Source organism: Embleya sp. NPDC055664 (assembly GCF_053618075.1).
This window is the reverse complement of record NZ_JBSHGZ010000012.1, coordinates 106,356-164,026: the sequence shown is the minus strand read 5'-3', so window position 1 is coordinate 164,026 and position 57,671 is coordinate 106,356. Positions and strand designations below refer to the sequence as shown.

At 71.8% G+C, this 57,671-nt stretch carries 48 protein-coding genes (1 of these 48 only partly in view); 31 read left to right on the top strand and 17 right to left on the bottom strand.

All coding sequences use genetic code 11. The features are described 5' to 3' along the window. The 5 genes from ACWGR4_RS21740 to ACWGR4_RS21720 all read left to right on the top strand — a co-directional run. On the top strand, positions 1 to 978 hold the final stretch of the coding sequence (locus ACWGR4_RS21740) for a TRAFAC clade GTPase domain-containing protein (RefSeq protein WP_452131714.1). It extends 1,215 nt beyond the left edge of the window; the window shows 978 of its 2,193 coding nt (coding positions 1,216–2,193); its start codon lies off the left edge, out of view; its stop codon occupies positions 976 to 978. A gap of 1 nt (position 979) precedes the next feature. Further along, a complete protein-coding gene (locus ACWGR4_RS21735) occupies positions 980 to 3,097 on the top strand; it encodes a hypothetical protein (RefSeq protein WP_452131713.1) in 2,118 nt (705 codons plus the stop codon). A 2-nt stretch (positions 3,098 to 3,099) separates the two neighbouring features. Then, the gene (locus ACWGR4_RS21730) at positions 3,100 to 5,256 is read left to right on the top strand and encodes a hypothetical protein (protein WP_452131712.1); all 2,157 of its coding nucleotides are present in this window, start codon (positions 3,100 to 3,102) and stop codon (positions 5,254 to 5,256) included. Positions 5,257 to 5,391: 135 nt separating this feature from the next. Further along, positions 5,392 to 5,802 (top strand): YciI family protein, encoded by a 411-nt coding sequence (locus ACWGR4_RS21725; RefSeq protein WP_380008459.1) that lies wholly within the window; start codon positions 5,392 to 5,394, stop codon positions 5,800 to 5,802. A gap of 13 nt (positions 5,803 to 5,815) precedes the next feature. Continuing rightward, complete coding sequence (locus ACWGR4_RS21720) at positions 5,816 to 6,955, top strand: RNA polymerase sigma factor (protein WP_452131721.1); 1,140 nt, start codon at positions 5,816 to 5,818, stop codon at positions 6,953 to 6,955. A 527-nt stretch (positions 6,956 to 7,482) separates the two neighbouring features. On the opposite strand, the gene ACWGR4_RS21715 is transcribed toward ACWGR4_RS21720, so the two are convergent. After that, positions 7,483 to 8,568 carry a prephenate dehydrogenase gene (locus ACWGR4_RS21715; RefSeq protein ID WP_452131711.1) on the bottom strand — a complete coding sequence of 362 codons (1,086 nt, stop codon included), beginning with the start codon at positions 8,566 to 8,568 and terminating at the stop codon, positions 7,483 to 7,485. Positions 8,569 to 8,746: 178 nt separating this feature from the next. Here ACWGR4_RS21715 and cmk point away from each other — a divergent pair, with 178 nt between their 5' ends. From cmk to der, 3 genes are all read left to right on the top strand, one after another. Continuing rightward, positions 8,747 to 9,433, top strand: coding sequence for a (d)CMP kinase (gene cmk / locus ACWGR4_RS21710; RefSeq protein WP_380008453.1), 687 nt, complete (start codon positions 8,747 to 8,749; stop codon positions 9,431 to 9,433). After that, positions 9,430 to 10,125: a lysophospholipid acyltransferase family protein gene (locus ACWGR4_RS21705; protein WP_452131710.1), complete on the top strand. Its 696-nt coding sequence runs from the start codon at positions 9,430 to 9,432 to the stop codon at positions 10,123 to 10,125. Before cmk ends, ACWGR4_RS21705 begins: the two co-directional genes overlap by 4 nt. A 63-nt stretch (positions 10,126 to 10,188) precedes the next feature. After that, on the top strand, positions 10,189 to 11,655 hold the full coding sequence (gene der / locus ACWGR4_RS21700) for a ribosome biogenesis GTPase Der (protein ID WP_078977813.1): 1,467 nt from the start codon (positions 10,189 to 10,191) through the stop codon (positions 11,653 to 11,655). Positions 11,656 to 11,759: 104 nt separating this feature from the next. Here der and ACWGR4_RS21695 read toward each other — a convergent pair whose 3' ends face one another. From ACWGR4_RS21695 to ACWGR4_RS21685, 3 genes are all read right to left on the bottom strand, one after another. Continuing rightward, positions 11,760 to 12,122, bottom strand: coding sequence for a hypothetical protein (locus tag ACWGR4_RS21695; protein ID WP_380008447.1), 363 nt, complete (start codon positions 12,120 to 12,122; stop codon positions 11,760 to 11,762). Positions 12,123 to 12,644: 522 nt separating this feature from the next. After that, positions 12,645 to 13,946 carry an adenosylmethionine--8-amino-7-oxononanoate transaminase gene (bioA, locus tag ACWGR4_RS21690; RefSeq protein ID WP_452131365.1) on the bottom strand — a complete coding sequence of 434 codons (1,302 nt, stop codon included), beginning with the start codon at positions 13,944 to 13,946 and terminating at the stop codon, positions 12,645 to 12,647. A 93-nt stretch (positions 13,947 to 14,039) separates the two neighbouring features. Further along, complete coding sequence (locus tag ACWGR4_RS21685) at positions 14,040 to 14,819, bottom strand: hypothetical protein (protein ID WP_380008441.1); 780 nt, start codon at positions 14,817 to 14,819, stop codon at positions 14,040 to 14,042. Positions 14,820 to 15,440: 621 nt separating this feature from the next. Here ACWGR4_RS21685 and ACWGR4_RS21680 point away from each other — a divergent pair. Next, positions 15,441 to 16,868 (top strand): quaternary amine ABC transporter ATP-binding protein, encoded by a 1,428-nt coding sequence (locus tag ACWGR4_RS21680; RefSeq protein WP_452131366.1) that lies wholly within the window; start codon positions 15,441 to 15,443, stop codon positions 16,866 to 16,868. Then, complete coding sequence (locus tag ACWGR4_RS21675; protein ID WP_380008438.1) at positions 16,861 to 18,765, top strand: ABC transporter permease/substrate binding protein; 1,905 nt, start codon at positions 16,861 to 16,863, stop codon at positions 18,763 to 18,765. The genes ACWGR4_RS21680 and ACWGR4_RS21675 overlap by 8 nt, the downstream gene beginning before the upstream one ends. Positions 18,766 to 18,873: 108 nt before the next feature. On the opposite strand, the gene ACWGR4_RS21670 is transcribed toward ACWGR4_RS21675, so the two are convergent. Next, positions 18,874 to 20,007, bottom strand: coding sequence for a hypothetical protein (locus tag ACWGR4_RS21670; RefSeq protein WP_452131367.1), 1,134 nt, complete (start codon positions 20,005 to 20,007; stop codon positions 18,874 to 18,876). 22 nt (positions 20,008 to 20,029) lie between these two features. After that, positions 20,030 to 20,266: a LapA family protein gene (locus ACWGR4_RS21665; protein WP_380008432.1), complete on the bottom strand. Its 237-nt coding sequence runs from the start codon at positions 20,264 to 20,266 to the stop codon at positions 20,030 to 20,032. 171 nt (positions 20,267 to 20,437) lie between these two features. Here ACWGR4_RS21665 and ACWGR4_RS21660 point away from each other — a divergent pair, with 171 nt between their 5' ends. Then, on the top strand, positions 20,438 to 22,069 hold the full coding sequence (locus ACWGR4_RS21660) for an MDR family MFS transporter (protein WP_452131368.1): 1,632 nt from the start codon (positions 20,438 to 20,440) through the stop codon (positions 22,067 to 22,069). Between the two features lie 67 nt (positions 22,070 to 22,136). Here the strand turns inward: ACWGR4_RS21660 and ACWGR4_RS21655 are convergent, their stop codons facing one another. The 4 genes from ACWGR4_RS21655 to ACWGR4_RS21640 form a co-directional block, all read right to left on the bottom strand. Then, positions 22,137 to 22,994 (bottom strand): 3-hydroxybutyryl-CoA dehydrogenase, encoded by an 858-nt coding sequence (locus tag ACWGR4_RS21655; RefSeq protein WP_380008426.1) that lies wholly within the window; start codon positions 22,992 to 22,994, stop codon positions 22,137 to 22,139. 63 nt (positions 22,995 to 23,057) lie between these two features. Further along, positions 23,058 to 23,468, bottom strand: a complete 411-nt coding sequence (locus tag ACWGR4_RS21650; protein WP_452131369.1) for a PIN domain-containing protein — start codon at positions 23,466 to 23,468, stop codon at positions 23,058 to 23,060. Beyond that, positions 23,465 to 23,710, bottom strand: a complete 246-nt coding sequence (locus tag ACWGR4_RS21645) for a type II toxin-antitoxin system VapB family antitoxin (RefSeq protein WP_452131370.1) — start codon at positions 23,708 to 23,710, stop codon at positions 23,465 to 23,467. Before ACWGR4_RS21645 ends, ACWGR4_RS21650 begins: the two co-directional genes overlap by 4 nt. A gap of 167 nt (positions 23,711 to 23,877) precedes the next feature. Next, on the bottom strand, positions 23,878 to 24,693 hold the full coding sequence (locus ACWGR4_RS21640) for an SDR family NAD(P)-dependent oxidoreductase (RefSeq protein WP_452131371.1): 816 nt from the start codon (positions 24,691 to 24,693) through the stop codon (positions 23,878 to 23,880). Between the two features lie 143 nt (positions 24,694 to 24,836). Here ACWGR4_RS21640 and ACWGR4_RS21635 point away from each other — a divergent pair, with 143 nt between their 5' ends. From ACWGR4_RS21635 to ACWGR4_RS21615, 5 genes are all read left to right on the top strand, one after another. Continuing rightward, positions 24,837 to 25,331: a pyridoxamine 5'-phosphate oxidase family protein gene (locus ACWGR4_RS21635; protein ID WP_380008420.1), complete on the top strand. Its 495-nt coding sequence runs from the start codon at positions 24,837 to 24,839 to the stop codon at positions 25,329 to 25,331. Positions 25,332 to 25,462: 131 nt separating this feature from the next. After that, positions 25,463 to 27,688, top strand: a complete 2,226-nt coding sequence (locus ACWGR4_RS21630; RefSeq protein ID WP_452131372.1) for an acyl-CoA dehydrogenase — start codon at positions 25,463 to 25,465, stop codon at positions 27,686 to 27,688. Positions 27,689 to 27,797: 109 nt separating this feature from the next. Next, complete coding sequence (locus tag ACWGR4_RS21625; protein WP_452131373.1) at positions 27,798 to 28,988, top strand: acyl-CoA dehydrogenase family protein; 1,191 nt, start codon at positions 27,798 to 27,800, stop codon at positions 28,986 to 28,988. 33 nt (positions 28,989 to 29,021) lie between these two features. Beyond that, the gene (locus tag ACWGR4_RS21620) at positions 29,022 to 30,152 is read left to right on the top strand and encodes an acyl-CoA dehydrogenase family protein (RefSeq protein ID WP_452131374.1); all 1,131 of its coding nucleotides are present in this window, start codon (positions 29,022 to 29,024) and stop codon (positions 30,150 to 30,152) included. A gap of 84 nt (positions 30,153 to 30,236) precedes the next feature. After that, positions 30,237 to 31,037, top strand: coding sequence for a crotonase/enoyl-CoA hydratase family protein (locus ACWGR4_RS21615; protein WP_380008408.1), 801 nt, complete (start codon positions 30,237 to 30,239; stop codon positions 31,035 to 31,037). A 92-nt stretch (positions 31,038 to 31,129) separates the two neighbouring features. Here ACWGR4_RS21615 and ACWGR4_RS21610 read toward each other — a convergent pair whose 3' ends face one another. Further along, positions 31,130 to 32,836, bottom strand: coding sequence for a protein kinase domain-containing protein (locus tag ACWGR4_RS21610; RefSeq protein WP_452131375.1), 1,707 nt, complete (start codon positions 32,834 to 32,836; stop codon positions 31,130 to 31,132). Between the two features lie 279 nt (positions 32,837 to 33,115). Here ACWGR4_RS21610 and ACWGR4_RS21605 point away from each other — a divergent pair, with 279 nt between their 5' ends. Then, positions 33,116 to 34,738: an acyl-CoA synthetase gene (locus ACWGR4_RS21605; RefSeq protein WP_380008399.1), complete on the top strand. Its 1,623-nt coding sequence runs from the start codon at positions 33,116 to 33,118 to the stop codon at positions 34,736 to 34,738. Between the two features lie 29 nt (positions 34,739 to 34,767). On the opposite strand, the gene ACWGR4_RS21600 is transcribed toward ACWGR4_RS21605, so the two are convergent. After that, on the bottom strand, positions 34,768 to 36,081 hold the full coding sequence (locus tag ACWGR4_RS21600) for a DUF445 domain-containing protein (protein ID WP_380008396.1): 1,314 nt from the start codon (positions 36,079 to 36,081) through the stop codon (positions 34,768 to 34,770). Positions 36,082 to 36,312: 231 nt separating this feature from the next. Here ACWGR4_RS21600 and ACWGR4_RS21595 point away from each other — a divergent pair, with 231 nt between their 5' ends. Further along, a complete protein-coding gene (locus ACWGR4_RS21595; protein ID WP_452131376.1) occupies positions 36,313 to 36,642 on the top strand; it encodes a helix-turn-helix domain-containing protein in 330 nt (109 codons plus the stop codon). Positions 36,643 to 36,690: 48 nt separating this feature from the next. On the opposite strand, the gene ACWGR4_RS21590 is transcribed toward ACWGR4_RS21595, so the two are convergent. After that, positions 36,691 to 37,440, bottom strand: a complete 750-nt coding sequence (locus ACWGR4_RS21590) for a TetR/AcrR family transcriptional regulator (protein WP_452131377.1) — start codon at positions 37,438 to 37,440, stop codon at positions 36,691 to 36,693. Positions 37,441 to 37,576: 136 nt separating this feature from the next. On the opposite strand from ACWGR4_RS21590, the gene ACWGR4_RS21585 reads away from it, so the two are divergent. Both ACWGR4_RS21585 and ACWGR4_RS21580 read left to right on the top strand, forming a co-directional pair. Then, complete coding sequence (locus tag ACWGR4_RS21585; protein ID WP_452131378.1) at positions 37,577 to 38,434, top strand: SDR family oxidoreductase; 858 nt, start codon at positions 37,577 to 37,579, stop codon at positions 38,432 to 38,434. Between the two features lie 165 nt (positions 38,435 to 38,599). Continuing rightward, the gene (locus ACWGR4_RS21580) at positions 38,600 to 39,277 is read left to right on the top strand and encodes a hypothetical protein (protein WP_380008381.1); all 678 of its coding nucleotides are present in this window, start codon (positions 38,600 to 38,602) and stop codon (positions 39,275 to 39,277) included. Positions 39,278 to 39,303: 26 nt separating this feature from the next. Here ACWGR4_RS21580 and ACWGR4_RS21575 read toward each other — a convergent pair whose 3' ends face one another. Then, positions 39,304 to 39,678 carry an ArsR family transcriptional regulator gene (locus ACWGR4_RS21575; RefSeq protein WP_452131379.1) on the bottom strand — a complete coding sequence of 125 codons (375 nt, stop codon included), beginning with the start codon at positions 39,676 to 39,678 and terminating at the stop codon, positions 39,304 to 39,306. A 133-nt stretch (positions 39,679 to 39,811) separates the two neighbouring features. Here ACWGR4_RS21575 and ACWGR4_RS21570 point away from each other — a divergent pair, with 133 nt between their 5' ends. The 7 genes from ACWGR4_RS21570 (at position 39,812) to ACWGR4_RS21540 (ending at position 49,464) form a co-directional block, all read left to right on the top strand. Further along, complete coding sequence (locus ACWGR4_RS21570; protein WP_452131380.1) at positions 39,812 to 41,062, top strand: MFS transporter; 1,251 nt, start codon at positions 39,812 to 39,814, stop codon at positions 41,060 to 41,062. 281 nt (positions 41,063 to 41,343) lie between these two features. Then, complete coding sequence (locus tag ACWGR4_RS21565) at positions 41,344 to 42,729, top strand: hypothetical protein (protein ID WP_452131381.1); 1,386 nt, start codon at positions 41,344 to 41,346, stop codon at positions 42,727 to 42,729. Positions 42,730 to 42,749: 20 nt separating this feature from the next. Next, positions 42,750 to 43,334, top strand: a complete 585-nt coding sequence (locus tag ACWGR4_RS21560; RefSeq protein ID WP_452131382.1) for an SUKH-4 family immunity protein — start codon at positions 42,750 to 42,752, stop codon at positions 43,332 to 43,334. A 40-nt stretch (positions 43,335 to 43,374) separates the two neighbouring features. Next, positions 43,375 to 44,214 (top strand): nucleic acid/nucleotide deaminase domain-containing protein, encoded by an 840-nt coding sequence (locus ACWGR4_RS21555; protein ID WP_380008366.1) that lies wholly within the window; start codon positions 43,375 to 43,377, stop codon positions 44,212 to 44,214. A 76-nt stretch (positions 44,215 to 44,290) separates the two neighbouring features. After that, a complete protein-coding gene (locus ACWGR4_RS21550) occupies positions 44,291 to 46,558 on the top strand; it encodes a hypothetical protein (protein WP_452131383.1) in 2,268 nt (755 codons plus the stop codon). A gap of 139 nt (positions 46,559 to 46,697) precedes the next feature. Beyond that, a complete protein-coding gene (locus ACWGR4_RS21545) occupies positions 46,698 to 47,384 on the top strand; it encodes a WXG100-like domain-containing protein (protein ID WP_380008360.1) in 687 nt (228 codons plus the stop codon). Between the two features lie 187 nt (positions 47,385 to 47,571). Further along, on the top strand, positions 47,572 to 49,464 hold the full coding sequence (locus ACWGR4_RS21540) for a propionyl-CoA synthetase (RefSeq protein ID WP_452131384.1): 1,893 nt from the start codon (positions 47,572 to 47,574) through the stop codon (positions 49,462 to 49,464). A gap of 27 nt (positions 49,465 to 49,491) precedes the next feature. On the opposite strand, the gene ACWGR4_RS21535 is transcribed toward ACWGR4_RS21540, so the two are convergent. Further along, on the bottom strand, positions 49,492 to 50,493 hold the full coding sequence (locus tag ACWGR4_RS21535) for a glutamate ABC transporter substrate-binding protein (RefSeq protein WP_452131385.1): 1,002 nt from the start codon (positions 50,491 to 50,493) through the stop codon (positions 49,492 to 49,494). 132 nt (positions 50,494 to 50,625) lie between these two features. Here ACWGR4_RS21535 and ACWGR4_RS21530 point away from each other — a divergent pair, with 132 nt between their 5' ends. Together ACWGR4_RS21530 and ACWGR4_RS21525 are read left to right on the top strand one after the other, a co-directional pair. After that, complete coding sequence (locus ACWGR4_RS21530; RefSeq protein ID WP_452131386.1) at positions 50,626 to 51,108, top strand: hypothetical protein; 483 nt, start codon at positions 50,626 to 50,628, stop codon at positions 51,106 to 51,108. An 81-nt stretch (positions 51,109 to 51,189) separates the two neighbouring features. Beyond that, the gene (locus ACWGR4_RS21525) at positions 51,190 to 51,381 is read left to right on the top strand and encodes a hypothetical protein (protein ID WP_452131387.1); all 192 of its coding nucleotides are present in this window, start codon (positions 51,190 to 51,192) and stop codon (positions 51,379 to 51,381) included. 228 nt (positions 51,382 to 51,609) lie between these two features. Here the strand turns inward: ACWGR4_RS21525 and ACWGR4_RS21520 are convergent, their stop codons facing one another. After that, positions 51,610 to 53,922, bottom strand: a complete 2,313-nt coding sequence (locus ACWGR4_RS21520; protein WP_452132615.1) for a protein kinase domain-containing protein — start codon at positions 53,920 to 53,922, stop codon at positions 51,610 to 51,612. A 284-nt stretch (positions 53,923 to 54,206) separates the two neighbouring features. On the opposite strand from ACWGR4_RS21520, the gene pucL reads away from it, so the two are divergent. Further along, complete coding sequence (gene pucL / locus ACWGR4_RS21515) at positions 54,207 to 55,097, top strand: factor-independent urate hydroxylase (protein WP_452132614.1); 891 nt, start codon at positions 54,207 to 54,209, stop codon at positions 55,095 to 55,097. 45 nt (positions 55,098 to 55,142) lie between these two features. On the opposite strand, the gene ACWGR4_RS21510 is transcribed toward pucL, so the two are convergent. After that, entirely contained in the window at positions 55,143 to 55,778 is a 636-nt protein-coding gene (locus tag ACWGR4_RS21510) for a TetR/AcrR family transcriptional regulator (RefSeq protein WP_380008340.1), read from the bottom strand. A 106-nt stretch (positions 55,779 to 55,884) separates the two neighbouring features. Here ACWGR4_RS21510 and ACWGR4_RS21505 point away from each other — a divergent pair, with 106 nt between their 5' ends. Beyond that, positions 55,885 to 57,411, top strand: a complete 1,527-nt coding sequence (locus tag ACWGR4_RS21505; RefSeq protein WP_380008337.1) for an MFS transporter — start codon at positions 55,885 to 55,887, stop codon at positions 57,409 to 57,411. Positions 57,412 to 57,671 lie beyond the last annotated feature (260 nt).

Genomic DNA, 57,671 nt, shown 5'->3' with positions numbered 1-57,671 from the left:
AGCACGGTCACCGACCCGGTCAAGCGGCACGACCGCATGATCACCACCTTCATGCGCTGCCCCAACCCCACGGGCGACGAGGAGCGCGAGCACTTCCTGCCGACCAACTACATGATCCACGAACCGCCGCTGGTGGTCGGGCTGATCGGCGACGGCCTCTCCGGCAAGACCCACCTGCTGGCCGCGATGATCGCCGAGATCGACGCCGGCGGGCTGCGCCAATACGGGGTGACACACGTGCCGGTGGACGCCGGCCACCATCAGGAATACCTGCGGGACCGGGTCGACCTGTTGCAGCGCGGACAGATGCTCGCGACCACGGTCAACCACCAGGGAAACCTCGTGCAGTTCGCCGACGCGCTGCTGCTGCGCGCCGGCGGGCGGACCCGGCCGATCGCCTTCTTCGACGTCAGTGGCGAGGACCTGGCCCGAGGCGGCCGGGAGATGCAATTCCTGGCCGCCGCCGACGCGTTCGTGTTCGTGGTGGACCCGGTGGTCGCGGTCGACCTGCCGGAGCTGCGCCGGCTGACCCGCGACGGCGAGGACACCGCGGGCCTGCGCCGGGGCGACCGCACCTTCGCCGCCGTGATGGACCGGCTGCCGCGTACGGCCGCGCTGCTCGACCAACCGGTCGCCGTCGCGGTCACCAAGTCCGACCTGATCCGTTTCGAGCCGCCCGTGGACGCCTGGTTGGGCTCGCAGCCGCCCCGACCCGGGGTGGTGGACCCGGCCCGCACGGACGCGGAGAGCCGCGACGTGTACTCGTTCCTGTACGCGCACGACGCCGGCGCCTGGCTCAGCCCGTTCGAGGAATTCCGGCGCTGCACCATGCACTTCGTTTCGGCGACCGGCGCGCGTGAGCGGGACGGGCACTTCCCCGGCGGCATCCGCCCGCGCCGGGTTCTGGAACCGGTGGTGTCCATCCTCGCGATGTGCGGCATGCTCGATCAGGCCGACATCGAGCGGGTGGGGGTGTGAGATGGCATCGGACGGGGTGGGCGCCACAGAGGATCGACTGGACGAGATCGTCTATCGCTGGAGCTACGAACACCTCCTGGGCGGTCGCGGTATGGGTCCGGTCGCCACGTCGCTGGGTCTGAACGAACTCCGGGACTGGCACGGCGGCTTGGAGCAGCACGTCTCGATGGACCGCTCGCTGCCGGAGACCCCCGCCTGGAGCTTTTGCCGGGTACGCCTGGAGAACCGGCACGCCCTGGTGTTGCGCGAGGCCGCGGTCCACGCCGGCAACCGACCGGGAACCAACGCGCACGTCCTGGTGGACCCCGAACTCAGCGTCGCGGCCCACACGATGCTGGCCACCGCCTGGCTGCACGAGGAGCGCGGCGGCGGGCTCACCGGGTCCAGGACCCCGCTCGCCGAGGTGCCCGAGAACGTACCGCTGCGCGGCACCACGATCCGCCCGGAGGCGTTCGACCCGGTCATCCAGGGGCAACTGCGCGAGCGGGCCCGGGCCCGGCCGGAACTCCTCGAGGTCGTGCTCGCGGCCGTACTGCGCGACCATCGCCGCACCTTCACCCTGCACCAGAACGACGTCGGCGCGGACATGGTGCCGCTGTTGTGGGGCGTGTTCGACCTGGCGCAGCCGATCGCGCCCGGGATGTGGACCTTCTCCACCTACGAGACCAGCGACGCGGCGCTGAAGCCGCGCTTCGTCCTGGTCCCGCGCTGGCCGAACGCGCCGGAGCCGGCCAACCGGCTGCGGATCGACCCGCGTGCCGAACCGCAGCCGGGGCAGGACGTGTTCCGCGACGCCGCCGGGCTGCTGGTGCAGCTGTACTGCACGCGTCCGTGGGCCGAGGTGGATGGGCTGCTGGCCCGGATCGAGACGGCGATCGGCGCCGACGGGGCGTCGTATGGGGAGGTCGCCGATCTGGTGCTGGCGCTCGAATCGGACGCGACCAGGCTGACACCGGCGGTCGCCGCCGCGCCGCGCGAGAGCCGGGCGCCGCAGCCGCCCCGGGCCGCGCAGCCGCCGCGGGCACCGCAGGCAACGCGGGCACCGCAGGCACCGCCCGAGCCGCCCGTGCCGCCCGTGCCGCCTGGGCCTCAGGCCGACGCCGAGCGGTGGGAGAACGGCTACACGGAGACCTGGATCAACGGGAGCGAGGACGACGAGCCGGACTCCGCGGGCGAGCCCGGTGGCCCTACCGAGCAGGATCGGTACGGCAGGGGCGCCGCGTCGGGGTACGCGCGGCCGGGCCAATCGCCGCCCGGGCCCGGGCAGCCGGGTTCGGCGCCGCCGGGGTTCGGGCGATCCGGGCAGGCCGACGCGTGGCGGGTGGGCGACGGGGCGAACCGGGCCGGGCCGATGCCGGCGTACCGTCCGACGGTGGGCGGCGACGCAGCGGTGCCGCCCCGCCCGGATCGGCTCGCCCCTGCGCCGGGCGCGTCCCCCCGCCCCGAGTCCGGCTCGGGCGGCCGTCCGGTGTTGCCCTCCGACGGCCCGACGGGCCGACTCGCGCGCGGCACGTGGGACCAGGGGGAGTGGGAACGCCTGGGCGCCTCCCGCAACGGCTACACCGTGCTGGGGGTGGCCGACGGGCTGCTGGCCCGGAGCAACGGACACGAGACGAACGAGTTCCGCGACGTACTCACCCGGGTCGACTCCGCTTCGCTCGCGGTTGCGCTGCTGCTCGCCCGGCCGCCGCTGCTGGCCCCGGTGGTGTACCGGCTGGATCGGCTCCTGCATCCCGCCTACGGCGACGGCGGCCGGCCGGAGCGGCACACCAGGCAGACCTACGCGACAGTGCTCGGCCGGCTGCACGAGGACATCAACACCCTCGACACCTGCGGCGCCCCGAGGGAGACGCTGTGTCGGGTGGTGGAGATGCTGGCCCGGCTCACCGTGGCCGAGGTCAAGCGGCCCAGATTCGGCGCCGATGTGCTGTCCACGCTGGCCGTCGACGTCGCGGGCACGGTCTGGGCCCTTCGGACGTCTTTGCGGGTGTGGGCGGATTATCAGAACGTGCTCGTGGACGTGCTGTGTTCCTCCCGCCATCGCGAGCCGTTTCTGCTCGAGATGGGGCGACTGACCGTGGAGAGCTTCCAGACCATGCCGCACAGGACGGGACCGTAGCCATGACGGCACGCACGGCACGCACGGCGCAGCCGGGAGGGAACCAGCCGCCGACCGGGGCCGAGGCGGACGGGTTCCGCCAGATCGTCTACCGACGCCAGGACGACAGCCTGCTCGGCGGGCGCGGCCTGGGGCCGATCGCCTCCTCCGTGTCCCGGGACGAACTGTTGGGCTGGCACGACGAGTTGCGCGAGCATGTGGCGGTCGACGCGGAGGACCGGGGGGCGCCGGTGACCAGCGTGGCGCTGGTGCACACCGGTCGCGGCGCGGCGGTGGTCCGGCGCGAGTACGTGGTCGACGGGAACAACGCCCGCGTGTTGCTCGACCCCGGCCGCGATCTGGGCCCGCATGCCGCGCTCGTGCTCACCCAGGAGGCCGTGTGGGCGGGGGAGCCGGCCCTGGAGGACATCCCGCGCGGCTACGGACTCGCGCCGCTGGCCCCGGACTTCGTGGCCGCCGCGCTGGATGGGCACGCCGAGCGGCTGCGCGGCCGGGCACGCGAGCAGGCCTACCTGTTGGAGGTCGCGGTCGCCGCCGTGCTGCGGCATCCGGGCCGGTTCTTCTCGTTCCGGCAGGCGGACGTGGGGATCGATCCGGTGCCGATGTTGTGGGGGTTGTCCGACCTGCTCCTGTGGCTGGTGCCGGTGTCCTTCACGTTCTCCACCTTCGAGACGCTGGACCACTCGGGCAAGCCGAGGTTCGTGGTGCTGCCGCGCCGGCCGCGCGACGCGCAGCCGTGGGCGGGCCGCTACCGGTTGGTGGTGGGGGAGGAGCCCAAGGCCGGTTCGGACGTGCACGCGCACGCGGCGGCGCTGCTGGTGAGCCGGTACACCGACACCGATTGGCCGGGGATCCACCGGCTTCTGGAGGGCATGCGCGACCTGCGGCCGCTGCCGCACGAGCGGGCCGAGGAGCGGTCGCGGGAGATCTGCGCCCGGTTGGGACGGCGCGGCTCGGGCGCTGGGTCCGGGTCGGGTGCGGGGTCGGGTGCGGGGTCGAGTGCGTCGGTGGGCGCGCCGATGCCGCCCGCGCGTGCGCCGTTGTTCGAGCCCGCGCCGGTGTCGGTGCCCGCGCCGACGCGCGCCGCCGCCGCGCCCGCGCCGGTTCGGGATAGGGGGCCGGCGATCGAGAAGGCGCTGGTGCCCGCGGCGGAGCGGGTACGGCAGGGCGGCGTGGCGGCGCGGGGCGAGCGGGAGCCCCGGGTGGTGACCGTGTCCACGGCCGAGGAGGAGCCGGCGTTCCCCTACCCGGCGGAGCCGTCGGCTCCCCGGGCCGCGCCGACCGTGTCGCCGCCCCGGTCGTCGTTGCCGTACTCGGCTCCGGCCGCCGCGAGCGCGGAGCCCGCGGATGTGACCTGGTACGCGGACGACGGTGCGGTGTTCGAGGAGATCGAGGACGCTTTCACCGGGCCGTGGCCGGGCTTCGAGGAGGAGCGCGGCGAACTGCCGATACCCGCGCTGCCGCACACCGACGACGACCTCGACGCGGACCCGGACGCCGAGCCGCGCGCCGAGCCGGGCGCGGTCGGTGGACCCGAGAGCCCGCCGACCCCGGGCGCGCCGCCGACCAGCGCCGGGAACGCGCCGTGGAGCGTGTGGGCCGAATTCGGCATTCCGGACACCGAGGTGAACAAGATACGGCGCGCGGTCAAGCGCCTTCCGGACAAGCCGACGTTGCGCGAACGGGCGCTCGGCGGCGGCGCGGCCAAGACCGAGATCGCCACGATCGACAACATCGTCACCCTCGCAGTCGCGTTGCGGTTGGCCGACCTGCGGGTGTTGCCGGTGATCGCGGACCGGTTGACCACGCGCCTGGAACAGCGCCGCCGCCAGCTCGCCCCCGAGGCGTGGAATCCGGATGACATGCGGGCGATGCGGGAAACGGTGCTGGACGCAGAACAGTTCGGGGACCGTCTGGAGGCGGCCGGCGCGGGCGAGAAGCGCACCCGCAAGCTGCTCGAACAGCTTCTCGTGGTGGTGCTGGCCCCCAAGACCGACACGAAGGGGGTGCTGCGCCAGATCGCGATCTGCGTACTCTCCGACCGCCGGGACCGGTCCCCGAACCCGCTGATCGAGGAAATCCTCCTCAACAGCCAATGGGGCGAAGACTTCCGCACCGAACTCGGCCGCCGCTGGTCCGAACAGAACCCACCCCGCTGAAGCCTCCCGGCGAGGGGGCGGGGCGCCGGGTTCGGAAAAAGATTCTTCGGTCGGTGGTGTCGAGATCGTGTGGCCGGCTTCGTCCCCGGGGTGAGCGCGACCACAATGGGCGCACCGGTATCGAGGAGAACGATCATGGCCAAGTACCTGCTGCTCAAGCACTACCGCGGCGCTCCGGCCTCGGTCAACGACGTGCCGATGGACCGTTGGACGCCGGAGGAGATCTCCGCGCACGTGGGATACATGAACGACTTCGCGGACCGGCTGAAGGAGACCGGCGAGTTCGTCGACAGCCAGGCGCTGACCCCGCAGGGGGCGTGGGTCCGGTACGACGGCGAGGGGCGTCCGCCGGTCACCGACGGCCCGTTCGCCGAGACCAAGGACCTGATCGCCGGTTGGATGATCATCGACGTCGACACCTACGAGCGCGCCGTCGAGCTGGCCGGGGAACTGTCGGCCGCCCCCGGCGCGGGCGGCAAGCCGATCCACGAATGGCTGGAGGTGCGCCCGTTCATGAGCGCCTCGCAGCACACCATCGCGGAGTGACGTGACCACCGGCATGAACGAGGCACTGCTTCGCGGCCTCACGCCGAGCGTGCTCGGGATCCTCGTCCGCCGCGGAGCCGACTTCGCGGCGGCCGAGGACGCCGTACAGGACGCGCTGGTCGAGGCGATCCGGGTCTGGCCGACCGACCCGCCGCGGGACCCGAAGGGCTGGTTGGTCACCGCGGCCTGGCGCAAGTTCCTCGACGCGACCCGCGCGGACGCGGCCCGACGTCGGCGTGAGGACCTCGTCGACGATGAGCCGGAGCCGGGACCCACGCCCGCGGCGGACGACACGCTCCGGCTCTACTTCCTGTGCGCCCACCCGTCGCTGACCCCGTCCTCGGCCGTGGCGCTCACGCTGCGCGCCGTCGGCGGGCTGACCACGCGCCAGATCGCCCGGGCCTACCTGGTGCCCGAGGCGACCATGGCGCAGCGCATCAGCCGGGCCAAGCGCACGGTCTCCGGCGTGCGGTTCGACCGGCCCGGCGACGTGGCCACCGTGTTGCGGGTGTTGTACCTGGTCTTCAACGAGGGGTACTCCGGGGACGTGGACCTGGCCGCCGAGGCCATCCGGCTCACCCGGCAGCTCGCCGCCGCGATCGACCACCCGGAGGTCGCGGGCCTGCTCGCGCTGATGCTGCTCCACCACGCGCGCCGCGCCGCGCGGACCGCGCCGGACGGTGGCCTGGTGCCGCTCGCCGAGCAGGACCGGGGCCGGTGGGACACCCGGATGATCGCCGAGGGCGTGACGATTTTGCAGGCGGCGCTGGCCCGTGACCGGCTGGGCGAGTTCCAGGCGCAGGCCGCGATCGCGGCGCTGCACGCCGACGCGCCGACCGCCGAGGAGACCGACTGGGTGCAGATCGTCGAGTGGTACGACGAGCTGGTGCGCCTGACCGACAACCCCGTCGTCCGGCTCAACCGCGCGGTGGCCGTGGGCGAGGCCGACGGACCGCGTGCGGGACTGGCGATACTCGCGACGCTGGACGACTCGCTGCCGCGCTACACGGCGGTGGCGGCGTACCTCCACGAACGCGCCGGCGACCCGACGACGGCGGCCCGCCTGTACGCCGAGGCGGCCCACCAGGCCGGCAACCTCGCCGAACGCGACCACCTGACCCGCCAGGCCGCGCGTCTCCACGCGCGTCGCTGACCGCGGAGCGGGCGCGGGTCCTCATGCGCCGGACGGGCTGGGTGTCCCGCTCGCCTGCGCCCGATGCCGGGCGGGCAGCGTGCGGGCCGGCCTGCGGCCCGCCGGTCCTCAGGCGCCGGACGGGCTGGGGTGTCGGTTCGCCTGTGTGCAATGCCGGATCGGCAGCGTGCGGGCCGGCCTGCGGCCCGCTGGTCCTCAAGCGCCGGACGGGCTGGGTTTTGTGGTCCGAGCGTTCTCGGTCCGGCCGGGCCGGGTTGGTTCGGTTCGGCTTTCGGTCGGGTGTCCTCACGCGCCGGACGGGCTGGGGTGTCGGTTCGGATCGGCAGCGTGCGGGCCGGCCTGCGGCCCGCTGGTCCTCAGGCGCCGGACGGGCTGGGTTTGTGGTCCGAGCGTTTTCTGTCCGGCCGGGCCGGGTTTGGTTCGGTTCGGCCTTCGGCCGGGTGTCCTCAAGCGCCGGACGGGCTGGGTTTGTGGTTCGAGCGTTTTCGGTTGTTTTTATGCGTCGGAGGGTTGGCTTGCCGGTGGGGTCAGCGTTGTACGGTCCAGCCGCTGTTGCGTAGGGCTTGGGTGAGGGCGTCGGCGTGTTGGGGGGCTACCTGGAGTTCGGCCAGGCCGGCTGGGCGGCCTTGGGCGTGGTCGATGCGGATGTCTTCGATGTTGACCCCTGCGCGGCCGACGTCGGCGAACAGGCGGGCCAGCTCGCCCGGGCGGTCGGGGACCACCACCGGGATCGCCTCGTACACCGCGGCCGGTTCGCCGTGCTTGCCCGGGATCCGGGCGTGGCCGGCGTTGCCGCGCCGCAGCAGCGCCTCGATGCCGCGCGTGCCCACCTCGCGCTTGGCCGCGTCGTCGGCCGCCAGCGACCGCAACGCGCCCACCACGGCGTCCAGATCCCCGGCGAGGCCCGCCAGCACATCGGCCACCGCCTCGGCGTTGGCGCCCAGGATGTCGATCCACAGCCGCGGGTCGGAGCCCGCGACCCGGGTCACGTCCCGCACCCCCTGCCCCGCGAGCCGGGTGTCGGTGTCCTGCGCGTGTTCCAGCCGCGCCGCCATCAGCGCGGACACCAGGTGCGGCGCGTGCGACACCAGCGCCACCGCGTGGTCGTGGTCGCGCGGCTTCATCACCACCGGCACGGCGCGGCACAGCGACACCATCTCCAGCGCCCGGTTGAGCGTCTCGGTGTCGGTCTCCCGCGAGGGCGTGAGCACCCACGGCCGACCCTCGAACAGGTCGCCGCGCGCCGCCAGCGGCCCGGAGCGCTCCCGCCCGGCGAGCGGATGCCCGCCGATGTAGCGCCCGAGGTCGCAGCCCAGCGCGGCGATCTCGGCCAGCGGCTGCTCCTTCACACTCGCCACGTCGGTGTAGCTCAGCGCCAGCCGCGACTCCTGTACCTGCCAAAGGGTTTCCGCGATCCGCCCCGGCGGCACCGCGAGCACCGCCAGGTCCACCGGCTCGGCCGGCACCGCGTCCAGGCCCGCGCCCATCGCCGCCGCCGTCTGCACCGCGGTCCTGTCGTGATCGCGCAGATACACCGTGACCCCGCGCGAGGTCAGCGCGAGCGCGACGGATGTGCCGATCAGTCCGGTGCCGACCACGGCGGCGGTACGCACGACGGGAACTCCAAGGGGCGGGTGACGGAATAATGGGGGAACCGATCAAGGCTATCCGTGACGGTACCCTCGGGCGGTGTCCTATCGCCCCGCGGCCTCCGCAGCGCCGCCCGGTTCGGCAATACCCGTGACGGCCCCCGGGCCGGCAAGCAGCCAGACAAGTGAAAGGTCGGCGACCGTGGAAGCCCGTACGCCGCTCGCGACCGCCGTGGTCGCCATCGACGGCCCGTCCGGTTCCGGAAAGTCCAGCGTCTCGCGGGCGGTCGCCGCCCGCCTGGGCCTGCGCTACCTGGACACGGGCGCGATGTACCGGGCGATGACGTGGTGGATGCTCACCAACGGCGTCGACATCCACGACCCGGCCGCGGTGGCCGCAGCCGCCGACAAGCCGCAGATCGTCTCCGGGACCGCGCCGGACGGGCCCACCATCACCGTCGACGGCCGGGACGCGGCCGGCCCGATCCGTACCGACGAGGTGACCAAGGCGGTCAGCGCGGTCAGCGCCGTACCCGAGGTGCGCACCCGCCTGGTCGACCTGCAGCGGGCGGTGATCGGCGCGGGCGGCATCGTGGTCGAGGGCCGCGACATCGCGAGCGTGGTGGCCCCCGACGCGCCGGTCAAGGTGTACCTGACCGCCTCCGAGGCGGCCCGCGCCGCGCGCCGCAACGCCGAGCTGACCGGTACGCAGGCCACCAGCGTCGAGGACACCCGGGCCGACCTGGCCCGCCGGGACGCGCTGGACTCGGGCCGCGCGGTCGCCCCCGCCGGGATGGCCGAGGGCGCCATCCTGGTCGACACCACCGAACTGAACCGCGAACAGGTGGTCGACCACCTGCTCGCCCTGGTCGCGGAACACGTGCGGTGACCGCGACCCTCGGCACCACCGCCAAGCCCGCGCCCGCCAAGCCCGCACCCCCCAGGCCCCCGCTCGCCGGCGCCGCGCACTTCATCGGCGAGCCGCTGCTGCGCAGCTTCTGGAAGGTGCGCGCGCTGGGCACCTGGCACGTACCGACGAGCGGCCCGGTGATCCTGGCGGGCAACCACGCCAACTTCGTCGACGGGCCGATGCTCTTCGCGTTCGCCCCGCGACCCACGCAGGTGCTGGTCAAGCGCGAGATGTTCGCCGGCGCGCTCGGCCCGATACTGCGCGGGATCGGCCACATCCCGGTCCAGCGCGGCGTCGCGGACCGCCGGATGATCACCGATTCGCTCGACGTGCTGGCCGCCGGCGGCGCGCTCGGGGTCTTCCCCGAGGGCACGCGGGGACAGGCCGACTTCTCGGCAGTGCACAATGGACTTGCATATCTGGCATTGCGCTCCGGGGCACCCATCGTCCCGGTGGCCTGCCTCGGCACCGGTGCGCGGGGATCCTCGATCGGTGCATTGCCGGGTCTGCGCTCCCGGATCGACGTGGTCTACGGCAAGCCCTTCCGGGCCGTCGAGGACGCCGACCGCCGGGCCACCCGCAAGGCCGTCCAGGCCGCGTCCGACCGCATCGTCGAACGGCTCACCGCGCACCTGCGCGAGGCCGAGCGGATGACCGGTCGCGCCGGCTGACCCAGGCTCACGCGAGCCCACCCGAGTCTCACCCGAACCGCTACCCGAACGAGGAACACCCCCATGGAGCAGCACGCCGACGCCACGACCGAGGGCGCCTTCGACCCGGAGGCGTGGGAGGCGGGCTACGACCCCGACGAGTGGGTCGACGTCGAAGGGGACGCCCCCGCCCGCGGCGGGCACGACGGTGAGGCGTCCGGACCGCTGCCGGTGCTGGCCGTCGTCGGGCGACCCAACGTGGGCAAGTCCACGCTGGTCAACCGGATCATCGGGCGCCGCGAGGCGGTCGTGGAGGACACCCCCGGGGTGACCCGCGACCGGGTCTACTACGAGGCCACCTGGAACGGTCGCCGCTTCACCGTCGTGGACACCGGCGGTTGGGAGCGCGACGTGGTCGGCATCGACCTGTCGGTGGCGGTCCAGGCCGAGTATGCGATCGAGTCGGCGGACGCGGTGATGTTCGTGGTCGACGCGATCGTCGGCCCCACCGACAGCGACGAGGCCGTGGTCCGGGTGCTGCGCAAGGCCGGCAAGCCGGTCGTGCTGGCCGCCAACAAGGTCGACAACATGGCCCAGGAGGCGGACGCCGCCGCGCTGTGGTCGCTCGGTCTGGGCCAGCCCTGGCCGGTCTCGGCCGTGCACGGGCGCGGCAGCGGCGACCTGCTCGACGCGGCGCTGGCGATCCTGCCGGAGGCCCCCGCGCAGCGCTTCGGCGTCACCGAGGGCGGCCCGCGCCGGGTCGCCCTGCTCGGCCGCCCGAACGTGGGCAAGTCGAGCATGCTGAACAAGGTCGCCGGCGAGAACCGGGTGGTCGTGGACAAGATCGCGGGCACCACCCGCGACCCGGTCGACGAGCTGATCCAGCTCGGCGGCAAGACCTGGAAGTTCATCGACACCGCGGGCATCCGCCGCCGGGTGCACCTGACCCAGGGCGCCGACTTCTACGCGTCGCTGCGCACCACGGCCGCGCTGGAGAAGGCCGAGGTCGGGGTGATCCTGATCGACGCCAGCGAGCGGCTGACCGAGCAGGACACCCGGATCATCTCGCTCGCGGTCGAGGCGGGGCGCGCGATCGTGATCGCGTACAACAAGTGGGACCTCATGGACGAGGAGCGCCGCTACTACCTCGAACGCGAGATCGAGCAGGACCTGGTCCAGGTCACCTGGGCGCCCCGGGTCAACGTCTCGGCGCTGACCGGGCGGCACATGGAGAAGCTGGTCCCGGCCATCGAGACGGCGCTGGCCAGCTGGGAGAAGCGCATCCCCACCGGGCAGCTGAACGCGTTCCTGGGCACGCTGGTGGCCTCGCACCCGCACCCGATCCGTGGCGGCAAGCAGCCCCGCATCCTGTTCGGCACCCAGGCGGGCACCAAGCCGCCCCGGTTCGTACTGTTCACCAGCGGCTTCCTGGAGGCCGGCTACCGTCGCTTCATCGAGCGCCGGCTGCGTGAGGAGTTCGGCTTCCCGGGCACGCCGATCGAGATCCGGATGAAGGTCAGGGAGAAGCGCGGTCGCAAGACCGGTCGCTGACCGGAGTCGACCGTACGAACGACGACGAAGGGCCCGGACGCCGTGTGCGTCCGGGCCCTTCGTCGTCCGCGTCGTCCAGGGATCCTCGCGCGCGCACCCTCGGGCTACAGCGGCAGGTGGCCGTGCGGGCCCGTGACGCGCGACGGTTGGGCGGGGACCAGGGACGCGCCCCGGTGCCGGCCGTACGTGGTGTAGCCGCCCTGGGTGGGCAGCGAGAAGTTCGGGAACGGGGGGTCCTGCGCGTAGGAGTGGCTGATCGCGGCGGGCGCCCCGTACGAGGGCCGGCTCGCGGCGTAGTCCTCGTTCGTACGCTCGTGCGGGACCGCGCGGAACATCCGCCGCCACTCGGTCTCCAGCGCGTTGTAGATCGGCGTCAGGACGTCGTGGCCGGGGGGCGCGGCGGCCCCTACGGAGAGGGCGGGGTGGCCCAGGGCTCGGCTGCTGATGGAGTCGTCGAAAGTGAACACATCGGGTCCAACGATCGAGAGCTGTGGGGGTTGTGGGGGTGGGGGTGAAGTGTCACTGACGGCGCATGGGATGTTACTGGGTGTTTTGGGGTTTGTGGTGGGGGCGCGGCGCGGCGCGGGTGCCTGGGCGCGGGGGGCTGGGTCGCGGGGTGAGCGGGTCGGGAGGCGGGGTCGTGTCGGCGGCGGTGCTTCTTTTTGGGCGCTTCGCGCCGGCTCGCGAGGGACCACTTTCTGCTCCCCCGCTTCGCTCCTCCGCAGAAAAGCGGCCCCTCGCTCGGGGCTGTGTGCCCCTCCGCTTCGCTCCGGGTCACCCAGCCCGAGTTCTGCGGCTCCGCCGCTCTCCGCGCTTCGCGCGTCGATCACGCGGGCGGCCCGGGTCGGGGGCGCTGGCGCGCCGCGGGGTGGGGGTCGCGTGTGGGCGCGAAGGATCCGTGCTCGCGGGTGGGGGCGGGCGTGGGGGCGGGCCGCGATCCGAGGTGGGGGCATGTGGGCGTGTGGACGGACCGCGCGCGGGGGGTGGGGTCAGGTGTGGGTGCGGACTACCTCGACCATGGCTGTGGTGATTGTGGTCAGGTCGTTCGGGGGTGTGACGTAGGGGGGCATCGTGTAGACGAGGCGGCCGAACGGGCGGATCCAGACGCCGTGTTCGACGAAGGCGGGTTGGATTGTTGCCATGTTCACCGGGGTGGCGAGTTCGATGACGCCGATTGCGCCGAGGACTCGGACGTCGACCACGCCGGGCAGGGTGCGGGCCGGGGCCAGGCCCGTGCGGAGGCCGTCGCTCAGGGCGGTGATGCGGTCGCGCCAGGGCTCGGAGAGGAGCAGGTCGATACTGGCCGCGGCGATCGCGGCGGCCAGTGGGTTGCCCATGAAGGTCGGGCCGTGCATGAACGCGCCGCCCTCGCCGCGCGAGATGGTTCGGGCCACCTCGTCGGTGCAGAGCGTCGCGGCCATGGTCAGGTAGCCGCCGGTCAGGGCCTTGCCCAGGCACATGATGTCGGGCGCGATGCCCGCGTGGTCGCACGCGAACAGCTCGCCGGTCCGGCCGAATCCGGTGGCGATCTCGTCCGCGATCAGCAACACCTCGTGCCGCGAGCACAGTTCGCGGATCCGGCGCAGGTAGGCGGGGGAGTGGAAGCGCATTCCGCCCGCGCCCTGCACGATCGGTTCGAGGACGACGGCCGCCACCGTCGAGCCGTGTCGCTCCAGCAACTCCTCGATCCCGGCGGTGTCCTCGGCGCGCAGCGGGGTGTCGAAGCCCGCCGGCGGGATCGGCGCGAACAGGTGCGTGGGCAGGACCCCGGAGAAGAGGTGGTGCATGCCGCCGACCGGGTCGCACACCGACATCGCGCCGAACGTGTCGCCGTGATAGCCGCCGCGCACGGTCAACAGCCGGGTGCGCTCGGGCCGGCCGCGCCCGCGCTGGTACTGGAGCGCCATCTTCAGCGCCACCTCGACCGCGACCGAGCCGGAGTCGGCGAAGAACACCTTGGTCAGCGGCTCGGGGGTGATCTCCACCAGGCGCCGGGCCAGCCGCACGGCCGGCGGATGGGTCAGCCCGCCGAACATCACGTGCGCCATCATGTCCACCTGCGCGTGCGCGGCGGCGTTCAGGACCGGGTGGTTGTAGCCGTGGATCGCGGCCCACCAGGACGACATCCCGTCGACCAGCTCACGCCCGTCGGCGAGGCGGAGTCGGACCCCGTCGGCGCCGACCACGGGGAACAGCGGCGCTTCGCCCTCGGTGCTCGCGTACGGGTGCCAGATGTGCCGCCGGTCCTGGGAAACCAGCTCGTCGCCGTAGGCCGCGTCGTAGTGCTCCATGGCTCGGCACGCTATCGGAGCGCCGGGAGACGACCCGGTACAGGTCGCCTCCCGACATGGGCCGCGCGCGGTCGAGGCCGGCGCACGGCCCGGTCAGATGCCGCTGACCGGGACCGATCCGGCCGCGAGCAGGTTGCGCCGACCCGCCTCGCTCAGCGCGGCGGCCAACTCGTCGTTGCCGGTGTGGATGCCGATGGTGCCGACCGGGGCGGCGAACAGCAGCACGACGCTGTGCGTCTTGGCCGCGTTCAACCACGCCTCGGGCACCTCGGCCGGGGTCTGCGCCTGCCACCACGCCTCGGTACGCCCGCCGGCGCCCGGGAACAGCACCGCGGTCAGGTAGCCGTCGGTCATCTGTACCGACCAGCCGCCGAGCAGCGGCGGCAGCGTCTCCTCGGGGGAGGCGATCGGCGCGAACCCGCGCTCGCCGAGCAGCGACAGGAACTCGTCCTGCGCGCCGGGCGTGCCCGGACGGGCCACGGCCGCCCCGGGCTCGACCACGAGCGCCGCGTAGGTCACGCCCGCGCACACCACCATGCTCCCGGTGATCGAGATCGGCACCGGACCGCCCGGTACCACGGTCTGCACCGCGAGCCCGGGGTTCGCCTGCGCCGCGAGCAACGGCTCGACCGCAGCCTCGGATACCGGGATCACCTGGGAGGGGATGCAGCGGGTGTGTGCGAACGCGAGCACCGCGGTCTCCTCGGCCAGGTACAACAGCGCGCTGGTCTCCACGGAGGTGGTGTCGCCCTCACCGCGGCACGAGGCGCACGCGTAGGTCTGGGGGCCGGTCTCCCCTGCCACCAGGCGGGCGGCCTCGTCGTCGCCGATCTCGGCGCGGACCTCGGGGCTGACGTCGAGCAAGCGTGACACGGAAGGCTCCATCGGTAGGGGGGTGTGCGACAGTGAGGGATCGCCGCTTGCGTTCTCGCGCCGGGACGTTACCGCCTGGTGACGTTGTGTCACCTGGAGAACGCGGGAACGTCACCCCTATGGGGCATGTGCGCCCCGCCCGCGCCACGGCCATTCGGGCGACGGCGCCGGAGTGCACGCCCGTGCGCGGCGATCGACGCGTGGAATGCGCCGTCGAGTGGCCATTCGATGACCGAGGGTTATGGATATGGCCGTGTCATTACGCCGGGATCACACGATGATCACCGGAGGATCACGATGAAAGGAATAGGTCAAATGCGGTAATCAATGGATGAATTCGGACATATGGCATCGCGTTGATGAGACGTGAATCTCCATATGTTTCCCGTTGGAATCACTCGGGCAAGTCACGCCCGGTAACAAATGCGGGATACAACTTTTCCGAGGGGACTCGGGAAAGGCGTTCGACCCCGGACGTGCGCCGCTGCCGTGACGTTTCTGCGCCGGCCGTACTCCCGCATCCAGCAGCCCGCGGCGCCGGCGCCCTCATCACGGCGGTGCTCCGGCCCGGAACCGGTATCAACGGTTCCGTTCCTCCGCGGCCCGAACAACGAGGTATCCGTGTCCAGACTTCGGGCCGAAGGCCTGTACAAGATTTTCGGCCGTCGAGCCGACGACGCGCTCGACCGGCTGCGTGCCGGCGCAAGCCGGGACGACGTACGAGGGGGCAGCACCGTTCCCGCCGTCATCGACGTCTCCTTCGAGGTCGCCGAAGGCGAGATCTTCGTCGTGATGGGCCTGTCCGGCTCCGGCAAATCGACCCTGCTGAGGATGCTCAACGGTCTCCTGGACGCCACCGCCGGCGCCGTCTACATCGACGACCGGGACCTGACCTCGTTGCCCGCCAGGGAGTTGCGCGACGTGCGCGCCCGGCGCATCAGCATGGTCTTCCAGCACTTCGCGCTGTTCCCGCACCGCACGGTGCTGGAGAACGCCGGGTACGGCCTGTCGGTCCAGGGGGTGCCGGCCGCCGAGCGCGACCGGCGGGCCCGTGAGGCGCTCGCCCTGGTCGGCCTGGCCGGCTGGGAGGAGTCCGCGCCGAGCGAGTTGTCCGGCGGCATGCAGCAGCGGGTCGGCCTGGCCCGCGCGCTCGCCACCGACGCCGACATCCTGCTGATGGACGAGTCGTTCAGCGCGCTCGACCCGCTGATCCGCCGCGAGATGCAGGACCAACTCCTGGAACTCCAGGAGAAGTTGCACAAGACCATCGTGTTCATCACGCACGACCTCAACGAGGCGATGCGGCTCGGTGATCGCATCGCGGTGATGCGCGACGGCCGGGTGGTGCAGATCGGCACCACCGAGGACATCCTGACCGACCCCGCCAACGACTACGTGGCGTCCTTCGTGGCGGACGTGGACCGTACCCGGGTGTTGACCGCGGGCTCCATCATGGAGGACTCGCGCGCCACGGTGACCAGCGGAGAAGGGCCCCGCGTCGCGATGCGCACGATGCGCGAGGCGCAGACCACGGCGGCCTTCGTGGTGGACACGCGCGAGAACGGCCGCCGGCTGCTCGGCGCGGTCACCGACGCGGCCGTCACCGAGGCGGCGCGGACCGGTGAGCGCACCGTCCGGCCGGACCCGGGTCTCGACGTGGTCACGGTGACACCGCAGACGCCGGTGGCCGAGTTGTTCGCGCCGTGCGCGGAGAGCAGGCTGCCGCTCGCGGTGGTGGACGAGAGCATGCGACTGGTGGGCGTGGTTCCCCGGGTCAGCCTGCTGGCCGCACTCGGCAACACCGCCGGGGGGCCGGGCGAGGCCGACGGCGGCACACTCGGGGTCACCGACACCGGGAGCGTGAAGATGCTGGTGCCCGCGGGGCCGGGGGAGAAGTTGCTCCCGACCGGCACGGGCGGAACGGCCGGCGCGGCCGGTTCCGGCGCGGCGGCGCCGGTCGACGCGGTCGAGGTGCGGATACCGGCGCCGGCGGCGGAGTCGGTCGTGGAGCGGCTCGGGGCCGAGGGCGAGGTGCGCGACGATGCCTAGGATCCATCTGGGCGACTGGGCCGAGAGCCTGGTCGACTTCATGCGCGACCACTTCTCCTGGTTGTTCGACTTCATCAGGAGCGTGGTCGGCGGCGCGGTCACCCACCTGGCCGACTGGCTGACGGATTCGCCGCTGCCGGTCGTGGTGGTGCTGTTCGCGCTGATCGGCTGGGCCGTGCGCGGGCCGGTGTTCGCGCTGGTCGCGGCGGCGGGGTTCCTGCTGATCGACGGCCTGGACATGTGGAAGCCTGCCATGTCCACGCTGGCCCTGGTGCTGGTCTCGGCGGCGATCGCACTGCTGGTCGCCATCCCGTTGGGCATTTTGACCGCCCGCAGTCGTGCGGTCGGCGCGGTGTTGCGGCCGGTGCTCGACTTCATGCAGACGATGCCGGCGTTCGTGTACCTGATCCCGGCGATCACGTTCTTCGGCATCGGTGAGGTGCCGGGCGTCGTGGCCACCGTGGTCTTCGCGCTGCCGCCCGGGGTGCGGATGACCGAATTGGGCATCCGCAGCGTCGACGCCGAAATGGTCGAGGCGGCCGAGGCGTTCGGCACGAGCGAGTGGCGGATCCTCAAGGACGTGCAGTTCCCGCTCGCGTTGCCGACCATCATGGCCGGGGTCAACCAGGTCATCATGTTGTCACTGTCGATGGTGGTCACCGCCGGCATCGTCGGTGCGGGCGGCCTGGGCAGCGAGGTGTTCGGCGCGTTGTCGAACAACAACGTGGGCCTGGGCGTCGAGGCCGGCGTCGCGGTGGTCGTGCTCGCGATCTATCTGGACCGTACGGTCGGTGCGGCCGGACAGCGGGCCGAGGCGCGCGCCAAGCGCGCCAAGGCCGTGCGCGGTGCCGAGGGCTTCACGCCGAAGTGGCTGCTCGACTGGCGTCCGCGCCCGGTCGTGGCGGTCGGCGGCGTGGTGACCGTCGCGCTGGTCGCGGGGCTGCTCGGCGGCTTCGGCCTCGGGGCCTCCGACGGTGGTCGCAAGAAGATCACCGTCGGCTGGATCCCGTGGGAGGAGGACGTCGTGGTCACCAACATGTACAAGCAGCTGTTGGAGAAGCGCGGCTACGACGTCACGATGAAGCAGCTCGACGTGGGCCCGCTGTTCCAGGGCCTGGCGCGCGGCGACATCGACCTGTTCCTGGACGCGTGGTTGCCCACGCTGCACAAGAAGTACCTGGACGAGTACGGGTCCAAGCTCGAGGAGATCGGGCGCTGGTACAACAACGTGGACGTGCAGCTCGCGATCCCGAAGAACCTGCCGTACGAGTCGGTCGAGGATCTCAAGGGCCACGAGCAGGAGTTCGGCGGCCGGATCGTCGGGATCGAGCCGGGCGCGAACATCATGGACCTGACCGAGAAGAAGCTGATCCCGGAGTACGGGCTCGACTTCGACCTGGTCAAGAGCAGCACGCCCGCGATGATCGCGGAGCTGGACCGGCAGATGGCGGCCGGCAAGCCGATCGTGGTGACGATGTGGCGTCCGCACTGGGCGTACACGAAGTACGACATCAAGCCGCTGGCCGACCCGAAGCAGTCGTACGGCGCGCCGGGGTGGATCAGCTCGATCGGCCGCAAGGGCTTCGCGAAGGACTTCCCCGACGTCAACACGTGGGTGAAGAACCTGAAGCTGGACGACTCGGTGCTCGGTCCGCTGGAGAAGAAGGTCTTCGTCGACTATGCGGGCAAGCCGAACGCGGCGGCCGAGGGCGTGAAGGCGTACCTGAAGGAAAACCCGGACGTGGAGCAGAAGTTCCTCAGTGAATTGCCGCCCGCGGGCGGCACATCCGGGACGGGTGGCACCGAGCAGCCGAAGCACGACGGCGGCAAGGACGGGCAGAGCGCCCAACCGCAGTCGCTGCCGGCGGCAACGCGGGAGCGGGCGGGGGTGTCCTGACGGCCGGTCACCCACGTGGGTGATGCGGTCGGCTGACGGCACCGCCCGGGGAGGGCGTCGCGCGAGGTTCGCGCGGCGCCCTCCTTCGCGCTGCCGGCCCGCGTCGGGTCAGGAGCGGAACTTCCAGCTGTCCTCGGCGGTTTTGGGGTTGATCGGCTCGCACCGGAGGCCCCACTTCGAGGCGCCGTCGGCGAAGGCGCGGAAGAACTGTTCGGTGGGTTGGCCCAGGGTTCGGCCCGGGGGGTCCTCGCCGTTGTGGCGGCTGAGTTGGTAGGCCACCGTGTGACCGTCGCAGACGCCGAGGACCTTGCCCTCGACGGTGCCCGCGAGTTGCGCGTCGTTGGCGATGCCGCCGGTGGGCAGCCGCTCGGACAGGATGGCGCGTTCGCCCGGGGCCTCGGCACCGGGGGCCAGGTAGCCGTGCACGATCGCGAAGGAGAGCACCCGCCGGTTGTCCAGGAACAGATCGCAGCCCTGGATCGCGCCGGCCCCCCGCGGCGTCGCGGCGGCCGTCCAGCGTGCGCGCTGATCGCCGGCCGCCTGGGGACCGAGAGCGGCGGGGTCGAGCATGCCGCAGACGGGGGCGTCGGTGATCGGCTTCGGTTCGCTCGCGGGCTGGATCGTGTCCGGCCGGGGGGCCGGGTCCGTTTCGCAGCCGGCCGCCTTGGCCACGCCGTTGGCCAGGTCCACCGCGAGGTTTGCCAACTGCTGCCGCTGGTCCGGCTGGTTCGGTGTGCCGGCCGGGGCGAGGGTGCGGGCCCGGACCAGCATCGGGACCGGATACTCGACGTTCTGCACCTTGCAGTCCCGCACCAGCCAGGCGTCGTCCGCACCGGCCATGCCGTACAGCTTGTTCACGGCGTTGCCCAGCGGCGCCGACCCCGTGGTGGTCAGCCCCGGCAACTGCACCCGCTCGGCGCCGGCCATGTTGAACAGGTACGCCGAGCCGACGAACGAGCGCTCGCCCGCCGTCACCTGGCAGCGCAGCACGGGGTAGTGCGGCAGCGGCTCATGGTCCTTGCCGGTGAACGCGGGCTCCGCCGGGAGCAACGCGGTAACCGCCGACGTGGGCAGCAGACCCGCACAGACCGTGTCGCCGACGGGCGTGGTCTTCGATCCTGTGGGCGTGACCGCGGAGGGTTCGGCGGAGGGGGAGGCGGAGCTCGAACAGCCGGCCACGAGTACGCCGGCGGTCAACAGGCTCGCCACGTGTACGGCCGGACGCAGCCTGGAGCGAAGCATGCGGCCCAGGATATCCGGCGGCTCAGCGCCGGTTGGCCCTGACCCACCACCCCGTCAACATGCCCACGGCGAACGTCCCGACCAGGACGATCCACAGCGGCGCCGCCAGCGTCGGGATCCAGAATCGGATGCTCACCGAGCCGGTGTTGGCCAGCACGAACCAGACACTCAGGACGACGATGACCGCGATGCCGATCGTGCGGTACGAGACACCGCCGATATTGCCGCCCGAAGTGCCCGATTGAGGGGTCTTTGCCATGGCGCAGATCCTATCCGCGTAGTCGGTCGGTCACTTTGAGGCGCGCCGACTTGACCATCTCTTGAAAGTTGCTTGCAGCAACAAAGATTGCTATGGTTGTACCAAGCAACGAGTGTCGGGGGTGGGGAAGCCGCGTCCGGGCGCAGAGCATCCGCAGCAGAAGGGGTAGGTATGAGCAACGCACCGGCCGCGGCATCGGCCGCGCAGACATCGGCGGAGCCGATGTCCCACCGGCAGATCATGGAGGCCCTGTCGGGGCTGCTCCTGGGCATGTTCGTGGCCATCCTGTCGTCCACGATCGTGTCCAACGCCCTGCCGCGGATCATCTCCGACCTGCACGGCAGCCAGACCTCCTACACCTGGGTGGTCACCGCGACGCTGCTCGCGATGACCGCGACCACCCCGATCTGGGGCAAGCTCGCCGACCTGACCAGCAAGAAGCTGCTGGTCCAGCTCGCGCTGGTGATCTACGTGGCGGGCTCCGCGCTGGCCGGCCTGTCGCAGAACACGGGCATGCTGATCGGCTGTCGGGTCATCCAGGGCGTCGGCGTCGGCGGTCTCACCGCCCTGGCGCAGGTGATCATGGCCGCGATGATCTCGCCGCGCGAGCGGGGCCGCTACAGCGGCTACCTCGGCGCCACCTTCGCGCTGGCCACCGTCGGCGGGCCGCTGATCGGCGGCGTGATCGTGGACACCCCGTGGCTGGGCTGGCGCTGGTGCTTCTACGTCGGCGTACCGTTCGCGGTGGCTGCGATCGTCATCCTGCAAAAGACCCTGAAGCTGCCGGTGGTCAAACGTGAGGTCACCATCGACTACCTGGGCGCGACGCTGATCAGCGCCGGTGTGTCGGTGCTGCTCGTGTGGGTCTCGCTGGCGGGCAAGAACTACGCCTGGGTCTCGTGGCAGACCGCGGCCATGGTGCTCGGCTCGCTGCTGCTGATCGCGCTGGCCATCCGGGTCGAGGGTCGGGCGGCGGAGCCGATCATCCCGCTGTGGTTGTTCAAGCAGCGCACCATCGTGCTGGCCGTGCTCGGCAGCCTCGCGGTGGGTCTGGCGATGATGGGCTCGTCGGTCTTCCTCAGCCAGTACTTCCAGATCGCCCGCGGCAAGTCGCCGACCGTGTCCGGCCTGATGACGCTGCCGATGATCGGCGGTCTGGTGATCGCCTCGACGGTGGTCGGCAAGCTGATCACCGCGACCGGGTTCTGGAAGCGCTACCTGGTGATGGGCGGCGTCTCGCTGACCATCGGGCTGACCCTGATGAGCACCACCCGCGCGGACACGAACCTGTGGGTGCTCGGGGTGTACATGTTCCTGCTCGGCATGGGCATCGGCGCGCTCCAGCAGAACCTGGTGCTCGCGGTGCAGAACGCGGTGCCGGTGCACCAGTTGGGCGCGGCCAGTTCGGTCGTCGCGTTCTTCCGCAGTCTGGGTGGCGCGGTCGGTGTCTCGGCGCTCGGCGCGGTGATGGCGACCAAGGTCACGGGCTACCTCTCCGACGCGGGGCTGAAGTCGGGCGCCGGCGGCGGGGGCGGGATCCCGAACGTGCACCACTTGCAGGAGCCGGCGCGCGGCATCGTGGAGAACTCCTACGGCCACGCGGTGGGCGACATCTTCCTGTTCGCGGCGCCGTTCGGGCTGCTCGCGCTGATCGTGGTGCTGCTGATCAAGGAGGTCCCGCTGCAGACGGGCCAGGCGGTCGTGGTGGCCAAGGCCGATCAGCGGGCGCCGGGGGCGGAGGCGGTCCCGGCGCAGGGCCGCGAGCCGGTACGGATCGACAAGGTCGAGGCGCGCACGCCGTAGTCCGACCACACACGACGCGAGGGCGGCCCCGATCGGGACCGCCCTCGTGGTGCGTGTGGGGCCGGGCTCAGTACTGGTAGAAGCCGCGCCCGGTCTTCTTGCCCAGCAGCCCGGCGTCGACCATGCGCAGCAGCAGCGGCGGCGAGCTGTAGAGCTGCTCCTTGAACTCGTCGTAGAGGCTGTCCGCGACCGCCTTGATCGTGTCCAGGCCGATCAGGTCGGTCAGCCGCAGCGGGCCCATCGGGTGCGCGCAGCCGAGCACCATGCCGTTGTCGATGTCCTCGGCCGAGGCGAAGCCGGACTCGAACATCCGGATCGCGGAGAGCAGATACGGCACCAGGAGCGAGTTGACCACGAACCCGGCGCGGTCCTGCGAGCGGATCACCGTCTTGCCCAACACCTCGGACGCGAACGCCTCGGCGCGCGCCGCCGTGCTCTCGTCGGTGAGCAGCGAGGGCACCAGCTCGACCAGCTTCTGCACCGGCACGGGGTTGAAGAAGTGGATCCCGACGACCTGCTGCGGCCGGGACGTGGCCATGCCCAGCTTCATGATCGGAATCGAGGACGTATTGGACGCCAGGATCGCGTCCTCGCGCGTCACGACCTTGTCCAGGGTGGCGAAGATCTGCGTCTTGACCTCCTCGATCTCGGCCACCGCCTCGATCACCAGGTCACGATCGGCGAACTCGCCCAGATCGGTGGTGTAGGTCACCCGCGCCAGCGCGGCGTCACGATCGGCCTCGGCGAGCTTGCCCGCCTTCACCCCACGATCGATCGACTTGGTCACCCGCGCGCGCCCGGCCTCGGCCGCCGCCGCATTGGTCTCGGCCACCAGCACATCGAGCCCGGCCTTCGCACACACCTCGACGATCCCGGACCCCATCAGCCCGGCCCCGACCACCCCTACGCGCCGTACATCGCTCACCACGTACTCCTCGCTCCACGACTCACTACCGTCTTCACCTCCCCGCATCCTCTCAGGTACGACTCAGCGGGCGTCGATGCGCCGAACCGGCTGCCCGGTGACCTTGGCGATGACCTCGAAGTCGCGGTCGAGGTGCAACAACGTCAATCCGTGGTGACGTGCCGTTACGGCGACAGCGAAGTCCGCGAAGCTCGCACCTCTGTGCCAGCTCGGTCCGGCCAAGTCTCTTTGCAGGTCGGCGCTGTCGGACCAAACCGAATCGGGAACGACGTAGTAGGGGAACATTTCCGTGAGGAAGTGGTCGGCTTGATGGAAATCTGCCATGTGGCCGACCGCGCGGAGGTATTCGAGGCGGATGGGTTCACACAGGCCGACCCGTCCGGCGCCGATCAGGTCGTCCCAGCGTCGGGCGACCTGCCTGCGGAAGTATCGAACAAGAGCGGAAGTGTCGATCAGGTAGAGCTCCTGACTCACGGCTCTGTCACTTCCGTCCCGACCTTGGCTGCGGGAGACTTGTCGGGGTAGCCCAGGACGGAGAAGTCGAAGCATCCCTCCGCCACCATCTTGCGCATGCCTTCCAGAGCCGCCAGACGTCGACTTCGGTCACCCACCGAGCGCAGGGCGCCATTGATCGTGTCTCGTTTGGTTGTCGTACCCAGTATCCGAGCGGCTTCTGCCAGAGCGTTTTCATCGACATCGATGAGGGTTTTGGCCATCGTTCTCGCTCCCGGTGATATATACGGAATCGAGAAGAGCGTATTTCCATCCGGATGCGTGTGGCGCTTGTTTTTGTCTGGTCGAATGTGCGCAGTTTGCGTGTGACCTGGACCGATGTCCCTCTCGGCGGGCGCGTGGTTCAGCCATAAGAGTGAATGCGCCTCGGTCAGTGCGGGGCGGTGTCCATGTCGGGCAATGGGTAGGGGAATTTGGCGCTTACCGCGCCGTCGACGGTGAGGACCTGGCCGCTGAGGTAGCGGGACAGGTCGGTGGTGAGGAAGAGGAGGGGGCCGGCTATGTCGGCGGGGAGGGCCACGTCGTCGAGGGGGGCGTTGGCGGTGTTGGCCTTGCGGCCCGGTTCGCCGAGGTAGGCGGAGACTCTTGGGGTCCAGACGACGCCGGGGGCCACCGCGTTGACGCGGACTCCGTGTGGGCCCAGTTCGACGGCGGCGGAGCGGACCAGGGAGATCAGGCCCGCCTTGGCCGCGCCGTAGGCCGCGTGCATCGGGGCGCCGGTGAGGCCGGACACCGAGGCGACGAAGGTGATCGCGCCGCCGCCGTGCGCGGCCAGGTGCGCGCCGCCCAGTTGCAGGGCGAGCAGGGCGTGGCGCAGCACCACGTCCTGGTGCCAGGCCCAGTCCTCGTCGGTGATCGAGAGCAGGTCGGCGTAGCGGCTCATGCCGATGATGTCGACGATCGCGTGGGCCCGGCCCAGGCGCGCCTCGACGTCGGCCCACATGCGTGTGGCATCGGTGCGGGAGGTGGCGTCGCCGGACCAGGCGATGCCGTCGACCTCGCCGGCGATGTCGTCGGCCAGGTCCGGGTCGCGGTCCACGGCGAACACCCGGGCGCCGCACTGGGCGAGGGCGTGTGCGGTCTGCCGGCCGATGCCCTGGCCCGCCCCGAGCAGCACGACGCCGCGCCCGTCGAGCCGGAACCGGGCCGGGTAGTCGGGGACCTCGGAGTCGTCGGTTCGGGTCATGGCGCCGACGCTAGGCAGGACCTGACGCAGTGTCAATCATCGTTCCGGGCCTGCGTGATGGCAAAACTGACGGTCTGTCAATCGAGCCCGGGGCGTGGCAGTGTACAAATGGTTGACCCAGGCAATCAAAAGGGGAGTGCGGTATGGGCGAGCACATGGGCCACGGCGTCAAGCAGCGGGACCGGGTCCGGATGACGGACGAGGAGGTCGCCGCGTTCCTGGCCGGGCGGCACTCGATGACGATGTCCACGCTCAACGCCGACGGCAGCATCCACTCGATCGGCATGTGGTACGGCTTCCTGGAGGGCGACGTCGCCCTGGAGAGCAAGGCCCGCGCGCAGAAGGTGCTGAACGTGCGGCGCAATCCGACCATCACCTGCCTGGTCGAGGCCGGCGAGTACTACGAGGAACTGCGCGGGGTGTCCATCGTCGGCAGAGCCGAGGTGGTCGAGGAGCCGGAGCGGATCTGGGAGCTGGGGGTGAGCGTGTTCAGCCGCTACGCGGCGCCGTACACCGAGGAACTGCGCCCGGCCGTGGAGATGATGCTGAACAAGCGTGTGGTGATCAAGGTCGTCCCGGACCGGATCGTCTCCTGGGACCACCGCAAGCTGGGCCTGCCGTCCACCCGCCCGAACTGAACCCCGGCGCACCCGCGCCCGCCCGCCGTGCGCCGTCGGCCGCCCGGCCGCGCGGATCTGGCCACCCAGGATCCAGTCAGGTAGCCTGTCTGCTTACTTGATCGAGACAAGTATTGGTGAGGGAGTACACAGTGCCGATCGGATTCGCCACCGAGCATCAGGCGTTCGCGGAATCGGTAGCCGGTTTCGTCGCTCGCCACGCCTCGATCGAGAGCACCCGCCGCGCCGCCGAGCACCTGTCCGCCGGCGCGCTCCCGGACTGCTGGGCCGCGCTGGTCGGCCAGGGCCTGACCGCCGTGCACCTGCCCGAGGAGTACGGCGGCGCGGGCGCCGGGCTGCTCGAACTGGCCGTCGCCGTCGAGGAGACCGGCCGCGGCCTGCTGCCCGGCCCGTACCTGCCCAGCGTGCTCACCAGCGCCGTGCTGGCCCGCCACGCCGGCCCCGAACCGGCCAAGGCGCTGCTGCCCGCGTTCGCCGAGGGCGCCCGCGGCGCCGTCGCCGTCGTACCGGGCCTGACCGCGCGCGCCACCAAGGTCGGCTGGGAGATCCACGGCGCCGTCGAGCCCATCCCGGGCGCGATCGGCGCGACCTACCTGCTGCTCGGCGCCCGGAGCGACGCCGACCCGGCCCGGGACGAGGAGATCTGGTTCGTGGTCGAGCCCGGCGCGGCCGTCGAGGTCACCGCGCTCGGCCCGCTCGACCTGGCCCGCGGCGTGGCCCGGGTACGCGCGAACGGCCTGGAGATCACCGCGTCCCAGGTCCTGCCCGGCGTCACCACCGCCCGGGTGCGCGAACTCGCCGCCGTGCTGGCCGCCGCCGAGGCCGTCGGGGTGGCCCGCTGGTGTTTCGAGACCGCGCTCGCCTACGTCAAGATCCGCGAGCAGTTCGGCGTCGCGGTCGGCTCGTTCCAGGCGATCAAGCACAAGGCCGCCACCCTGTTCACCCGGCTCGAACTCGCGGGCGCCGCCGCCTGGGACGCGGCCCGGGCCGCCGACGACACCGCCCCCGACGCGGACGAACAACTCGCCCTGGCCGCCGCCGAGGCCGCCGTGCTCTGCCTGCCCCTGGCCCGCGAGGTGGCGCTCGACTGCATCACCATGCTCGGTGGCATCGGCTTCACCTGGGAACACGACATCCACCTGTACTGGCGCCGGGCGATCTTCCTCGGCCAGTGGCTCGGCCCGGCGGGGGAGTGGACCGCACGGCTCGGCCGCGCCGCGCTCGCGGGCGGCCCCACCCGGCGCTTCGACCTCGAACTCGACGAGGGCGACACGGGCGCCTTCCGGGCCGAGGTGGCGGCGAACCTGGCGGCGGCGAACGTGCTGCCCGAGCCCGCCCGCCGGCAGCGCCTCGCCGAACTCGGCTACGTCTCGCCGCACTACCCCAGGCCCTACGGGATCGCCGCCGACCCGGCCCAACAGGTGGTCATCCAGCAGGAGTTCGCCCGAATCGGGCTGACCCCGCCGAGCACCGTCATCGGCGAGTTCGCGCTGCCCACGATCATGGCGCACGGCACCGAGGCGCAGCGCGACGCGTACGTGCCGGCCACCCTGCGCGGCGACATCGTCTGGTGCCAGCTGTTCAGCGAACCCGGCGCCGGCTCCGACCTCGCGGCGCTGGCCACCCGGGCCACCAAGGTCGACGGCGGCTGGCAGCTGAACGGCCAGAAGGTGTGGAACTCCAAGGCGCACGAGGCGCACTTCGGCATCTGCCTGGCCCGCACCGACCCGGACGCGGCCAAGCACAAGGGCATCACGTACTTCGTGGTGGACATGGCCACGCCCGGGATCGACGTGCGGCCGCTCAAGCAGGCCAACGGCCGGTCCGAGTTCAACGAGGTCTACCTGGACGACGTGTTCGTCCCCGACGACCAGGTGATCGGCGAGGTGAACGGGGGCTGGCGGATCGCCCGCACGACGCTGGCCAACGAGCGGGTGATGATCGCCGGCGGTCCGGGCATGCAGGCGTTCGGCAAGCTGGTCGCCGACCTCGCGGGAGACGCCTCCGCCGCCGACGCTCCCGCCGCCGACCCCGCGCCGCTCGCCCGGCTCGGCGCCTTCGCGGCGGAGAACTTCGCGCTGCGCGCCCTCACCCTGCGCTCGACCCTGCAGCGCCTGTCCGGGCTCAACCCGGGCGCCGCCTCCAGTGTGCTCAAGCTCGCGGTCACCGAGCACCAGCGGGCCGTGGTCACCGCGCGCCTGGAGCGGTTCGGACCCGGCGGCACACACCTCGACGGCCCCGCCGGCGAACCGCTCACCGACTATCTCTCGCTGCCCGCGGTCCTGCTCGGCGGCGGCACCCGGGAGATCCAGCTCAACGTCGTCGCCGAACGCATCCTGGGCCTGCCCCGGGGGTGAACCCGGCGACCGCCCGGGGTCCTCGACCCCGCGTCCCGCGACCGACAGACAGCGTCCACGGCCGGCAAGGTCCACGGCCAACCAGGTCCACGGCTATCAGGGAGACCACGTGCACATCGCCTACACACCCGAGCAGGAGGACCTGCGACGGGAACTGCGCGAATACTTCGCGCGGATCATGACGCCCGAGATCCGGGCCGAGCAGGCCGCGGGCGAGACCAGCCTGATGGGCAAGGACGGCGCGTACTGCCGCGTCGTCAAGCGCATGGGCGAGGACGGCTGGCTGGGCATCGGCTGGCCCAAGGAGTACGGCGGCCAGGACCGCACCATGCTCGAACAGCTGATCTTCACCGACGAGGCCACCCTGGCCGGGGCCGCGGTGCCGTTCTTGACCATCAACACGGTCGGCCCGACCCTGATGGAGTACGGCACGCAGGAGCAGCGCGACTTCTTCCTGCCGAAGATCCTCGCCGGCGACATGCACTTCTCGATCGGCTATTCCGAGCCGGGCGCGGGCACCGACCTCGCCGCGCTGACCACCAAGGCGGTCCGCGACGGCGACGACTGGATCATCAACGGGCAGAAGATGTGGACCTCGCTGATCCACGTCGCCGACTACGTGTGGTTGGCCGCGCGTACCGACCCGGACGCGCCCCGGCACAAGGGGCTGACCATGTTCCTGGTGCCCACCGACGCCGAGGGCTTCTCCTGGACCCCGATCAAGACCATGGGCGGCCAGACCACCTCGCAGACCTTCTACGAGAACGTCCGGGTGCCCGCGTCGGCCATGGTCGGCGAACTCAACGGCGGCTGGAAGCTGATCACCGGGCAGCTCAACCGCGAGCGGGTGGCGCTGTGTTCGGCCGCGGGCGTCCAGCTCGCGCTGCACGAGACCCGGCGCTGGGCCGAGCGGGCGGTGTTGCCGGACGGCTCGCGCGTGATCGACCGGGAGCACGTCCAGGCCAACCTCGGCCGGGTGCACGCCAAGGTGGAGTTCCTCAAGCTGGTCAACTGGAAGATCGCCTGGGCGGTCGACCACGGTGCCAAGGTCGGTCCGTCGGATGCCTCGGCGACCAAGATCTTCGGTACCGAATTCGCCACCGAGGCCTACCGGTTGCTGATGGAGTGCCTGGGCGAGGACGCCTACCTCCAGCAGGACTCGCCGGGCGCGGTGTTGCGCGGCCGGCTGGAGAAGATGCACCGCACGGCGCTCATCCTCACCTTCGGTGGCGGCACCAACGAGGTACAGCGCGACATGATCGCGATGCTGGGCCTCGGGCTGCCCCGGCCGCCGCGCTGACCCGCCGTCACCACGCTGACAAGGACAGGTGAAATGGACTTCGGTTACACGGAAGAACAGCAGGACCTGGTGGGCCTGGCGGGGCGAATCCTCGGTGAGCGGGTCACCCACGAGGCGCTGACCGCGCTGGACAAGCGGGTCGAGCAGGACGGCGCGCCGCGCCTGGACCGCGAGTTGTGGGCGGAGCTGGCCAAGGCCAACCTGCTCGGGATCGGCCTGCCGGAGGAGTTCGGCGGCTCCGGCTACGGCGTGTTCGAGCAGTGTCTGATCCTGGAACAGATCGGCCGCACGCTCGCACCGGTGCCGTTCGGGCCCTCGATCGTGGTCGCCGCGTCGCTGCTGAGCCGGATGGGCACCGACGAGCAGAAGGCGGCCTGGCTGCCGGGCGCGGTGGACGGTTCGCGGATCCTGACCTATGCGCTCGCCGAGCCGTACGGCCGAGACGGCGCCGCGCCCGCGACGAAGGCGGTGTGCACGGACGGGGTCTGGCACCTCGACGGGGTCAAGACCGGGGTGCCGGCGGCGACCGTCGCCGACCTGATCCTGGTGTCCGCGGACCTCGGCGACGGCCACGCGGGGGTGTTCCTGGTCGACCCGAAGGCGCCCGGCGTGCGGATCGAGGCCCAGCTGACCACGGCCAAGGAGATCGCGGGCCTGGTCACCCTGGAGCGGGCCGTAGGCACCGCGCTCGCCGGCCCCGACGCGGCGGTGAACCTGCGCGAGTTGGCCACACTCGCGTTGTGCGCGACCCAGCTCGGGGTGACCGAGAAGGCGATGCGCGAGACCGCGAAGTACGCGAGCGAGCGGGTCCAGTTCAAGCGGCCGATCGGCTCCTTCCAGGCGGTGGGGCACCGGCTCGCCGACGCATACATCGACGTCGAGGCGATCCGGCTGACCACCTGGCAGGCGGCCTGGCGGGTGGCCGAGGGCCTGGATTCCGCCGAGGCGATCGCGACCGCGAAGTTCTGGGCGGCCGACGGCGGTCACCGGGTCGCGCACGCCGCGGTGCATGTGCACGGCGGGATGGGCGTGGCCGAGGAGCACTTCGTGCACCGCTACTTCAACCACGCCAAACAGCTCGAACTCTCCCTCGGCGGCGCCACCGAGCAGGCGCTGCGGATCGGCGCCGGCTTCGCGGCCACGCCGGCGGGGGAGTTCGCCTGACCGGCTCGACCGAGCAGCCCACCCAGGTGCGGTCGCGCCGGCGCCGCATCCCGTGATTCCCGGATCTTCTGGAGACGAACAGACATGAGCGAACCGCACGCCCTGGTCGAGCGGGACGGCCCCGTCCTGGTCATCACGATGAACCGCCCCGAGGCCCGCAACGCGGTCACCGGCGAGATGGTCGAGATCCTGGAGGCCGCCTGGGACGAGGTGAACGCCAACCCAGAGATCCGGGTGGCCATCCTCACCGGCGCCGGCGGCGCGTTCTGCGCGGGCGCCGACCTGAAGGCGATGAGCCGGCGCGCGCCCGGCGACGCGTTCAAGGGCGGCGAGGGCAGGCCGGCCATGGACATGTCCGTGATGAAGTGGTGTCTCAAGGGCTTCACCCTCACCAAGCCGTTGATCGCCGCCATCGAGGGCCCGGCCATCGCGGGCGGCACCGAGATCCTCCAGGCCACCGACATCCGGGTGGCCGGCGAGTCGGCCCGCTTCGGGGTTTCCGAGGTGCGCTGGGGTCTTTTCCCGCTCGGCGGGTCGGCGGTGCGCCTGCGCCGGCAGATTCCGTACACTGTCGCCGCCGACCTGCTGTTGACGGGCCGCCACATCAAGGCGCCCGAAGCCAAGGAGCTCGGTCTGATCGGGCATGTCGTACCCGACGGCGGCGCGTTGGAGAAGGCGAAGGAGATCGCCCACCAGATCGCCGCCAACGGTCCGCTCGCCGTTCAGGCGGTCCTGCGCGTTCTGCGTGAAACCGACCAGTTGACCGAGGAAGATGCGTTCAAGCTGGAGTCGCAGATCGGAATGCGGGTATTCATGAGCGACGACGCCAAGATCGGTCCGCGAGCCTTCGCGGAGAAGAAGACCCCGGAGTTCAAGGGCACGTGATGTGCCATCGGAAAACTTCGGCATGAAACGGGCCCGCCGGGTCAGGGACGGCAATCCCCCGGCGGGTCCTCATCATCTCGACGCGTGTGCGGTCACGCGGGTTGCGTCGATCGATCGGAAAATTTCGGCGATGTCGCGGCCGGGCGCCGGGAGCGCACCTCGCGGGCCGGTTCGATCGAGGCCGGCAGGGCGAGCACGACCCACAGGGTGATCATCGGTTTGCCGTTGGTCAGCGACGTGCACGACCAGCCGGTCAGGGCCGCGAACAGCCAGAACGCCGCGATGTACAGGGCGGGGGTGTCCCGCCGCCGCAGGAACGCGACCAGGAAGACCAGGGCGAGCAGCGCGAACGGCACGATGGCGGTGAACTCCTCGGCGGCCAGGTCGTTCGCGCTCCACCGGTCGGAGTCGCCGTAGGCGGAGAAGGCCTGCCGTCGGTAGATGTGGCGGTAACCCGGCGCGAACAGGGCCGCGACCAACACCGCGAGCGGCCCCCACACCAGTACCACCGCCAGCCGCGCCGACCACAGCAGCGCGACCGCGGCGAGCACCGCCGAGGCCAGACACAGGTGGTTGAACCCCTTGAATCCGTCCGGTCGGGCGCTCAGCCACGCGGCCGCGAGCATCGCGCCGCCCGCGACGGCGAGCAGGCCGTCGGCGCCGAGCCGGAAGCGGACCGCCCAGGGGCCGCCGGAGCGCTGTGGTGCGGAGCCGACGGACGGCGGGAGATCGGGCCGCCAGGGCGGCGGGCTGAAGTCGAAGGGGGGCGGCGGTCCCGGGTCGGGCGGACGCGGCGGTCCCGGGTCGGGCGGACGCGGCGGTCCCGGGTCGGGCGGCCGGCCCCGCATCGGCGCCGGCGACGACATCGGGGTCGGCGACGGATGGCCGGTGCCGGTGGTCACGACCGGATTGGGGCCTCGACCCGGCTGCCGGTCGGCGTTCGGGTTGTGGGCGGTGTCGGGAGCGGGCCCGCTCGCGGCCGACCGGCTCCGGACCTCCTCCGGCGCCGTGCGCAGCCGACTCGCGGTCGGGAACCTCTCGTCGGGGTGCTTGGCCGGCAGCCGCAACACCACCGCGTCCAGCTCCTCGGGCACCTGCGGGCGCATCGCCGACGGCGGGGTCGGCGGCTTGGACAGGTGCTGGTGCATCACCGCGAACGGCGAATCGGCCAGAAACGGCGGCCGGCCGGTGAGCAGTTCGTAGACGAGCGCGCCGAGCGAGTACAGGTCGGTGCGGGCGTCGACGTCGCGCCCCTCGATCTGCTCCGGGGACAGGTACGCGGGAGTGCCCACGGTCATCCCGGTCGCGGTCAGCCGGGTGGTGGTCTCGGCGAGCACCTTGGCGATGCCGAAGTCGAGCACCTTCACCCCGCCCGTCGAGGTGAGCATGATGTTGGCGGGCTTCAGGTCGCGGTGCACCACGCCGTGGCCGTGACTGTGCACGAGCGCGTCGGCGATGTCGTGTGCGATCGAGACGGTGCGGCCGATCGGCAGCGGGCCCTCGCGCAGGGCTTCGGCCGGCGTGCGACCGTCGACGAACTCCATCACCAGGAAGGGGATCGGCTCGGCGCCGGTGGTGTCCTCGCCGACGTCGTACAGCGTCGCGACGCCCGGGTGGGACAACCCGGCGACGGTGCGTGCCTCGCGCCGGAACCGGTCCCGGAACTCCTGCTGCCGGGTCAGCTCGACGGGCAACACCTTGACCGCGACGGTGCGGCCCAGCTCGCGGTCGACGCCGCGCCGGACCACGCCCATCCCGCCGTGCCCGACCGACTCCAGCAATTCGTATCTGCCACCCAAACGCGCATGTCTCCCCCCGGAGTTCGGTCGTGGGTCGGGCGTGGCCGCGCAAGTATGGAGCAACCGGCTGTTCGGGGACATATGCCGGGCCTTCGTGGCGAGAAAGTACCGCCGTGCGGGCGGGTTCCGACAGTGCTTTGCCGGATCATGGCGCGGCTATTCTTTTGATCGAGTCAAGGGTAAGTTGGCCCGACCCTGCTTCCGACCGGATGGGATCCCTGCCTCGGCCCCGGATCCCCGGCGTCGGGAGCATCCGTACATCCGCCGTGGGAGCCGACCATGACGCCCGTCAGCCCGTCGTTCAACCTCGCCGACCTGTTCGAGATCGTGGTGGACGCGATCCCCGACCGCACCGCGATGATCGCGGGCGAGGTACGCCTGACATACCGTCAACTGGACGAGCGGGCCAACCGGGTCGCGCACCACCTGCTCGGGGCCGGGATCGAGCCCGGGGACTTCGTCGGGATCCACGCGTGGAACCGCGCGGAGTGGGTCGAGGCGATGATCGGCTGCCACAAGGCGCGGGCGGTGCCGATCAACATCAACTACCGCTACGTCGAGGCCGAACTGCGCTACCTGTACGAGAACTCGGGCATGGTCGCGGTGATCGCCGAGCGCTCGTTCGCCGGCGCGACCGCGGCGATCCGGGCCGACTTCCCGACGCTGCGGCACGTGGTGATCCTGGAGGACGGCTCGACCGAGCCGGCCGAGGGCACCGTGGGCTACGAGGACGCGCTCGCCGCGGCCTCGCCCGCGCGCGGCTTCGGCGCGCGCAGCGACGACGACCTGTACGGCCTGTACACCGGCGGCACCACCGGGATGCCCAAGTGTGTGCTGTGGCGCGGCGAGGACATCTTCTTCGCCGCCCTCCAGGCCGGGCGCGGCGCCCGGCCGAAGCTGCGCACGCCGGGCGAACTCGCGGAGACGGTGCGCGAGTCGGCCGGTATGACCACGCTCGGCCTGGCGCCGATGATGCACGGCGGCGGGCAGTGGTCGATGTGGAACACCTTCTACATGGGCAACACGTTCCTGATGTGGACCGGGCGCGCCTTCGAGGCGGACGCGGTGATGGCGCTGGCGTCGCGGGAAAAGGCGCTGTCGATGGCCGTGGTCGGCGACGGCATGGGCCGGCCCCTCGCGGACTGGCTGGCGGCCAACCCCGACACCTACGACCTGTCCGCACTCAAGGCGATCAGCAACGGCGGGGCGCCGATGAGCGCGGCGGTGCGGACCGCGCTCGAACAGGCCGGGATGTTCGTGATCGACAGCTTCGGCGCGTCGGAGACCGGCGCCGCCATGCGGCAGACCGGCGCGCCGGGCACGGCCACCCGGTTCGCCTCCTCGGAGACCACGACGGTCCTCGACGATCGCCTGGTGCCGGTCGAGCCGGGCTCGGGCGACGTGGGCCGCCTGGCCGTCGGCGGGCACATCCCGCTCGGGTATCACGGCGACGACGAGAAGACGCGCGCCACGTTCGTGCGGGACGCGAACGGGCGGCGGTGGGTGTTGCCGGGCGACTACGCGCAGCTGGACAAGGACGGCAGCATCCTGCTGCTCGGGCGGGGCAGCGCGACCATCAACACCGGCGGCGAGAAGGTGTACCCGGACGAGGTCGAGGACGCGCTGAAGTCGCACGCGGACGTGTTCGACGCCGTCGTGGTGGGTGTTCCCGACCCGCGCTTCGGCCAGGCGGTAACCGCGCTCGTGGTGCTGCGCGAGGGCGCCGACCCGGGGGCGGAGGCGATCACTGCGCACGCCCGGACCCGGATCGCCGGCTACAAGACGCCCAAGCGCATCCACTTCGTCGAGTCGATCCCGCGCACGGCGGCGGGCAAGGTGGACCTGCGGGCGGCCAAGGCGCGGGCGGAGGAGTTGTCGGAGTCGGCGCGGCCGAGCAGCTGACTGCGGCGGCCGGCGTCGTCGGGGTCGGTTCAGCCGAGCACCTGGGTGAGGGTGTGGATCAGCAGGCCGACCAGCGCGCCGACGACGGTGCCGTTGATCCGGATGAACTGGAGGTCGCGGCCGACGTTGATCTCGATCTTGCGGCTGGTCTCCTTGGGATCCCAGGCGCCGACGGTGTCGGTGATCAGCGCGGTGATCTCGTCACGGTAGGTGGTCACCACGTAGGCGGCGGCCTGCTCGATCCAGCGATCGGCCTTGTCGCGCACGCGCGGGTCCTCGGCGAGCCGGGTAGCCAGGGAGCGGATCGCGTCGGTCGCCCGGTTGCGCAGCGCGCTGTCGGGGTCCTCGGTGGCCTCGACCAGCATCGCGCGCGCGGCACCCCACACCGACGCGATCAGGTCCTGTACGGCCGGGTGCGCGATGGTGCGGTCGCGCAGCCGCTCTATCTGGGCGATCATCGCCGGGTCGTGCTGGAGGTCGCGGGCCACGTCGGCGAGGAAGGTGTCCACCGCGAGTCGGGCGGTGTGCTCCGGGTCGTCGCGTACCGCGCCCGCGAAGCGCACGAGTTCGCGGTGCACCTTGTTGGCGATCTGGCGGTCCAGGAAACGCGGGGACCAGCCGGGGGACTCCTCGCTGACCACGCGCAGCACGGCCTCGCGATGCGTCTCCAGCCAGTCGTGCGCCTTGGTCGCCACCAGATCGACCAGGCCGTGGTGGGCGCCGTCGCGCACGAGCCGGTCGAGCAGTTCGCCGATCGGCTGGGCGACGGCCTGGGCGGAGACCCGACGGGTGATCGCCTGGCCGAACACGTTCTGCACGTCCTCGTCGCGCAGCACGGTCAGCGCGGCGCGGGCGAGCGCGCCCAGCTGTTCGGTGACCCGTTCGGCGTGCCCGGGGGCGGCCAGCCAGGTGCCGGCGCGTCGGGAGACGTCCATGCGGGCCAGGCGTTGCCGCACCACCGCGTCGGAGAGGAAGTTCTCGCCGACGAACTCGCCGAGATTGCGCCCGAGGGCGTCCTTGCGGGTCGGGATGATCGCGGTGTGCGGGATCGGCAGCCCGAGCGGGCGCCGGAACAGCGCGGTCACCGCGAACCAGTCGGCCATCGCGCCGACCATCCCGGCCTCCGCCGCCGCCTGTACGTACCCGGCCCACGCCCCGGCCCCCCGAGCCTCGGCCCACCGCGCCAATACGAACAACACGACGGCGAACACCAGAAACCCGGTGGCGATCACCTTCATCCGCCGCACCCCACGCAACTTCTCCACCTCGGCGGCAGTGCGATCGGCGCCGCCGACGGGTCGAGAACGTGGAGCCGGGGCCACGGGTTCGGCCAGATCTTCCATGAGGGTCATTGTGATGATCTGCCCACCCGAATAGCCGCCACGACACCACCCAGCCAGGTGGCCCTCCTCACGCCCCCGGCAACCTCCCCCGGAGTCGGATCCTTCGCTTCGGCAAATATAAGCCCGGGGTTATATTCGACGCAGGTCGATGGTCAGGTGGTACGAGGAAGCGATTCCGCTCGCGGAGGCTCGGTATCAGGAGTACCGCGAGGAACAGAAGGAGCAGCGATCATGAGTCCCGCACGGCGCCGGCAGGACGTCAAGGCCGATGCCCACCGCGTCGACCCGGACCTGGCCGATCCCGGGGTGCGGTCGCGGGCCCGGGTGGAACCGGACGCCTATGTCGTCGGCTTCCACCTGAAGGAACTCCGCAAGTCCCTGGGACGAACGCAGGCCGAGGTGGCGGCGGTCCTCGGGGTTTCCCAGGCGCGCGTGTCCCAGATCGAGACCGGTGACCCGGAGGCCATGGAACTGGAGACGCTGCGCTCGTATGCGGCCGCGCTGGGTGGGCGGCTCGACGTCACCGTCGACATCGGCGACATGTCGTTTCGGGTGGCCTGAACGACGACGCCGGCCCTGCCGGGGATCGGCCCGCGGCGGGGGTTGGGGTCAGGGGGATCGGGGTGGGCGGGCGGGGGTGGTGAGGATGCCGTTGAGCAAGACCTCGATGGCCCACGCGTCGCGTTCGTCGCCGGAGCCTTCGGTGAGGGTGGGGCGCATGGCGACCAGGTGGGGGTATTCGGTCGCGGACAGGCGGGCGAAGGTTTCGTTCATTTCGGCCACCGCGCTCTCCTCCGTTTGGCCCCGTTCGCCCTTGGCGGCGTAGGCGGACTGTTCGGTCGCGGCGGCGGTGATGTACAGGTTGATCAGGTCCAGGGCGAGCGAGCGGGTGAGGTCGTCGATGTCCGCGCCGGCCAGCAGGGCCAGGATCGTGTCGGCGAGAGCCAGGGCGTTGGGGCCGGTCGGGACGTCGCCCAGGGCCACCGACGCGATGCCGCGCCGGTCGCCGAGGACGGTCACGGCGTTGCCGATCAGCGTGGTCAGCTCCGCCCGCCAGTGCGGCACCGGCGCGCCGACCGGCCCGACGGCGGGCAGCGGGATCTCGCCCACCACCCGGTCGTAGACCAGCGCCAGTAGTTCGTCCCGGTTCGCCACATAGACGTACAGCGACGCCGCGCCCGTGTCGAGCGCCTGGGCGACCCGCCGCATGGTCACCGCGTCCAGCCCGTCCGCGTCCAGGATCGCGAGCGCGGCGGACACGAGCGCGTCGGCGCTGAGTGCGGCCTTGGCCGGGCGGGTGCGGCGGCTGACCGGGGCGGCGGGGGCGGACCGTCGAGGTGCGCCGGGAGGGTTCGACATGGTCCGAGCATAACGCCTTGACGGAACACTGTTCGGAACGTACGTTGTTCGTAACGAACATCGTTCGCTCGGATTGCGCGGGCCCCTGGCCGACGCGCCACGGCGGCCCCATACATACGCAAGGACTTCGATCACCATGACCACCCTCGTCACCGGCGCCCGCGGCAGTGTCGCCCGCGGCGTCGTCACCCGCCTTCTCGCCGCCGGCCGCGACGTCCGGATCGCGAGCAGCGACCCGACCGCCCTCGCCCCGCCCCCCGGCGTCGAAGCCGTTCGGCTGTCGCTGCGCGAGCCCGCCGCCGACGCCGCCGCCGCGCTGCGCGACGTGCACAACGTCTTCCTCTACGCCGAGGCGGCCGGCATCGCCGACTTCCTGGCGGCCGCGCGCACCGCCGGCGTCCGGCACATCGTGCTGCTGTCCTCGGCCGCCGCCGCCGCTCCCGACCCCGCCGCCAACCCGCTCGCCGCGAGCCACCACGCGGTCGAGGTCGCCGTCGCCGAATCCGGCCTCCCGTACACGGTGTTGCGCCCCGGCGCGTTCGCCGGCAACACGATCGGTTGGAAGTACCAGGTGCTCGGCGCCGGCGGCATCCAACTCCCTTATCCCGATGCCCAGTTGGCCCCGATCCACGAAGACGACATCGCCGACGTCGCCACCGCCGTGCTGCTGTCCGGCGACCACCTCGGCGAAACGCTGGACCTCAACGGCCCCGAATCGATGTCCTTCGCCGAGCAGATCGCGATCCTGTCCGATGTCCTCGGCCACGCGCTGCCGTTCGCCGAGGTGAGCCGCGAGGAGGCGCTGGCGGGGCTGACCCGGCACATGAACGAGGGCTACGCCAACGCCCTTCTCGACCTGTGGCAGCACGCCGTCGACCCCGAGCCCGTCTCCGGCACCACCGAGGCGATCACCGGCCGGCCCGGGCGCAGCTTCCGCGCCTGGGTCCTGGACCACCGCGAGGACTTCGCCGAACTCGCCGCCCCGCGCCGGTAAGTCCCCTGCACAGAGCCCGATATGGGCACGGACCCACCGGTCGGACGGACATTCCGCCCGACCGGTGCACGCTTTGGTGGGGTTCTCGCTCCCACGTTCCCCACGGGGCCTCCGTGCTGTCTACCCTGCTGTCCAGACCGGCCGTTTACCGAACTCTGGACGCACATGACCGTCGCGCTTCACACCGGCGCGGGTGCCGCAATCGAGGTACGCCGCGCACTCCAGGCTGATGAAGCCAGGGACGTGCCCGCCCATACGTGGGTCGGCCCGATCGTCCGGGTCCGCCCGCAGGGCGAACGGCACTACGAGGACGTCGCGTACATCGACGCGGCGCCCACCGACGGCATGGGCAGCTCCCCCTCGCGGCATCTGGTCCTGTGGGCCGACCGCGCCCGCCGACAGCGGATCGCCGCGGTGGGGACCTACTCCGCCGCGCCCGACTACGCGGTCTACAGCATCACCGGACCGGCCGGGGAGCACCTGGCGACGGTGCACCGCGAGCAGGGCAGCATCCGTCGACTGCGCCGCACGTCCTGGACGATCCGCCCGGCCGAGGGGCCGACGCTGCACGCGGCCAAGGGAACCACGTTCGGCTGGATCGCGTGGTGGGCGCTGTCCCCGCTGTGGGGGCTGATGATGGCCGTGGCCGTACTGGGCGGCAAGGCACCGAGGTTGCCGCTGCGCACCATCTGGCGCCACGACGGCAGGCGCGTGTTCGAATACCTGGGCAGCGTCGGCACCACGGACTCCTACGAGTTGCCGCCGGGCCACACCGACTGCCGGATACTCCTGGCCCTCGCGGCCCTGCACAACAGCCACCCGGGCTGGTACGACCGCCTGTAGGGCGTGGCCCGGTCCGGGAACCGTCCTCAGGCGTCGGTCGGTTCGGGGGCGGGTGTCCACTCGGCGACCAGGTCCAGCAGGCCCGGGAAGCGGTGGTCCAGGTCGTCGACGCGGACGTGGCTGCGGCGTTCCAGGCCGTACTGGCGCTGCCGGATCAGGCCGGCCTCGCGCAGGGCGCGGAAGTGGTGGGTGAGCGAGGACTTGGGTTGGCCGAGGCCGAACCAGCCGCACGTGTGGTCGAACTCGGTCGAGTCCAGGAGCAGCGTGCGCACGATGCCCATCCGGAGCGGGGTGCTCAGCGCGCCCATGACCGCTTCGAGGCGCAACTCCCCTACCGCGGGCTCCGGCAGTGGCTCGGGGGCGTCGTCGGGGACCGGGCGGACGACCGCGTTGTGGGCCACTGGGCATCTCTCCTCGCCATGGGCGGCCGGCGCCGGCCGCTGCTGTACGAGTTGCATCGTACTGCACTTCATGTTCGAATCGACTCGTACAGTCAGTACGACTCGATTCGTACAGCCGTGTCCTGGGGGTTCCATGTCACCGACCGACGTCCGCCATGCGCCGATGCCCACCGCGCCCACCTCCGCCCCGTACCCGTCCCCGCCCGTGTCGCCCGCCCGGATCCGGCTCGCCGCCTGGCCGGTGACCGCCGTCTTCGTGCTCTCCAACGCAGCGACCCCGCTCTATGTCGTCTGGCGGCGCGAACTCGGCTTCTCCTCCGGCACGTCGACCGTGATCTTCGCGGCCTACATCGTCGGCCTGCTCGGCGCGCTCACCGTCGCCGGCGCGCTCTCCGACCGGATCGGCCGCAAGCCGGTACTGTTGCCCGCCCTCGCTCTGGCCGCGCTCGCGTGCCTCGTCTTCGCCACCGCCGCCTCGGTGCCCGCGCTCGTCGTCGCGCGCCTGCTCACCGGCATCGCCGTCGGCGCGACCGTGTCGGCCGGGATGGCCGCGGTCGCCGACGTCGCCGGGTCGACGCACCGGCGGCTCGGGGCGTTGGCGGCCTCGTCCGCGATGGTGCTCGGCGCCGGGCTCGGGCCGATGCTCGCGGGCGTGTTGTCCGAGACCGTGGCCGGGCCGACCACCACCGTGTTCGTGGTCGAGGCGGTGCTGCTCGCCACGGCGTTCGTGGTCGTGTACCGGTTGCCGCTCGCCCGACCGGCCGCCGCGCCCGCCACCGCCCGGTGGTTCCGCGTGCCGTCCGTGCCCGCCGCGAATCGCGGCCAACTGCTCCTTGGTATCGCGGTGTTCGCGCCCGGCATCACGGCCACCTCGTTCGTGCTCTCGCTCGGTCCCGCCCTCCTGGCCGACCTCCTCGACACGTCGAGCCGGATCGTCGCGGGCTCCACGGCGTTCGTGATGTTCGCCGCCGCGACCGGCGTGCAGTTCGCGGTGCGCCGGTGGGCGGTTCGCACGGTGCTGCTCGCCGGGGCCGCCGCGATCGCCGCCGGCATGATCGTGCTGATCGCCGCCGTAGACCTCGCGTCCGCACCCCTGTTGATCACGGCCGCGATCCTCGCCGGCGCCGGTCAGGGCCTCGGCCAACTCGGCGGCCTCACCCTCCTCGGCACGCATGTCCCGCGCGAGCGCGCCGCCGAGGCCAACGCGGCACTGAACATGGGCGGTTACCTGCCCGCCGGCCTGCTCCCGGTCGCCGTCGGCTACCTGAGCGACGCGGTGGGCCTGCGTACCGGAACCACGACTTTCGCGATCGTCCTGATCGGCGCGGCCACCGTCGCGGCGACCCTGGTGCTGACCAACCGCGCGGCAGCAGAGCGCAGTTGAGGTCGAGACCCGGCGCGATCGGCCGACACGTCCGTGCGGAAACACCCTCGACTGCCCCAGGATTTCCATTACTTGACCCGAATCCGGTTGGTTCCCTCGCGCATCGAACGTAGGTTGGTCGGCGTCGTTCGATCACTACGGGGGCAGTGGCGCGCGGCGGCCGCGAATGAGTCGCCCCGCATCGAACGGGCGGGCGCGCCTCGCGTCGGCCTCGGCGACCTCGGTTCGCCTTCTCCCGGAACGTCGTACGCACACGACGTCCTACGGGGAGGCGATCGGGGATGGGCAAGACGAAGACCGGCCCGAAAGGCGGCAATTCGGGCGCCTCGGGCATCGGCCACGACACGACCAAGCCGAGCGGCGGAGCGCCGACCGCGACCGTGCCCAAGGCACCCAAACGTCCCGGCGGCGACACCGGCGGCGCCCCCGGCGGCCCGCCGACGACCACCACCACCAAGACCGGCGCGCCCGCCGGACCACCGCCCAGGGGCGGCAACGGCTTCAGCCACAAGCCGGAACACGTGGAGTCCGGCGCCCGGGGCATCGACGCCTCCGCCGCCCGGATCGAGGCCGCGCACACGAAGTTGAGCGGCGTACTCCAGGCCAAGGGTTCGTTCTGGAACAAGGACAGCCTGGGCCAGACCTTCGGCAAGGTCTTCGAGCCGCTGTCCACCGGCCATTCCCGGGCCGGCGGGGCGCTCCAGCAGGCGGTCGCCAAGACCGCCGGGAACGTGCGGGTCAGCGCCAAGAAGACGGCCGCCACCGAGGAGGCCAACCTCAAGAAGTTCGGGCAGCGCATCGACGGCGACCCGAAGAAGATCGGCGACGCCGAGCGCGACGGCAAGGGCCCGTCGGGCAACGCCGCGCAAAAGCCCGGCTCGAACCGCACCCCGGTGTACTTCGTCGACGAGAACGGCCGGGTCCACCAATTGGTGAACGGCCAACTCGTGCCGGTCACCCCCGGAGGCACGAACAGCGGCATCGACCGGGTGCTCAATCCGGACGGCACGATCAGGGTCAACATCAAGACCGACGACGACGGCAATCCCGAACTCACCCCCAAGGGAAAACCGAAACGGGTCCCGGTGCCGGGTGGCAAGGGGAGATACGACCGGTTCGCGAAGCAGGAGCAGGCGGACAACAACGACGGCGCCGGTCCGCGCACTCCCGTGCAATCGCAGCGCCTGGAACACCCCACGGATCTGTCCCAGGCGGTAGAGGACGTGCGCCGGGCGGGCAACGACTACGGCGGGAACAACTATGCGTCGCTGTACTATCGGGACCCTTCCGGACAAGCCGCCGGCGACTTCATCCTGGTGGGCAGCAGCGGCCAGAACGGCGGTCACTCGGAACGAGCGATCGGGTTGCCGATGGTGCACAACGGCATGCAGAACGACGTGACCCGGCTGTATACCGAACGTGCGCCCTGCCAGGTTTTCCCGCGGACCGGCGGGGCCGGCTGCGACCTGTGGGTCGACATGCATCTCAACGGCCCGGGGCGCAGCTCCCCGCTGGAGGTCGGTCACGTCGCGGACTTCGATTCGAGTCGGCTCGACGGGGCGGACCGCAACGGTCCGTTCAACCTGTACATGTTCGACTTGGAGCAGCAGCACCAGGCCGGCAACACGAGTCCGCTCGCCGGTGTATACACGTACCGGTATCCCTGAGGCCGACGCTGGAGTAACGGATGATCTTCGACATCGACCGGGGCCGGCTCCTGGAGGCGTTTCCCGAGCGACGGGTCGTGCGTGCCTCGCGCGCCGCACTCGCCGAGGTGGAGGGTCGGGCCGAGGATCTGGACTTCCTGTGCGACGTGGGCCTGCCGCAGGGGCTGTTCCAGATCGCCCCCGCGCTGGCCGGCGAGGAAGGCGCGCAACCGTCGCGGCTGCTGGATCTCGGCGATCCGGACGAGGGTGTGGACCTGCCCGAGCTGGACGGCGTCGGCCCGGTACTCCTGCTGGGCGGAATCCAGTACTGGTACGTCTTCCTGCACCTGGAGACCGGCCGGATCCACGCATTTCCCGAGGACGGGTCGGACTACTGCACGATCAACGGGGACCTGTCCTCGCTGTGCACCATGTTGTGCCTGCTGGAACAGGAGACCCCGCGCACGGCACCGGGAACCCGGGGCCCGAGCAACGACGAATACGCGCACGTGGCCGACTCCATTCGAGCGCGGGTCGAGCCACACGATCCGCTTCCCTATCAGGGGGACAGCCTGTGGGTCTTTTATTTCGGGTCGTACACCGACGGCCTCTATCCACTGAGCTGAGCGATCGAGCCGAGCGATCGGGAAGGATACCCGCACCACCATGAACGTCGACCTCTCCGCCGCCCTCCACCAGCGCTTCGGCCGGGACGGGCTGCGCACGTACGCGTCGCCGGACCTCGACGGCCTGCCGCTGCCCGTGCAGGTCGGCGCGTACTTCATCGCCGCGGAGGACGAACACCCGCTCACCATGGGGGCGTTCGCCGACGCGGTGGGTGAGGTGCTGCCCGATGCCGAGCTTCGGGACCGGGTTCGGCTCGGGACCGACCAGGGGGCGGAGCTGTACGTCGCCGGCGACGGGTCGGTGCGAGCCCTGTTCCTCGGCGTCGACCTGCCCGCGATGGCCGTGGCGAGCAGTGTGGAGGCGTTCGCCGAAGGGTTGTTGACGCTCGATCAGATGTTGCCCCGGATCGCCGCCGTGGACGAGCCGATGGAGGGGTTCCCGCTGTACCGGGAGCTGCGCGAGGCGTTGACGGCGGCCGATCCCGCCGCGTTCGTCGAGCGCGAGGCGTGGTGGCCCAGGGTCCTGGACGACGTGCGCCTCCCGTTGAACATCGGCAGTTCGGCCGCCTTCGAGATCGTGGACGCCGGCGGCGAACCGAAGATCCTGACCGAGTCGTCGCGCCCGGGGCTGCCGCATCCGGAGGAACTGCTGTGGTATCGGCTGGCGGCCGGGGGAGTGGACGCCGAGGACGTTCGGCGGGTCTACTGCGAACTCGAACCCTGCCTGATGCCCGGCCACTACTGCGCGCTCTGGATGGGTCGCCTGTTTCCCGACGCCGAGTTCACCCACGGCTTCGGCTACGGGGAGAGCGCGCAGTCCCGGGAGGACGGCGTACGGGCGCTGATGACGCACATCGCCGAGCAGGCGGGAAACCGCTGACGGAGCGCCACACCGACCGGGCACGGTACGGGCGGCACACAGCGGTACGAGCGGTGGGAATCGGGGGACGGAGACCGTGGTCGACCAGGACGGGCATCGGCTGCCGCACATGACGGGTGGGCGACACCTCGCCGCCCGCGCGCTGCTCGGGTGGCTCGACGATCCGCGCTCGCCCCGGTTGTGTCTGGTCGGCGGCTCGCCGGGGGCGGGCAAGTCGCACCTGCTGGCCTGGCTGTACGCGGCCACTGCCGGGCAGGACACGCCGCCCGCACGCCGACTGCACGCGTTCGTCCCGGCCGGCGGATCGACGCTGCCCGGGGTCACCGTCGAACTGGCGCGACACCTGGGGGTCGCGGCCAGGACCCCCCGCCACCTCGTGGCCTGGGCGGCCCTGGACCCCCGGCGCACGGTGATCACGATCGCCGATCTCGACCACGCGGGCGTGCCGGGTCGCCCCGGGGAGGGCGCCCGGATCGTCACCGACCTGCTCGACCCGCTGCTCGACCTGCCGCACGTACGGCTGCTCGTGGAGTGCGCGGACGCCGCGACCCGGGCCGCGTTCACCCGGGTGGCCGGGCCGGCCGCGCTGGATCTGGACGAACCCAGGTGGACCCATCCGGGCCGGTTCGCCCGCTGGTACGCCGAACTGCTCGCCGCCGCGCCGGGCACGGCGCCGCCCGACGCCGATGTCGCCTACCCGCACCCTGGCCTGGCCCGGCTCGCCGCGCGGGTGGACGGGGCCTCGGCGTCGCCCGGTTCGCCCGCCTCGGCAGTCTCGGCAGTCTCGGCGGTCGACCCGGGCGGCACGACGGAGCGGTTCGCCCGGATCCACCGGGCGTGGTGGGCGGGCCTGGGTGAGGACGTGCGCTCGGCCGTGGCCGCCCTGTACGGCCTCGACCTGCCGCTGACCGCCCGGCAGTGGGCGATCGCCTGTTCGACCCTGTATCCGGGCCCGGTGCCGGGCCCCGGCGGCGCCGCTACGGATGCGCCGATCGCGGCGGCGACCCGTGCGCTGCCCCCGCTGCTCGACGGCGGCGACACCTGGGCGCTGCCGGCCGGGCCGCTCGCCGACTTCGTGGCGGGGCAGCGCCGGGAATGCCGCGATCCCGGCCGGGCGGCCCGGGTGCACGCGGCACTGCGGCGGGACGCGGACGCGGGCATCGTGGACCTGGCCGGGCTCTACGAGGCGGGCGAGGAGCGGTTGTCGGCGATCCTGGAGCACAGCGTGCGGATCGGGGACGCGGCGGCGCTCGCGGTCGACCCGATCGTGCAGGCGCTGGCCCGGCCGCACGTGGTGGCCGGCGCACTGGTGGCCACCGGGCAGTGGGCGGACCCGGCGCAGGCGGCGTTTCGCGGCGCGTACGGCACGCTGGTCGCGGAGCCCGCGCCGGGGGTGCGGGCGGCCCTGCTCGCGATGCACCGACTCGGCCGCGACGACGACGCCGCGCGCCGACTCGCGGCCCGGGCCGCGGCGCCGGGCTGGCGGGCCGAGTGGGCCCGGTGGGGCGAGGGCGACCCACAGCGGCCCGACCGGTGGCCGGGACCGGTGCTCGCCGCCGCATCCGGCCGCGGGGCGCTGGCGGGACAGGCGCTCCTCGTGGACGACACCGGCACGATCCGCACCGTGCGCGGCGCCGACGGCGGCATCGTCGGCCGGGTCGGCGCCTCCTTCGGGCCGATTCCGCTGCGCGCGCTCGCGAGCACCTACGGCGGCCGGGTGGCCACGCTGAACCGATGGGGCGGCGTGGACGTCCTGGACGCGGCCTACCACGGCCCGCGCGGCGCGCTCGAGGCCGGATTCCAGCGCCTGGTCAACACCTGCGGGGCCGAGCCGACCGTGCTGTGCGCACACCCGCTGCCCGCGCTCGGCGACGCCGAGGGCGCGGTGTGGTGCTACGCCCCGGCGCCGACCTCGGCATCGGCCCCGGCCGGCGACGAGCCACCGCCGCGCGGCGTGTTCTCCGCGCCGCTGCACACCGGCCCGGTCACCGCGCTGGGCGCGGTCCGCACCGGCACCGCCGGAGCGCCGACGCTGGTGATCAGCGGCGGACGCGACGGCCGGGTGCGGATGTGGAGCCCGGGCGCCGAGCCGGGCCCGGACGCGCTGGACGCGCGCGCCGCCCCGGTGACCGCGCTCGCCTGCGAACAGACCACCGAGGGCCTGCTGATCGCGGTGGCGTGGGCGGACGGCCCGGTCCGACTGCGCCGACCGGGCGACGACACGACGGTGGACCTGAACCCGGGTCTGCCGGTGACCGGGATCGCGGTGTCGGTGGAGGGCCACATCGTGCTGGGCACGGCCGCGGGGGTGATCGGACTGCGCCTCGAACGACCCGCCGGATGACGGTTGTTCGCATGTTCGGCGCAGGCGTGGGACGGGCCGACCGGGCCCGAAAAGCATGTACAAGGCCGGAATCGGTGCGTAGCGTCGACAGGACGCGCCCCGCCGGCTCGGGCGTGGGCGACGACGACGGGGGTCGACTGTGGGCATCACCGTACCGGGCTATCTGGACACGGCACTGGACGTCATCGGGATCGACTGGCCCAATCTCGACGAGGACGAGTTCAAGGAACTGGCGGTCGCCTACCGCGAGTTCGCGGACGAGATCGACGAGGCGCGGGCCGACGGCAAGAACGGCGCGGCGTGGATCCTCTCCGGCACCAGCGGGATGGCCGCCGAGGCGTTCGAGGCGCACTACGGCAAGCTGAACAACGAGCATCTGCACGACCTGGCCGAGGGCGCCCGGATGTTGGCCAAGGCGCTGGACGCGGCGGCGGTGGTGATCGAGGTGGCCAAGGGCAGAGCCATCGCCCAACTGATCATCCTGGCCGATGCGATCGCCGCCGCCGCGGCTGCGGCCACCTTCACCTTCGGCCTGTCCGCGATCGCCGGCCTTGCCGAGGTCGGTATCGTGCGCACCGCGGTCAAACGCATCTTCAAGGAACTCGAGGAAGAGCTGATGGCCCGGGTGATCGAGATCGCCACCGCACCCGCCGTGGCCGCCCTCGAAGGCACCGCCAACGAACTGCTGTCCCAACTGGTGGAGAACGAACTCGGCGCGCGCAACGGCTACGACTTGGACGCCGCGATCGACGCCGGCAAGCAGAGCGGCCGGGACGCCATGCCGACTGCGTCCAGCATCGTCACCACGCTGAACCCGGTGGCCTGAACAGGGCGGCCCGAACCGGCTCGTATCGGCGGCCTGCACGGGCGACCCGAACCGGCCGCCCCGACCCGCCCGCGCGCGTCCGAACGCCCGTTCGTGCGTCTTGACTTCGTGCCGCTCCGTCGGGATCCTGCCGGCGGGGCGGCATCGTCACACCGCGCCCTGCCGCAACCACCGAGAGGAACCGCGGATGAGTCGCGACCAGGGCGGGGCGTACGCGTCGGCGTATCGGCGAAGCCTCGACGACCCCGACGGATTCTGGTTGGCGGCGGCCGAGGCGATCGACTGGATCACCCCGCCCACCCGGGCCCTGGACGACTCCGCCGCGCCGCTGTACCGCTGGTTCCCCGACGGCGTGCTGAACACCTGCTTCAACGCCCTGGACCGGCACGTGGCGGCCGGCCGCGGCGACCAGGCGGCCATCGTGTACGACTCGCCCGTCACCGACACCCGGCGCCGGTTGAGCTACGCCGAACTCCTCGACCTGACCGCGAGGTTCGCCGGCGTGTTGCGCGGCCTCGGGGTCGCCAGGGGCGATCGGGTCGTGCTCTACCTTCCGATGGTGCCCGAGGCGGTGGTGGCGATGCTCGCCTGCGCCCGGCTCGGCGCGGTGCACTCCGTGGTGTTCGGCGGATTCGCCGCCCACGAGTTGGCGGTGCGGATCGACGACGCCCGGCCCACCGTGGTGGTGGCCGCGTCCTGCGGCATCGAGCCGACCCGCACCATCGCCTACAAACCGCTCGTGGACGCCGCCCTGGCCGAGGCCACACACCGCCCGGACCACGTGGTGATCCTGCAACGCCCACAGCTCACCGCCGAGTTGACGGACACCGACCTCGACTGGGACACCGCGATGGCGAGCGCCGAGCCGGTCGCGTGTGTGCCGGTGGCGGCCACCGACCCGCTCTACATCCTCTACACCTCCGGCACCACCGGCCCGCCCAAGGGCATCGTCCGGGACAACGGCGGGCACGCGGTGGCGCTGCGCTGGTCGATGGAGAACATCTACGGCGTGCGGCCGGGCGAGGTGAGCTGGACCGCCTCCGACGTGGGCTGGGTGGTCGGCCACTCGTACATCGTCTACGCGCCGCTGCTCACCGGTTGCACCTCCGTGCTGTACGAGGGCAAACCGGTCGGCACCCCCGACGCGGGCGCGTTCTGGCGGGTGGCCGCCGAGCACCGGACCACGATGCTGTTCACCGCGCCGACCGCGTTTCGCGCGATCCGCAAGGCGGACCCGGAGGGGAAGCTGCTCGCCGGACACGATCTGTCCGCCCTGCGCGCCCTGTTCCTGGCCGGCGAGCGCCTCGACCCGGAGACCTACCGCTGGGCCGGCGACCTGCTCGGCGTGCCCGTGGTGGACAACTGGTGGCAGACCGAGACCGGATGGCCGATCGTGGCCGACCCGATCGGCCTGGAGCCGCAACCGACCCGGCCCGGCTCGCCGACCCTGCCGGTACCCGGCTACGACGTGCGGATCCTGGACCCGGACGGCGTCGAGGTGCCGCCCGGCACGGACGGATCCGTGGTGCTCAAACTGCCCATGCCGCCGGGCACGTTGACCGGCCTGTGGGGCGACGACGCGCGTTATGTCGCCTCCTACCTGACCGCCTTCCCCGGCCACTACCTCACCGGCGACGGCGGACGCAAGGACGCCGACGGCTACGTCTACGTGATGGGCCGCACCGACGACGTGATCAACGTGGCCGGACACCGGCTGTCCACCGGCTCGATGGAGGAGGTCCTGGCGGGCCATCCGGACGTGGCGGAGTGCGCGGTGATCGGGGTGGCCGACGAGCTCAAGGGCCAGGTGCCGCGCGGCCTGGTCGTGCTCAAGGCCGGCGTGGACCGGGAACCGGCCGAGGTGGCCGATGAGTTGGTTCGCCGGGTGCGGGACACCATCGGCGCGGTGGCCGCGCTGCGTCGGGTGGACGTGGTCCCCGCGCTGCCCAAGACCCGGTCCGGCAAGATCCTGCGCCGCACGATGCGCGACATCGCCGACGGCAAACGACCCGAACCGCCGTCCACGATCGAGGATCCCGCCGTACTCGACGCCCTGCGGCCGACGCTCGTCGACGAGTAGGACACCGCGGATCCGGGTGCGGCGCGATCAGTTCGCGTAGGACGCGGGCGGCGGCGACTGCGGGCCCAGCGGCACGGCCAGCCAGGTGTCGTACAACCGCTGCCACGACCCGTCACGCTTCATCCGCTCCAGCAGCCCGTTGGCGAAGCGTACGAAGTCCTCGTGCGCCAACGGGAAGGCCATGCCGTGCGGTTCGTCGCTGAACGCCGGCCCGACCACGACGGTGTCCGCGTCCTGCGCACGAAGTCCGTGCAGCAGCGCGGAGGTCGTCGAGATCGCGTCCACCTCGCCCTGCTGCAACGCGACCAGGCAGTCCGTCCAGTTCTCCACCGCGTAGGGCAGCACGCCCGCCGGATCGTCGCGCAGGAACACGATCGAGGTGGTCGCCCGCACCGTACACACCCGCCTGCCGCGCAGATCGGCGAGCGAATGCACATCGGAGTCGCTGCGGACCAGCACCCGCTGGCCGTCGGTGTAGTAGTCGCTGCTGAACGCCACCTCGTGCTTGCGCTCGCACGTGATGGTCATCGTGTCGATCACCACGTCGACCACCCCGGACCGGAGCACCTCGGGCCGCTGGGCCTGGGTGATCACCTTGTACCGGATGCGCGCGGGGTCGTCGGGGCCGCCGAAGATCGCCTGCGCGAGGGACTTGGCCATCTCGATGTCGAAGCCCTGGATTCGGCCGCTGCGCCGATCCAACTCGGCGAAGTAGCGGGTGTTCTGGTCCACCCCGACGATCAGGTAGCCGCGCCGCTGGACGGTCTCCATCGTGGACCCGGCCGGCATGCGACCGCCGGCGGGCAGCGGGTCGGGCGGGGTGAGGCTCCGGCGCGGGTCGCACGGCGCGGCGGTGGACGGTTTCGGGTAGTCGTCGGGGCCGGCCGGATGTGCTCCCGAGACGATCGGTTCGGCGGCGGTACGGACCTCCGCCGGCGGCGCGCCCGACGAGCCGGTACAGGCGGCCAGCGTGGCGGCCAGGGCGACGGCGGCTGCCGCGGTCGCCGTGCGGCGGGCTCCCCAGTGCATGCCACTCCCCGTGGGCCGGTGTTCCCGAGTGCCGGTGCGGTCCGATTATCGATCGGATCCGCCGGAAATCGGGACCGGCTACCCAAATAATGGGGGGTTCCCTCGGTGTGATCGATTGACTTTGGAGCGCGTGTGACCAGCTATGGCATCACCGGGCACATCAACCTCGCGGCGGGAACGGCGCCGTTGGTCGACCGTGCGCTCCGCGATCTGTTCGCCGGTGTCGCGGCGGAGGAACTGGTCGGCTACAGCTGCCTGGCGGCCGGTGCGGACGCGATCTTCGCCCGGGTCGTGCTCGACCTGGGCGGCCGGCTGGTGGTGTTGCTGCCGTCTGCCGACTACGGCGAGTCCAGGGTCGGCGCGGCCTATCGCACGACCTTCGACCACCTGTTGGCGGAGGCCGACGAGGTTCGGGTGATGCCGTACCCCCACGCCTCGCGGGATGCCTACGCGGCGGCCAACGAGAACCTGATTGCGGCGGCCGACGTGCTCTTCGCCGTCTGGGACGGCCGGCCGGACGACAACCGGGGCAGCACCGCCGAAGCGGTGACCCGGGCCCGCGCGGCCGGCAAGCAGGTCCACGTGGTGTGGCCCACGGGCGCGGCCCGCGCCTGAACGGACGGGGACGGTGAGGGAGTTGCCCACGATGGTCGACCGAATGTTCGAGCATGGCGGGTGGAGCGGTACACCTGACCCATGAAGACTTCCGGGTCGACTCCCATCTCCGTCGGCGTCCACGAACTCGCCTTCCCGGCCGGTGGCCCCGGACGCGTGGTGGACACCACGATCGTCGGCCTGCGGGTCCGCGAACTGCTGCTCGTGGCCCGGGACGGCCGAGGTACGGCTGGCCGCGGCAGGGGCTCCGGCGATCCTCGCGGCTCGTACTGAGCCCGGAACCGGGTCCGCCGGTCGTCGGGTGGACGACCGGCGGACCGGGTGCCGCGTGATGGGCCCTAGCGCGTGTCTTCAAACCCCCGCCGAGCTCCACGACGCCCGGCACCGCACCTCGCCGCCCCGGAGAAACAGGCGAATAGAACCACTATGCACTTGCTTCTCCGGCACGCCGATGCACGGCACCGAACGCCGCGGAGCCCGACGGGGGTTCGAAGACACGCGCTAGCGGGGTGAGTCCGCCTCGGTGGGGTGGTGGTGGGGAGCGGCGCCGAGTGGGGGTGCGCCCTGGGAGGTGGGCTTGCGGGCGTCGATGACGGCGAGGACCAGCGTGCCCAGGCCGGCGAGGCCGGCCAGTACGGAGATGCCGGGGAGCACCATGCCCAGGATCGTGTTCTGGGCGTCGCGCCACGCGGAGTCGGTGAGCCGGAACAGCCCTATTCCGACGGCGGTCACGCCGAGCAGTGCGATTACCGCGTGCCAGAGCAGCGGATTGGCCGGACGCTGCTCGGGAGTGGGGCGCTGCTCGGTCAGGCCGAGTGGGAAGGGCAGGCCGGAGCCCGGTTGCGGGGCCGCCGTCGCGGCGGCCGCGGGGGTCGCGGTCGGGAGCGGCGGTGCGGCGACCGGTGGCGCGGGGGCGGGCAACACCGTGGTGGCGCCGACCGGGCTCGCGGCCGGATGCTCCACCTTGACCGTCTCGGCGCCGGCCCCCGCCGGTGCGGGGCCGTCGGGCTTGCGCGGGACCTTGACCGTCTCGGCGTTGTTGCCGCGCCGGACGACCGGCACCTTGACCGGCTCGCCGCCGTCGTAGCCCCCCTTCGGCTTGCCCGACTCGGGCGCGGGGGGCGCGGGATCGGCGGCCGGCGCGTCGTCCTCGTCCTTGCCGATACGGACGGCGGGCACCGCCACGGGAGTGGTCACGTCGTCGTCCGCGGGCGGCGCGTCCTTCGCTCCGGCCTTGCCCTTCGGCTTGTCGTCGCGGGCGGCAGGCACGGCCACGGGGGTGGTCGCGTCGTCCTCGGCGTCGTCCGTGTCCGAACTTGCTTCGGTGGCGGGCGTATTGGGCTTGGCCTTGGCGCTTCGCGCTGCCGGTGTGGCAACGGGTGTGGCGTCGTCCTCGGCGTCGTTCGAGTCCGAACTTGCTTCGCTGGTGGGCCTGTTGGGCTTGGCCTTGGCGCTTCGCGCCGCCGGGGTGGCAACCGGGGTTGCGTCTTCCTCGGGGGCTTCCGTGTCGGAAGGCACATCGGTGGCGGGCCCGGCCTTGCCGACCTTGTTGCCTCGTGCCGCCGGGGTGGCGACGGGCGTTGCGTCGTCCGCGTCGTCATTGTCGTCGGCCGCCGGGCCGCCCGGCTTCGGCTTCGTGGCCTTGGCCGCCGTTCGAGCGGGCTTCGCCTCGGTGTCGTCGGCCGCCGCATCGGGCCGATCCGCCTCGTCGTCCGTCTTCCGAGCCGCCGCTGCGCCGGTGCGCGGTTTGGTCTTTTTGCTCGCCTTGGCCCCGGTGGCCGGCGCTGCCGCAGGTGTCGCGAGCGCGGCCAAAGCCGCGACCTCGGCCGTCTCCGGCTCCTCCGCCGGGTCCGAGCCGTCCGAGCCGTCCGCGTCCAAGCCGTCCGCGTCGCCCGGTTCCACCGTGTCCGCCTCGTCGGCGTCCGGTATCTCCACCCGCTTGGCCGAGGCCGCTGCCGCCTCCGCCGCGTGGGTCGCCAGCAGGGCCGCCGTCGCCTTCGGCAGCCAGTCCGTCGCCGGGTCGGCCGCCGCGAAGCGGGCCACCAGGTCGGCCGCGGTGGGTCGCGCGGTGGGCCGCTTCTTCAGGCATTCGGCGACGATCTCGCGCAGCCAGTCCGGGAGTTCGGTCAGGTCCGGCGTCTCCCGGACCACCCGCTGGGCCAGTTCGGCGGCCGACCCCGTACCGAACGGCGCCACGCCCGCCGCATGGCAGAGCACACCGCCCAGGGCGAACACGTCGATCGCCGGACCGATGGACCCGCCGGTGACCTGCTCCGGCGCCGGCAGCACCGGTATCTCCACCACGCCGGTCCGGTTCAGCCCGGCCGCACCCAGTGCCCGGGCCAGCGCGTAGTCCGCGACCCGGGGCCCGTCGGCGGCCAGCAGGACGTTCGCCGGCTTCAGGTCACGGTGCGTCAGACCCGCCTCGTGCACGGCCGCCAGGCCCTCGGCCAACCCGGCGCCCAACACCCGCAACGTCCGCTCCGGAAACGCCCCGTGCGCCTCGACGGCCGCCTCCAGGGACGGCCCCGCGACATGCTCGACCACCAGCCACGGGGGCGTGCCGTCGGCGTCGGCGTCCAGAACGTGGGCGACATGCGTGCCGCCGACCTCGCGCGCGGTCGCCATGTCCGTACGGAACCGTTCGAGGAACTTCTTGTCGGCCGCCAGGTCCGACCGCACCAGTTTGACCGCGACCTGCTCACCACCGGGCGCTCGACCGAGGAACACGGTCCCCAGGCCGGCCCGACCGAGTCGGGCCGACAGTCGGTACCGCCCGACAACCCCGGGATCGCCCGGCTTCAGCGGATCCATGACTGCCGCCCCCTCCACGTACGTACGTTCTGTGCCAAGGCAGGGAGTGGCCCCAGGGCACGCCGACGGCCCTGTCGGTCTCGCCTCCCCGCGGACTTCGCCGCAGCCTACCCCTCGGGTCGGGGTGTCACCGAGGACCCGGACCGCCCCGTCGATCTCCTGTTACCGACTCCGGACGGGCGCCGGAACACCGGGACATGTCCGGATTACGAGGTTCTGCCGGGCCGTGTGGGCACACTGGCTTCGCGGCAACCACACCCCGATATGACGAGGGAGTCGGACCGATGGCGATCGTTCTGGGGCCGAATCGATATGGCAAGGCGGAGGTGCGCCTGGCCCGGGTGACCCGGGCCACCGCGACCGATCACGAACTGTGCGACCTCGACGTCTCGGTGTCCCTGTCCGGCGACCTCGCCGACACCCATCTGCGCGGCGACAACGCCCGGGTGGTGCCCACGGACACGATGCGCGCCGTGGTGTACGCCTTCGCCCAGGACCGACCGCTGCCCTCGATCGAGGAGTTCGGCCTGCGCCTGGCAGGACACTTCGTCGACGCGCACGCCTCGATCGACACCGCGCGGGTGCGCCTGCTCGAATACCCCTGGGTCCGGATCGCCGGCACGCACGGTCCGCACCCGCACGCGTGGACCCGGGCGGCGGGGGTGCGCTGCGCCGGGGTCGTGCACGGGCCGGAGGGCGTCGAGGTCTGCTCCGGCCTGGCGGACGTGGCCGTGCTCAAGTCCACCGGATCCGAGTTCCACGGCTTCCCGACGGACCGTTACACGACGCTCGCGCCGACCCGGGACCGGATCCTGGCCACCACCGTGCGGGCGCGTTGGCGCCATCGCCGCGACCGCGACGCACCGGCCGACTGGGACGCCTCGTTCCGCGCCGCCCGGGACACCCTGCTGCGCACCTTCGCCGAGATGCACAGCCTCTCGCTCCAGCACACCCTTTACACGATGGGCGAGGCGGTCCTGGCGGAGCAGGAGCACCTGGCCGAGGTACGCCTGACGCTGCCCAACCGCCATCACGTCGAGGTGGACCTGAGCCCGTTCGGCCAAACCAACCCGGGGGAGGTGTACCAGGTCACGGACCGGCCGTACGGCCTGATCGAGGGCACGGTCCTGCGCGACGACGCCGCCGCGGCCCTGGCCGACCTGCCCTGGGACTAGGCCACGCCTTCCCCGCTCCCGCCGTGCGTCGGAGCGAGCCCGCCCTCAGTCGTGGAAGGCCAGCATCGGGATCAGCGCGTTGTCCACCAGGGACTCGATCTCGGCGCCGGTCATCGGCACGCCCGAGACGGTGAAGCGCTGGCACAGGAACGTGGGTCCGGCCAGCACACATTCCGGGGCCAGGGCACCCTGGCGGGCCTCGCCGCGGGCGATGGCGTCGGCGATCACGTCGGTCAGCAGCGCCGTCCATGGGCCGACCACCCGCTGCTCCCACATCTCGGCGAACTCGTGGTGCCGGCTCAATTCGCTGCACAACATCCGCGTGCCCAGGCCCAGCGGGCCGAGCATGCCGCGCGCGATGGCCTCCAGGTAGACGATCAGGTCGCCGCGCAAGGTGCCCGGGAAGGACAGGGATTCCGGGTCGGGCAGCGTGGCGGAGAGCGCGTCGGCGACCATGCCCACCTTGTCCGGCCAGCGCCGGTACAGCGCCGACTTGCCGGTCCCGGCCCTTGTCGCGACGCCCTCGAAGGTGACCCCGGCGTAGCCGCGTTCGCCCAGCTCGGCGACCACGGCCTCGGTGATCGCCCGCTCCAGCGTGACGCCGCGCTTGCGGGGGCGCTGTCGGTAGTCGGAGACCAGCAGGGCTGTCTCGACGTGACCGGCGCGTACTCCTGTGCTCACTGTCACCTCCGACTGCCATGCTACAGAAAACGTTTGCGTTCTCTAAGGCATAACCTCTAGATTCACGTAGAGAACGCTCACGTCCACTAGCAATGCGAGGCAATCCATGACGACGGCACCTCCCGAGGTGGCCGGTTCGACCGGATCCCCGTCCGCCGAGGCGCCGCACGCGCGTCGCGGACTGGCCCTGGCCCTGCTCGCAGGGGCTCAGTTGATGATCGTGCTCGACGCGACCATCGTGAACATCGCCCTTCCCGACATGGGCAAGGCGCTCGACATCAGCGAAACATCGCTCTCCTGGGTGATGAACGCCTACATGCTGACCTTCGGCGGCCTGCTGCTGCTCGGTGGTCGACTCGGTGACCTCTTCGGCCGACGCCGGCTCCTGGCGCTCGGCCTGATCGTGTTCACGGTCGCGAGCCTGCTCGGCGGGTTCGCCGGCAACGAGGCCATGCTGCTCGCCTCGCGCGCCCTCCAGGGCGTGGGCGGCGCGATGGTGGCCCCCGCGGTCCTGTCGTTGGTGACCACCACCTTCGAGGAAGGGCCGGAACGCAACAAGGCGTTCGGCGTCTACGCCGCGGTGTCGGGCATGGGTTCGGCGGTCGGCCTGCTCATGGGCGGCCTGCTCGTGGAGTACCTGTCCTGGCGCTGGGTCATGTTCGTCAACGTGCCGATCGGCATAGCCCTGGTGGCCGCGCTCCCGCTGGCCATCCCGGACGACGCGAAGACCGGCGAGAAGGCCATCTGGCGCGGCCGGTTGGACATCCCCGGCGCGCTCACCTCCACGCTCGGTGTGACCGCGCTGGTCTACGGCGTGATCCGGGCCGCGGACAAGAGTTGGGGCGACGGGCTGACCATCGGCTCGCTGACCCTGTCCGCGGTGCTGATCGCCGCCTTCATCGTGATCGAACTCAAGGTCGAGCGACCGCTCATGCCGATGCGGCTCTTCCGCAACCGCAACCGCTCCGCCAGCTACGTGGTGATGGCGCTCGCCGCCGGCGGCATGATGGGTTCGTTCTTCTTCATCACCCTCTACATGCAGCTCGTCGCGGGCTACTCGCCGATCAAGTCCGGTCTCGCCTATCTCCCGCTGTGCGCGGGCGTGATGGTCTCGGCCCAGTTCACCAGCGTGATGTTGCCGAAGATCGGCCCGCGGGTGCTGCTGACCGTGGGTCCGGTGCTGGCCGCGGTCGGCCTGTTCTACTACGCGATGCTCGACGTCGACTCGAGCTACGTCACCGGCCTGCTGCCCGCGATGATCATCTTCGGTCTGGGCATGGGCCTGATCTTCGTCGCGATCATGGCCACCGCGGTGGCCGGCATCGCCCCGGAGGACGCGGGCATCGGCTCGGCGATGCTCAACGTCACCCAGCAGGTGGGCGGCGCCGTGGCGATCGCGGTGCTGACCACGATCTACTCCAGCGCCAAGGACGACAAGCTGCGGGACGAGGTGGCCAAGCTCGGCGGCAAGGCCCCGGACCTGCACGCGATCAAGGTCGCCCTCACCGAGGGCTACACGGCGGGCTTCACGACCGCCGGCATCCTGCTCGCCGTCGCCGCGGTGATCGCGGTCGCGGTGCTGCGGGTGGACAAGTCGGAGCTGCCCGCCGAGACCACCGGCGGTCTGCACTAGAACGGCATCGGCCGTCGTCGCCGGGCGGTCCTCCGCTCGCCCGTCGACACCTCGACACCCGGACCGGTTCCCGCGAACCGGCCCGGGTGTTCGCGGTCCGAAGGTGCGACACGTCCGAAAAACACCGATCAGTGGAGTAATTTCCGCTTCGGCGGCCACTCTTCGTGATCGACGCCTGGGGGATTCCCCCGTGTTTCGGTCCAAGCGGGACGCGGCGTGGGCGGCAGAGCGAGCAGGCGGGTACCCTGCGACAGGCAGCG

Coding starts and splice junctions, on each gene's coding strand:
- ACWGR4_RS21670 (WP_452131367.1), bottom strand. CDS start 20,007: ATGCTTCGCTCCAGGCTGCGTCCGGCCGTACACGTGGCGAGCCTGTTG.
- ACWGR4_RS21645 (WP_452131370.1), bottom strand. CDS start 23,710: ATGGCCAAAACCCTCATCGATGTCGATGAAAACGCTCTGGCAGAAGCC.
- ACWGR4_RS21590 (WP_452131377.1), bottom strand. CDS start 37,440: ATGTCGAACCCTCCCGGCGCACCTCGACGGTCCGCCCCCGCCGCCCCG.
- ACWGR4_RS21595 (WP_452131376.1), top strand. CDS start 36,313: ATGAGTCCCGCACGGCGCCGGCAGGACGTCAAGGCCGATGCCCACCGC.
- ACWGR4_RS21615 (WP_380008408.1), top strand. CDS start 30,237: ATGAGCGAACCGCACGCCCTGGTCGAGCGGGACGGCCCCGTCCTGGTC.
- ACWGR4_RS21675 (WP_380008438.1), top strand. CDS start 16,861: ATGCCTAGGATCCATCTGGGCGACTGGGCCGAGAGCCTGGTCGACTTC.
- ACWGR4_RS21665 (WP_380008432.1), bottom strand. CDS start 20,266: ATGGCAAAGACCCCTCAATCGGGCACTTCGGGCGGCAATATCGGCGGT.
- ACWGR4_RS21635 (WP_380008420.1), top strand. CDS start 24,837: ATGGGCGAGCACATGGGCCACGGCGTCAAGCAGCGGGACCGGGTCCGG.
- der (WP_078977813.1), top strand. CDS start 10,189: ATGGAGCAGCACGCCGACGCCACGACCGAGGGCGCCTTCGACCCGGAG.
- ACWGR4_RS21735 (WP_452131713.1), top strand. CDS start 980: ATGGCATCGGACGGGGTGGGCGCCACAGAGGATCGACTGGACGAGATC.
- ACWGR4_RS21555 (WP_380008366.1), top strand. CDS start 43,375: ATGAACGTCGACCTCTCCGCCGCCCTCCACCAGCGCTTCGGCCGGGAC.
- ACWGR4_RS21570 (WP_452131380.1), top strand. CDS start 39,812: ATGTCACCGACCGACGTCCGCCATGCGCCGATGCCCACCGCGCCCACC.
- ACWGR4_RS21730 (WP_452131712.1), top strand. CDS start 3,100: ATGACGGCACGCACGGCACGCACGGCGCAGCCGGGAGGGAACCAGCCG.
- ACWGR4_RS21505 (WP_380008337.1), top strand. CDS start 55,885: ATGACGACGGCACCTCCCGAGGTGGCCGGTTCGACCGGATCCCCGTCC.
- bioA (WP_452131365.1), bottom strand. CDS start 13,946: ATGGAGCACTACGACGCGGCCTACGGCGACGAGCTGGTTTCCCAGGAC.
- ACWGR4_RS21725 (WP_380008459.1), top strand. CDS start 5,392: ATGGCCAAGTACCTGCTGCTCAAGCACTACCGCGGCGCTCCGGCCTCG.
- ACWGR4_RS21540 (WP_452131384.1), top strand. CDS start 47,572: ATGAGTCGCGACCAGGGCGGGGCGTACGCGTCGGCGTATCGGCGAAGC.
- ACWGR4_RS21580 (WP_380008381.1), top strand. CDS start 38,600: ATGACCGTCGCGCTTCACACCGGCGCGGGTGCCGCAATCGAGGTACGC.
- ACWGR4_RS21640 (WP_452131371.1), bottom strand. CDS start 24,693: ATGACCCGAACCGACGACTCCGAGGTCCCCGACTACCCGGCCCGGTTC.
- ACWGR4_RS21660 (WP_452131368.1), top strand. CDS start 20,438: ATGAGCAACGCACCGGCCGCGGCATCGGCCGCGCAGACATCGGCGGAG.
- ACWGR4_RS21585 (WP_452131378.1), top strand. CDS start 37,577: ATGACCACCCTCGTCACCGGCGCCCGCGGCAGTGTCGCCCGCGGCGTC.
- ACWGR4_RS21535 (WP_452131385.1), bottom strand. CDS start 50,493: ATGCACTGGGGAGCCCGCCGCACGGCGACCGCGGCAGCCGCCGTCGCC.
- ACWGR4_RS21620 (WP_452131374.1), top strand. CDS start 29,022: ATGGACTTCGGTTACACGGAAGAACAGCAGGACCTGGTGGGCCTGGCG.
- ACWGR4_RS21600 (WP_380008396.1), bottom strand. CDS start 36,081: ATGGAAGATCTGGCCGAACCCGTGGCCCCGGCTCCACGTTCTCGACCC.
- ACWGR4_RS21720 (WP_452131721.1), top strand. CDS start 5,816: ATGAACGAGGCACTGCTTCGCGGCCTCACGCCGAGCGTGCTCGGGATC.
- ACWGR4_RS21525 (WP_452131387.1), top strand. CDS start 51,190: ATGAAGACTTCCGGGTCGACTCCCATCTCCGTCGGCGTCCACGAACTC.
- pucL (WP_452132614.1), top strand. CDS start 54,207: ATGGCGATCGTTCTGGGGCCGAATCGATATGGCAAGGCGGAGGTGCGC.
- ACWGR4_RS21605 (WP_380008399.1), top strand. CDS start 33,116: ATGACGCCCGTCAGCCCGTCGTTCAACCTCGCCGACCTGTTCGAGATC.
- ACWGR4_RS21520 (WP_452132615.1), bottom strand. CDS start 53,922: ATGGATCCGCTGAAGCCGGGCGATCCCGGGGTTGTCGGGCGGTACCGA.
- ACWGR4_RS21565 (WP_452131381.1), top strand. CDS start 41,344: ATGGGCAAGACGAAGACCGGCCCGAAAGGCGGCAATTCGGGCGCCTCG.
- ACWGR4_RS21560 (WP_452131382.1), top strand. CDS start 42,750: ATGATCTTCGACATCGACCGGGGCCGGCTCCTGGAGGCGTTTCCCGAG.